Origin of the sequence: Amycolatopsis sacchari, assembly GCF_900114035.1 — a bacterium.
In the GTDB taxonomy this organism is placed as follows: Bacteria; Actinomycetota; Actinomycetes; order Mycobacteriales; family Pseudonocardiaceae; genus Amycolatopsis_E; species Amycolatopsis_E sacchari.
In genome coordinates this window covers 1-57,671 of sequence record NZ_FORP01000014.1, presented here as the reverse complement: position 1 = coordinate 57,671, position 57,671 = coordinate 1, and the positions used below count along the sequence as shown (strand labels likewise).

Here is a 57,671-nt window from a genome sequence, read left to right as displayed (position 1 = left end):
CCCGCTCGGCGAGGTCGCGGCCGGCCTCGTCGCCGACGCGCTGGAGGTGCCCGCGGAGGAGGTCCGGGAGCGCCTGGCGGCCCTGTGCGCGGAGGGGGTGCTGCACCACAACCGGCGTGACGGCGGCTGGCGGTTCACCGTCCCCGTCGTCGCGGCCACGCTCGCTGCGACCCTGGGCCCGTTCGAACGGCGGACGCTGGCGGAGAAAGCCGTGACAGCGCTGTGGTCTGGTGAGGCGCGGAGCGCGGATCCGGACTACCTGACCGACCAGCTGGCGGTCGCGGGCCGGCTCGTCGATCCCGCACGGGCGTACAGCGAGTTGCTCGCCCGTGCGGCGGCGGTGCTGCCTGACAACCCTGAGCTGTCCCACCGTGTTTCGCGGTGGTTGCGTGCGGCGGGGGAACTCGCGGGCGACCGTGCGCAACGCGTGATCACGCAGTTGATGTACGCCTCGAGCTGCTACGTGCGGGGGGACTACGCGAGCAGCCTGGAGGGGGCCCAGCCGCTGCTGCGTGACCTGCGTGACCAGCTGCCGCCGGAGGTCGCGCAGGAGGTCCAGGTGATGGCCGTGTGCGCGCTGCACAGCGTGGGCCGGACAGCAGAACTGGAGGAGCTCGCGGCGGGCCGGCTGTCCTGGTCGGACGATCCCGCGCCGCGCACGGTCACCAGGGCGGTCGCGCTGTGCATGCTCGACCGCTGGAACGAGGCGGGTGCGTTGCTCGGCGGCACGCGGAACCTGTGGCAGGCCAACGAGGCTTCGGCGTGCCTCGGCGGGTTGTTCGAGGTGCTTTCGCGGCTGTGGGCCGGAGATCCCGAACCGTTGCGGGACGCGCTCGCGAACCGCGAACGGTGGCCGATGCGGCACGTCGAGCGGCACCGGCTGCAGCAGGTCAACGCGTACGTGACGACTTTGTTGCTGCTGGGCGAACTCCGGCAGGCCGAACAGCTGCTCGCCGACGAAGGCGTCGACACCGCGTTGCTGCACCTGTCCGACCAGTCACTGCTGGCCTGCCTGCGGGGTGAGGCCGAGGCGGCGCTCGACTTCGCGCGGCGCAGCTACGCGGTCAGCACCGCGCGAGGCTATGACGCCGGCCGCGCCGGGACCCAGCAGGCGGCCGCGGAGCTGCTGTTGTCACGGGGCAGGCTCACCGGGGCGCAGGAACTGCTCGCGGTGGCGCGGAACCAGCGCCCGGTGCTCGGCCACCTCCTCGACGGCGCCGAGGCGCGCATCCTGCGGGTGCTCGGCAGGACCGAGGAGGCCGCCGCGAAACTCACCGCCGCCCGCGCGGCCGCCGCGGGACGCGGCCTGCTCATCGGGGCCGACGAGATCACCCTGCAGCTGGGCGAACTGGCGCTGGAACGCGGGGACACGGCGGACGCGCTGCAGCAGCTCACCGAGCTGGAACGGATCGCGGAGGCGCTGCGGACGGGGCGGGCGGAGCTGCACGTGCTGCTGCTGCGGGCGATGATCAAGCAGGACCCGTCGGCGGGGGCGGCGTGCCTCGCGCTGGCCAGGGATCGCGGGCAGCCCGCCGAGCTGTCGTTCGTGATCGACCGGCTCGTCCGGCACGGCGCGGCGAGCCCGAAGCTGCTGCCGGAGGCGTACCGGCTGCTCGGTGACCTGGACGCGCTGCTGTACCGGGCGTGGCTGCGGAACGTGATGCGGGAGCACGACGTCGCGGTGCCGGGGCGGCAGGTGACGGTCGCGGAGAACGAGCGGCTGCTGGCGGTGCTGGTCGCGGAGGGGCTGGGCAACAAGCAGCTGGCGCTCGTGCTGCGGACCAGCGACAAGAGCGTGGAGGGCCGGCTCAGCAGGCTGTTCGCGCGGACGGGGCTGCGCTCGCGGATCGAGCTGGCGGCGGCGTTGTTGAGCGGGGAGTACCCGGGGTGAGTCGGGGGCGTGTACAAAAAACCCGAGCCACGGGTGGCTCGGCGACGACGAGGGCTTGCGGTTCTCAGTGACGTCGTATGCGACGACGCGCTGCGCCGAAGATCTTCTTCGCGACGGCGGGCGACTTGTACGCGAGGGGAACGGTCAGCGCGACGAGCGCGGCCTGCACCGGGGACACGCCGAGGAACACGAGCAACAGCGTCGCCCCAGCCCACATGATCAAGTACTCGAGTCCGCCCCCGACCGACACCGAGACGGAGACTCGCCCGCGTTCGCGGACGAAGTGCGGGCCCTCGTCCGGAGGTTGCTCGTTCGTGAGGTCGGTCTGCTTGATCGCCATCGCGTCCCCCTGAGTGATAGGGCCGTTTCACTCCATAATACCAGCGATGCACGTGATTACCAGACGCTTGCCTTACGATGAGCAGTTGATCAACATACGTTAGTTTGCTACTCCGAAAGGGGCGATAGCCACACCGCACTTGATCGCCCACTGTGACGGGACCTGCGACTTCCACCCACAGAGAGCAAGAAAGCCGGAGGCCAGTAGGCCAAACGGGTGGCACTTGACAGGGTGCCGACTTCCGTCGGTCCACCATCTTGTTGCTGCAAAACGTATGGCTTGGTATAGTCATTTAAACAGACATCTGGCATACGTCAGACTTGAAATGCGCTGCATGGGCAGACGCGGGGGGTTGGAAGGTTAGCGACATGGGCACAGTGGAGAAGGACCGTGAGACCGCGGACGAGACCGCCACTCAGCCTCCCCGGTCCCACAAGGGGCATTCCGGCCGCGGAGAACCTGTCGAACGGGTGACCGTCAACTTGAACAAGACGGCAGCGGCGGATTTGGAACGCACTTCGCTGACGACCGCCGAGACCAAGACCGAGGTCATAAACAAGGCGCTTCAGCTGTACGCGTTCCTGCGGAAGCTCCAGTTGGACGGTGGCGACATCTTCATCCGGGAAGCCGACAGCAAGGAACGGGAACGGCTTCGCTTGCTCTAGCTGTATCGAGCGGGTCGCGACGGGCAGACCGGTGGCGCATGTCGCGAAGGAGTTGGGGGTGTCGCGGCAGTGTGCGCACCGCTGGGTACGCCGCTACCGCGAGGAAGGACCGGCAGGCCTGGTCGATCGCTCAAGCCGTCCACACCACTCGCCGACCCGGGTCAGCGCGGAACACCCCGCACCTGGGCGACCTGATCCACCTCGACGTGAAGAAGATCGGGAAATCCCGCCCGGGGGCGGCTGGCGAGCCCACGGCCGCGGCACTCGCCCGCGCGCCAAACGCGGAGGGGGCTACGACTACGTCCACGCTGCCATCGACGACCACTCCCGCCTGGCCTACGCCGAAATCCTCGACGACGAACAAGGCCGCACCTGCGCGGCCTTCCTGCTTCGCGCCGCCGCCTGGTTCGCCGACCACGGCATCCCCCGCGTCCAGCGAATCCTGACCGACAACGCCAAGAACTACGTCATCTCCCGCGACTTCGCCGCTGCAGCCGCCACCATCGGCGCACGCCACAAAACCATCAAGCCGCATTGCGCCCAGCGTAACGGCCAAGTACATCTAGCCCGCCCCGCCGAACTCACTCCGTCCCGGCGTCGAGCCAGGCCTGGCGTACCGACTGCGCGCTCACGCGCCGCGAGGTCGAGCCGCCGGGGTTGAGGAGGACGTCCACGCCGTCGGAGGGCAGTGCGGCCGCGAGGTCCGCCAGGCGCGCGTCCAGCCAGCCGGGGACGTCCACCCGCTCTCGGTGCCCCGGCGCGGTGGTGACCAGCACCGTCGGCAGCCCGTCCGGCGAGGGCTCGACGATCGCCGTGCCCGAGGCGTCCACCGCGATGCCGAAGACCACCCCCGGCAGCACTTCGAGCAGGTCCCGCGGCTCCGCCCTGCCGTCGGCCAGCAGCCGCAGCACGGCGTCCACCGGATCGGTCGGGACGGCGCCCGGCACCTCGGACACGCACTCACTCAAAACTGGGACCTCTTCTTGCCGTGCCTGCCGCTCCCGCCGCTGCGGGACTCGCGGACCTCGTAGTTCGGTTGCGGACTGGGGCTGGGGCGGAACGGCAACGACGCGTCCCGCTCGTACAGCTCCCTCGGCGTACCCGCCCGGCTGCTCCGCTGCAGGCGCCGGCCGCCGTCGGACGGTTCTCCCTCCTCGTAGTACGAAGGATCGTACGACGACTTGTACGTCGCCTTCGTGCGGATCACCGGCGGGTCCCCCACGGGCAGCCCGCGATCCTTGTCCAGGTAGTAGTCGTAGATCTCCATCGACCGCCCCGGCGACGGGTGCCGCCCGGTCCGCATCGCCTCCCGCGCCAGGAACTGCTCGGCCTTCCCCTTCGGGCCGGGCGGCGGCACGAACGCGAGCCTGCCCGAGTCGTCGATCCATTCGATCGGGTTCGGGTTGTCCAGCGAGCGCACGAACGACTCGTCCGCCGCGATCCCCTCCGGCGTCAGGCCACGCGACCGCTGGTACGTCGGCGTGTACGCGTAGCCGAGGCTGGTGACCTGGGACGCGGTCGAGAAGTCGTTGCGCCGCAGGAACTCCTGCTGGTGCGCTCGGTAGTCCTTCCCGGACGCCCCGTAGATCGGCTTGCCCTTGGCCTCCCCCTTCGTCCCGGTGCCGATGTGCGCGGCGTGTGCCGACGTGCGTTCAAAGTACGCCCGACCGCGGTTTTCGATGCGGGACGCGTCCCCCGCGGCGCCGCGCTTGTCCCCGCCGTGCCCGATCAGTGCCTGGTTGGTCACGATGTGCTCGGACTGGAAGTGCTTGCCGCCCTTGAACGCGTCGGCGCCCCCGCTGAGCTGCCCGCCGTACTTCTGCGACAGGTACTCGGCTTCGCGGTCCTTCGCGCCGTACGTGCCGATCGGGTACGACGTGCGCGGCGGCGGAGCGGGCGGCAACGGGTCGGGCGCCGGGCTGACGCGCCAGTTGTCGACGCGCAGCGGGGTGCGTTCGCGGTAGCTGCCGCTCCGCGTCAGCGATGGCGGGCTCGACGAGCGGCCGCGGTCGACGCTCACGCTGCGCGTGCGGTGCCGTGACCCGCTGTTGATCATGTTGAACGCGGCCTGCGACGACAGCGGCGGAGCCTGCCGCCGCGACCGGCGACCGCGGTCACCGCAGGGCGCCGAAAGGCCCAGCGGGTCCAGTTCGTGCAGCGGGTTCGCCACGTACGCCACCGGGTTGGGCGCCGGGTCGAGCCCCAGCGGATCGGGGCTGAGGTACCGGGCCGTCGACGGGTCGTAGTAGCGGAAGACGTTGTAGCGCAGGCCACTCTCGGGGTCGTGGTACTGCCCGGGGAAGCGCAGCGGGATGTCCTCCGCGCCCGGCGCGGCGACCGGCACGCCCCACAGCGTCTCGCGGCTGCGCCACGTGATCCGGCCCGCCTCGTCGGTGAGCAGCACCGGCGTGCCGACCAGGTCCGTGACGACGACGCGGAACCGCTCCTCGTCCGCGGACTCCCGCTGCGCCACCGGCTTCCCGGTGTCGGGGTGGTAGTCCCAAGTCCGCACACGCCGGGTGCCATCGGGCAGCCGCAGCTCCGCCTCGACGAGCGTCGGCCCGTCCCAGGTGAACAGGATCTGCTCGGCGACCCGGCCCTCGGCGATGCGCTGCTTGGCGATGCGGCGGCCGAGCGGGTCGTAGCGGTAGTGCCACCGCTGCCCATCGGGAGTGTCCACAGTGGTCAGCTGGTCGAGCGAGTTCCAGGTGTAGCGCCAACGCCGCCCGCCCTCGACGCGCTCCACCACGCGCCCGCACGCGTCGTAGGTGAACTTCCCGAGCAGTGCCGTGCCCGCGAACCGCCGCTGGTCGGCGAAGTTCTGGTAGCCGGCGAACGTGACGTTGCCCAGGTCGTCGTAGCGGTAGCTCTCCGCGCCGCCGGGGCCGCGGACCTCCGCGACCCGTCCCGTGCGGTCGAGCTGGAACTCCGTGGGACCGAGTTCGTCGTCGCGCACGGCGGCGAGGCGTCCGTCGGCGAAGTACTCGAACTCCCGGCGGGTGAAGGTTTCCGGGCCGTAGACGTCCTGCACGGTCATCGCGCCCGCCGCGTCGTGTGCCTGCCCCAGCACGGCGACGCCGTCGACGCGGCGCTCGGTCTCCATGCCGCGTTCGTCGTGGCTGAAGCCCAGCACGTGGCTGCCGGTGGCGAGCATCGCGGGTTCGCCGTCGGGCCCGAAGTGCCACAGCGACACCGCTCCCGAAGGTGTGCGCCGCTCGACGCTCCGCTGCTCGTCGTGGTAGGCGAAGGTGACGATCCGGTCGTCCACGATCTGCTGGAGGACGTCGCCACGCTCGTCGCGCACGATCCGCAGCGCGCAATCCGGCGCGGTGGCGGTGAGCAGCCGGCCGAGCGGATCGTAGGTGTAGCGGGTCGTGCCCTCGGGCGTGTGCCTCGCGACGACGTTGCCCAGCAGGTCGTACTCGTACCGGAGCGTCTGGCCCGCCGGGGTCAGCACCTGCACCAGCTGGCCCGCGGCGTCATAGGCGTACCGCGTGGTGCGGCCGTCGTAATCGGTCTGGGCGACCATCCGGCCCGCGGCGTCGTAGTCGTAACGCCACTGCAGCCCGCCCGCGGTCGTGACCGACACGAGCCGGAGTTCACGGTCGTAGGTGTACGTGGTGACGGAACCGTCCGGCGCGGTGGTGGTGAGCGGGAGGCCGAACATGCCGTACGTGGTGCGGCTGACCCGGCCCATCGGGTCGACGTACTCGACCTCGTTGCCGTCAGCGTCGTAACGCCAGCGTTCGCGTCCACCACCGGGCCGCCCGCGGGACAACAGGTTGCCCTCGACGGTCCACTCCCACGTGACCTCGCCGTACGCGTCGGTGCGCGACCTCGGGCGGCCGAACTGGTCGTGTTCGGTGCGGCCGAGGACGTCCGGCGCGTGCTCCGGGACACCGGTGAGCTCGGCGTCGGCGGGGGCCTCGGCGACGCCGACCGGCTGGCGCAGCGGATCGCCTTCGTAACGGCCCCGCCAGACGCGCTGCCCGTCGTCAGCGGTCAGCTCCAGCGCCCCGTCCTCGCCTTCCGTCACGGCGACGCGGCTGCCGTCCGGGCGCACGATTCCGGTCAGCTCGCCGGCGTCGTCGTACTCGAAGGCTGTCGTGCGGCCCAGCGGATCGGTGCGCGACAGCAGCCGGTCGTAGCGGTCCCAGCGGAACACGGTCTGGCCGCCGAGCGGGTCGATCTCCCGCACGACCTGGTTGGCGTCGTTGCGCTCGGTGTAGCTCACGTTGCCGAGCGCGTCGGTGTACGCGGTGAGGTTGCGGTCGTAGGCGAAGGCGCCGTCGGAGTAGCCGCCGTCGCCGAGGGTCCGCACGCAGCGGCCGTCCTCGTCGTAGACGTAGCGGTACCAGCGGCCGGAGCGGTTCTGCCAGCCGGTGATCCGGTCGGCGTCGTCGTAGTCGAACACCACGGGCAGGCCGGAGGAGTTGACGACGTGGATCAGCCGCCCCCGCATGTCGTAGCCGTACCGCAGCACGACGACGTCGCCCATCTTCAGCTCCACGATCCGGTCGCCTTCGCGATGCAGAGTGACCGTGGTGCCCGCGGAATGCGTCAACGACGCGGGCGCGCCTGCCTGGTCGTACTCGACGCGCAGCACACCGGAGGCGTCGCGGCGCTCCACCCATGCGCCGAGGTAGGTGAACACCAGCGCCTGCGTCTCGCGGTCGAGCAGGTATCCGCCGTCCGGCAGCAGGTGCAGCGGCCAGCGCGGTCCCTCGACCGGCAGTGCGGGCTCATCACCCGTCGGCAGCGGGTAGACCAGGACCCGGCCGTCTTCGGCGACGTACACCGCTTCGCCGTCGCCGATCTCCAGCCGCTGGTCCACTGTGGACGACCACGACGGACCGAACCACCGGCCCGCCCGGTAGGACGACACGTGCGTGCGGTCCAGCACCAGCCCGTGCGGCAGCGTGAGATCGGTCTGCTGCAACACCATCTCCCCGGTCGCCACGTCCACCGGGTCGGACTTGCACACCCGGTCGTCGCGCCCCACCGCCTGCTCGCGGGGTTCTTCGGGACGGCTGAGCGGCCCGTGGTGCTCCGCCGGGACGTGCAGGCCGAGGTCCTCCAGGCCCTGACGGTCCACCTCCAGCAGCACCGGCTCGTCGGGCCCCGTGCGCAGCAACGTGTTCCACTCCTCCGGCACGTGCTTGCCGCGGTACGTGGGCGTGACGTGCCAGCGCGGGACCGCCCGCACCAGGTAGGTCTCGGCCTTGCTCTCCGGGACCTCCTGCTTGCTCTCGATCTTGTTCGTCAGCTTGCTCCCCGCGTTCCACGGGGTGCGGGTCGCCTCGACGACACCCGCCGTCGGTCGTGGGCTCGTCTGGTCGATGTTCGGGGCGCGGAAGTCCACGCTGCCCGTGAACCCGGCGGTCAGCTTCCGCTCGCTGGTCGACTTCGTCGTGCGGGTCGTGTCGCCCTTGGTCTCCAGCGCACCGTCCTTGACCGGGCCGAGCAGCTCGCGCCGCGTGAGGTCCGCGGTGACCTTGACCTTGCTCAGCGGACCGCGGTCGAAGGTGATCTCGTGCCCGCCGGCGACGGCGTCCTTCAGGTGCGTGCGCCGTTGCTGCAGGCTCTGCGCGTTGCGCAGCCGGTGCCCTTCCTGCGGGTGCAGGCCGGGGCGCGGCTTTTCGCCGTCACCGCCCCGGATCAGCCGGTCCAGCGCCTGGTGCAGCTTCGGCGCCGCGAACGGCCGCACGTGCACCTTCGCGTCCGGCGAGAAGCCGAGCGGGCCGCCCTTCGCGCGCTGGTCGGTGTGCCACGAGCCGGGTGCGGTCTCGACCGGCGGCGTGATCTGCTCGTGCGCGGGGATGGTCTCGCTGAGCGGCACGGTGGACCGCACCGCGCCGGGGAGGTCGAAGCTCGCCGTCCAGGGCTCGCTGACCTTCGGGCCCGCCCAGCCGTCCGCGCCCGGCAACAGTTTCGTGTACGTGCCGGGGCGCGCGTACGGGTAGACGTCCATGTGCACGGTAAGGCCGTGCAGGTACTGCACCTGCGGGCCCTTGCCGCTGCTCGTGGTCTTGGTGGTCTCAACCACACCGGACTCGATGCCGCGCTCGGACTTGTACGTCGCGGTGGGCCCGAGTATCTGCATGCCGCCGGGGTTTCCGCGCGTACCCATCGCCGAGCCGAACGTCACCGACGCACCGGCCTGCTTGCTCGACGTGGCCTTGTTGACCGTCGAACCGGTTCCCTCCAACGCATCCTTGGTGTCCGCTGTGGACAGATGTCGGTGGAACTGCCCTTCGTCCAGCGACGCGCGCAGCACGACCATCTGCTCGACCTTGCCGAACGGCGTGTCCCCGTGCAGGAACACCGGGCGGCCGCCGTTGAGCATTTCCCGCACCAGGCCCTTGAACGACTGCCGATCGGCGAACGCGCCGAGCACGTGGTGCACGAACGTGTCGTTCAGCTCGCTGAACTTGCTCCGCCCGCGTTCGGTGACGTTGTGCGCGGAGCCGTGTTCGCCCACCCAGTCCTGGAAGTGGTGCTCGACCTGGTCGAGGAACTCCTTGACCGCCTCCGGCCGGTACAGGTCGACGGTGCCGCTGCCGCGGCCGACGTTCTCCGGTGCGCGTGGCGGCGGGGTGCGTTCGGGTTCGGGTTGCGGTTCCGGCTGTGGTTCCTGGTGCTTCCGGTAGTGCTCGGCGTCGGCCGGGTCCAGTTTGGACAGATCTTCGTCGGCGAGCTTGCCGATGTGGTGGATCTCGCTCGCCGGCACCCACACGCGGGCGCCGTCGGGCACGGTGACCCAGCCGTTGCGCTGCCCGCTCCCGTCGCGGTGCCGCAGACCGAGCACGTCCTGCCACGTGTGCTTGACCGAACCCCGCAGCTCGTGCGTGGTGTCGAAGCTGACCAGGTACCCGCGCTCGACGTGGCTGCCACCCTGGGTCCCCTTGGCGCCGGTGGCGGTGTCGGCGCCGCTGCCCTTCCCCTTGCCCGCGGAGACCTGCGCCTGCGGGCCGACGGAGAGCCAAGGCTGCGCGGGCCGGAACGTGCCACCGCCCACGCTGACCTTGCCGGTGGTCGAGGACTGCTGACCCTGGCCGTGTTCGCTGGATGTGTAACCCTCGTCCTTGAACGTGTGCTGGTCGTCCCGTCCGACGATCCGCGGTTCGCCGAGAGTGGTGGACAGGTCCAGCCGCGCGGAGATGTCCCGCGAGCCGAAGAGGCCACCGGTGTTGTCCGTCTGCAGGCGAACGCTGTCGTGGTAGAGGGCGGCGCGCTCGAACCGGGCCATGCGGGCGTCGATCCCGGTGAAGGTCTCGAGGGCGTCGAGCGCGGCCGTCCGCTCGTCGGGTTTGCCCGCCTCGCGGACGTTCTGCGAGCTGCGATGTTCGTCCACATTGGCCGGACGCGATCCGGTGAAGGGACGGCTCAGCACCTCGCGCCACCGTGACCAGCGCGGCGAGTCGAGCAGCTTGGCGGCCGTCTCCGGCAGCTTGGGCACGGGACGGAGCGATTCGAGCTCCGAGCCAGCCGGCAGGTTCCCGGCGCGCTTCGGTTTCGGCGGCGTGCTGCCCTCGTGCCATTTCGGCTCCGGGGTGGCCCCGGTGGTGTGCTCGAAGCTCGTCGCCGGCGGGCGTCCCGTCGTGACGTCGACGTGCCCGTCGATCGTGGTGACGTGTTCGGTGCCGTCGCCGTGCCAGCTCTGCGGTTCGCTCGGCGAGGACCAGCGGCCGCCGATCCGTACCTCGAACTTGCCGGGGTAGCGGTAGCTCGCGCGTTCCCCGTCGGGGAAGGCCTGCTCGTGGCCGCTGCCGTGCTTTTCGGTCTCGCTGCGGCCCCGGCTCCATTCGCCCGTGACGCCGCTGTAGCCGTAATTCCCGTGGCCGTAACCACTTCCCGTGATCCCGGCGGAGGTTTCGGTGGTCCTGGTGGTGGTCGTGGTGTCCTCGTGGGACAACGACAGCTTCCCGCCGCCGCCCTTCTCCCCGTGCAGCGCGACGCCGTTGCCGGTGTTCAGGTCGCCGTGCACGAACACGTCCGGCGCGCCGGGGTACAGGCTGCTGAGCGGGAACCGGGCGCCGCCGCGGGCGATGTCGCGGGCGTGGTCCTGCAGGAAGGTGCGCAGGCGCTCGGTCAGGCGCGGCAGTTCCTTGCCCGGCACGTGGCCCAGCAGCGACAACCTGCTCATCGTGCGCCCGGCGATGTCGTCGGCGGTGAGCTTCGGCAGGGAGTACTCGGCGTCGACGCGGTCGGCCGCGTGCCGCACCTCGGGGCTCGCCGTGCCGCTGTCAGGGGCGTCCGGGCGGGTCCAGACGGTCGCGGTGCCGGGTACCTCGTCGGCGGGACCGGTCTTGGCGTGGCTGCCCTTGTCGGTGCGCACGAGGTACGTGAGTTCGACGTGGTGCTTGTCGAGCGGGCCCTCGTAGGAGCGTTCGGTGGTGCGGCCGTGCTCGTCGACGGTGGTGGCCTCGGTCTTGGTCGCGGCGGTGCGGCTGCCCGTCGGGCCGGCGGAACCCCCGGTGGGCCCGATGATGTCCCCGGCGACGATCTGGCCACCGCCACCGCGTTTGCGGGTCTGGGACTGGGTGACGGTGATCTTGCCGGTGGCTTCGTGGCTGCGTTCGACGGACCCCTCGGTGCGGCCGTCCGTGAAGGACTTGGCGGCGTGCCCGATGCCGACGGAGACGGTGGTGGGGCGCGAGTGCCCGGCGAAGCGGAAGGTGCGTTGCTCGACCTTGCCGAACAGGTTGTGGTCCAGGGAATCCAGCCACGTGCGGAACTCGCCTGTCTCGGGGTCGTTGGCCTTGAAGCCGACCTGGCGTTCCACGTGCCGGTAGACGTCGCCGAGGCCGGTGAACCGCGCGTGCTCGATGCGGTCGTTCCCGTGCCAGGGCAGGGTTTCCTCAGGTAGTTTGTCCGCTTTGGACTCGGGCCAGGCGAGCTTGAGCGGGACGTCGACGTAGGCGAAGCGCGGCGTGCTCCCGCTCCACGGCCAGCGGCCGGGGCTGTGCACGGTGATCTTGTAGGTGGCGCTGTGGTCGCCGGTGCGCGAGTCGACGTTCGTCTCGGTGAGCTTGGTCTTGCGGCCGTGGGACGTCTCGGCGGACAGGCTGGAACCGCGGGCGTTGACGAGCCCGGACAGCTTGGCCTGGATGTTGACGAACAGGGCCGGGATCCGGATCGACGGACCTTCCGTCGTCAGCGGCGAACGTTCCGTCGAGACGGTGCGTTTCTCGGGGACGCGGGAGGTTTCGGTGGTGAAGTCGGTCTTGCCGGGGGTTTCGTCGCCGGTCTTCCGCAACCCGACGAGCTCCACGGTGACGTGCGGCCCGCCGCGGACGCCGAGGTGCTCGCGCTGGCCGCCGTCGAGGGCGGTGTGGAAGTTCTTCTTGAGGTTGGGGTCGGAGTAGGCGCGGTCGACGAGGTCGGTGAGGGCGGTCTCGTCCTTGCGCAGGCGGGGGTCGTCGTGGATCAACTCGGCGGCGGCCTCGCGGATGCGCGTGCCGTCGATGTCGCCCTCCACCTTGGGCCGCGCAAGCCGCGCCTCCCGGGCGAGCTGGGCGGGGTCGGGTTTCGGTGGGGTGGGGTTGGGGGTGTGGGGTGCGCTGGGGCCGTCGTGTTCGGGGGTGCCGTGTGGCTCCCGGGTGCCGTCGTGGTGCGGGTTCTCGCCGTCGCGGGAAGGCTGGTGCTGCGCCCCGTCGTGATGCGAATCCCCACTGTCGCGGGAGTGCTGCTCCTCCGCGCCGACGCGGCTCGGGTCGCCGCCGTCCCGGGGTGCCTGCTCCTGGGCGCCGTCGTGGTGGGCGGAGCCGTGGGATTCCCGGGTGTCTCCGTGGTCCCGGGCACCGCCGTCGCGGGAGGGCTGGTCCTGGGTGCCGTCGCGGTGCCGATCCCCGCCGTCGCGGGAGGGCTGGTCCTGGGCATCGCCCCCGCGGTATGCCTGCTCCTGGGCGCCATCACGTTCGGGGATGCCGCGCGGCTCACGGGCGCCATCGCGGCGCCGATCCCCGCCGTCGCGCGTGGGCTGCTCCTCCGCGCCAACGCGGCCCGGCTCACCGCCGTCTCGGGGTGCCTGCCCCCGGCCGGGGGCGCTGTGCGGCTCCCGGCCCTCGCCGTGATGCGAATTCCCGCTGTCACCGGAAGGCTGCTCCCGGGTGTCGCGGTGGTCCGGGGCACCGCCGCCGCGGGAGGGCTGGTCCTGAACCTCACCCCGGCTCGGCTCACGGCTGTCCTGCGATGCCTGCTCCCGGGCCTCGCCGTGGTCGGGGCCGTGCAGGTCCCGGCTCTCGCCGTGGTCGCGAGTTCGCCGTTCCTGCGCGGAATCGCCGTGCAGGTCCCGGCTGTGGTCCGAAACTCCGCTATCGCGCCCTGTTCCCTCCCGCCTGGGCTCGCCGCCGTCCCCGTCCGGTCGGCCCGAGTCGTCGTCCTCGAAGGTCGAGCGGGCGTCGTGGAACTCGTCCTCGCTGAAGGTCGAGCGGGCGTCGTAGAAGGGGTCTTCGTCCCGGACTCCGATGCTCTCCTTCAGCGCGTCGTAGGCAGTCGGGTCGCCGGCCGGGTGCTCGCGGCGCGGCCGCACGTCCGGGAACTGCTCTGGCGTCGTCTCCTGGAGCTTGAACGAGCCGTACTCGGCGAAGTCGTCGAACCGCTGGCCCTTCACCAGCTCGCTGAACGCCTTGCCGTTCTCGCCCAGCGGGCCGTCCTCGTCGAGCGAGACCAGCCGGAACCGGTCGCGGAACTGCTCCCGCTGCGCGGCGCGGCTGCCGTCGAACATCCACTCGTACCAACGCCGCGGCGCCGAGTGCGAGTCGCCCGTGATGGAGTCAACCGTCCTTTTGAGACGGTCGCCCTCCAGTTGCTGGTGCAGCGCCAGTCCGTGCACCTCGACCTTCGGGCCGGGCAGGCCGTCGAGCTGGTGCTGCAGGTAGTCCTGCGCGGCCAGCAGCGATTTCCCGCTCTCGGTGTAGTCGATCACCAGCAGGTTCCGGTCCCTGGGCAGCCCGCTGAGGAACTCCGCGAAGTGCGCGCCGAGCATCTCCCGCTGCTCCGGGGTCAGGCTCGGGTCACCGTCGAAAACCGGCTTGAGGATCGAGTTTTCATCCGCCGGGCCGGGCCGGAACTTGGACAGCGGCACGGAAACAGCGTGGTGCCCCTGCGCCTGCAACGCCGCCATGACCGGTGCGGGACTGCGGCCGAGGCCGACGTAGCTGAAGCGGTCCGGCGGGTAGTGCTCGGTGATCCAGTCGGCGAGGTCGTGGACGGCCGAGGTCCACTGCTCGTGGTGCTCGATGTGACGCTTGCCCGCTTCACTCGCGACGTCTCGGCGGAACTGCCCGACGTCGTCGATGTCGTAGATGCGGCGTGGCGCGTCGTTCGAGGGGTAGAGGAACTTGTGGACGTTCTCGGTCTGGTCGGGCTTCGCCGCGTCGGCCAGGCCGTGGTCCTTCTGCCACTTCATGGCCATGAACGGCGTGAGGCCGACGAGCGTGTGTTCGTCCTGCCGGATGAGGACGTGGTCCGACGGGGCGTACTCGCGTCGCGGCGGGGCTGTGTCGCTGGCTCCGCCGCTGGTGTCCCAGTACCAGTTCAGGCGCGAGTGGAGCTGACGCTCGGCCGCGTCCGCCGGGTGCCGGTAGCTGTCGATGCGCTCGGCGGCCGAGCGGGGCGGGGGCGGGCCGCTCGGGTCGCGGTCGTTGTTCGGGGGGTTGCGGCGGTTGGGGTCGTCGTCGCCGGAGCGCCTGCCGGTACGGCTCTCGGTCTCCGGCACCTGCGACAGCGGCACGACGCCGGAACTCGTTTGCTGGCTTGACTTCCCGGCGCGCTCGGGCGCGGCCGCCGTGGTGTGCGTCGTCGTCCCGTTCGCGAGCGAATTCGGCGGCACGACGGGAAGTCCGTTGCGGCTGGGGCGGGTGTCGGAGGTGCGCTCGGGCTGCTGGGTGGAGGTTTGCGGGCGGGACGGTGACTCGGTGGGCTTGCTCCCGTCCAGGCTTGTGCCGGTCTGGCTTCCCTGAGCAGGGCGGGTGTCGGTTGTGGGCTGGTTGCCTGCGGTGGAAGGCGTGCTCGAGCGCTCGGTGCTCCCGACGGGGCGGGTCGGCTCCGGCGCCGGGCGCGGAGACTCTGGGGAACTCGCGGCTGGGCGGGTGGAGTCCGTCGGAGGTGGTGTGCTCGGACGCGAGGATCCTCCGGCACTCGTGGCGGGGCGGGTGGAGTCCGCGGGAGGCGGTGTACTCGGGCGTGCTTCCCCGGTACTCGTAGCCGGACGCGTGGGCTCCGCGGAGTTCGCGGCGGGGCGGCTCGACTCCACCGGGGGCGGCGTGCTCGGACGCGTGGATCCTGCGGCGCTCGCGGCGGGGCGGGCGGGGTCTGTGGGAGGCGGTGTGGCCGCACGGGCATCCTCAGTGCTCGTAGCCGGACGCGTGGGCTCTGACGAAGGCGCCGGGCGTGCGGACTCTCCGGCGCTTGCGGCCGGGCGGCTCGACTCCACCGGCGGCGGCGCACTCGGGCGCGAGGAATCCCCAGTGATCGCTGATGAGGGGACGCTAGAGCGGGTGTCCAAAGTAGCCGGACGAGAGGAGTCGACCGGCGGCGTGCTGGGCTGGCCGCCGGATTGTGTGATCGGGCGGGTGGCCGTGGGCTGAGCGACCGGACGCGTGGTGGTATCCGTCGGCGCTGAGCGGGTGGTGCTCTGACCGTCGCCGCGGGATGCGCCCTGGTCGCCGGGTGTGGAGTTGGTGTGCGCGGTCGTCGGGGTGTGGCCGCTCGACGAGCCGTTGGTGCTTGTGGCGTCGGGAGTCTGGGTGACGTGCGTGTTTGCGGGAGAGGTGTTGGCGTGGGGCGTCTCGCCGGACTCCGCGCTGTGGGACGGCGGGGGGCTGCTGTGCTGTTCGGCGTGGGGAGTCGGGCCCGACTCCGCGTGCGTAGACGACGGCGTGTCCGTCTGCGCGTCGGGTGAAGACGAGACGCTGTGCTGCGCAGGCGGCGAGGCGTGGGATGTCGAGCTGGTCTCCGCGCCGGGCGACGTGTTGGTGTGCTGCGAAGCCGCCGAGCTGGAGCCACCGTGCTGCGCAGGGGGCGAGGCGTGAGACGCCGGGCTTGTCTCCGCGTCAGGTGACGTGGCCGCGTGCTGCAGAGCCGCCGAGCTGGAATCTCCGTGCTGGGCAGACGGGGAGGCGTGGGACGTCGGGCTTGTCTCCGCGTTAGGTGACGTGTCGACGTGCCGCGAAACCGCCGAGCTGGAATCTCCGTGCTGCGCAGGCGGCGAAGCGTGAGACGCCCGGCTCGTCTCCGCGTCAGGTGACGTGTCGACGTGCCGCGAAACCGCCGAGCTGGAGTCTCCGTGCCGGGCAGACGGGGAGGTGTGGGTCGCCGGGCCGGAAGGAGCGTGCGTAGTCGGCCAGTTGGTGCCGTGCTGTGCGCCTGGCTCTGCTGGATTCGTGTTGGTGTGGGTGGACGAACCGTCTCTGCCGCGAGTGTTGTTGTCGACGATGGTGCTGCCGTTGTCGCCCGTGGTCCTTTGTGGAGCGGTCGTTTCCGGCGAGTGCTGAGTGTTCGTGTGGCCGGGGTGCTGGTCCAGGTGGGCGTTGCTGGCGTCGCCCCGATCGTGGGACACCTCAGGGCGGCCGGTGTCGTTCCGGTGACTGCCCGAACGACCTGGGCGGTGGTCCTCCTGGCTGGTGACCTGCGGACGGCTGTCGGTACGGCCAGGGCCGGTGCTGTGGGTCGTCGGGCGGGTATCGGTTTGGCCGCCGGAACGGGTCGTCGGGCGGGTTTCGCTGTGACTGCTGTTGCCCTGCCCGTACGCCGTGTGGCCGTTCGGGGTGGGGATGAAGCTTGCCGGGGTTTGGCCGGTGCTGGGTTCGCCGGTACCTGACTGCTCGCCGTCGAAGCCGTGACCTGCACCGCGCTCGCCGTCGAAGCCACGCTGATCACCGAAGCCACGGTCGCCACCGGCGCCGTCGAAGGTGCCGTCGCCACCGAAGCCGCGGTCGCCGCCGGTGCCACGCTGATCACCGAAGCCGCCTTCGCCACCGGTGCCGTCGAAGGTGCTGTTGCCACCGAAGCCACGGTCGCCATCGGTGCCACGCTGATCACCGGTGGCGTGGCCATCGAAGTCATGCCCGCCATCGAAGCCACCCGACCGATCACCGCCCTCGCCGGGGCCGAAGTCCGGGTGCAGGTCCGGCGCGTGCACGCCACCACCGGACGGTCCGCCCGCGTGCTCGCCGCCGAAGTGGCCGCCGCGACCACCGCCGCCGTGCGGCCCCATCGCGCCGAGGATGCCGTCGAAAGCACCGCCGTGACCACCGAGCGCCTTGTTGATCGCCGGGTTGCTCGCCGCCACGGCACCGCCCTGCGCGCCCGCGTAACCGAGGTGCCCGAGCGCCCGCATCCCCGGCCCGAGGTGGTCCTTCGTCTCCTTGCCGATCAGGTTCCCGACCCCGCGCCCGGCCGACCGCACGCCACCGAACGCCGCCCCGCCGATGGCTCCGCCCGCGGCACTGCCGCCGACCGACTGCCAGTCGATACCGTCACGGTCACCGGTCCAGTCCTGGATCCCCTGGATCCCGAGGTCCAGACCACCCATCGTGCCGGCGCCGAGCGCCGCGTACTTCGCCAGGTCCTTCGCCAGCTGGACGGCCGCCTGCCCGATCTCCCGCGCCGTCAGCCGCGCGATGTTGGCCAGCAGCTCCTTCAGCAACGCCCCCAGTCCGACACGGGCCGCGGCGATCACGCTCGGCACCAGGAACGCGCCGAACAACGAGGCGAGCAGCGAAATCACCGTCGCGAGCGCCATCGCGGCCATCGCGATCAGCATGATCTTCGTCTTCTGGATGTCCGCCGCGGCGTTCTTCGCCATCTTGGCGAACTCGTGCGCCTGGTCCTGCAGCTGCGTCAACGCGTCGTGCAGGTCCTTGCGCAGGAAGTCGACCGCCTTCGTCGCGGTGACACCGTCCATCGCCTGGTCGATGCCCTGCGCCGACACCAGCACCTCGGCGGCGGCGGTTTCCAGTTCCTTCGCGAATTCCGACCACGCGCCGCTCATCGCCCGCAGGCCGCCTTCGCTGCCCTCGGGCCACTCCATCCCCAGCGTGACCTTGAAGAACTTCTGCAGGGAGGCAGGGAGCTGTGTGGTCTCGTCCTCACCGCTCATCGCTGTCCCCCTCCCGATCTCACTGCTGCGAACGGTCGATCCGCTCGGCGTTGTCCTCGTCGACGCTCTGGAAGAGCTCCGAATCCTTGTCCAGGTCGTCGCTCACCTGGACGATCCCGTCCGCCGCGTCCTTGTTGTAGCCACGGGTTTCCCTCGCCGACGCGGCGTAGTTCTTCTCGAACGCCTCGCCGATGTCGTCCTTGCCCCAGCAGCCGTCGTGCCGGTCCAGCACCGCGTTCAGCTTTTCGACCGCCACGCTCAGGCGCCGTCCCGTGCCGCGCAGCGCCTGCGTTTCCCTGGCGAGCGCGGCGGGATCGAGGAAGAACTTCTCAGCCACCGTAGGTCTCCCCCGTGCGGCGGGCGGGTTTGCCGAGCACCCCGTCGTCGGCGACCCCGTTCAGCATCGGCGCCACCAGCGACTCGAGCACCTCGTTCACGTCCACCTTCCCGGTAGCCAGCCCCGCGATGTCGACGCCGGGCAGCGCGTCCGAGCCCATCAGCCTGCTCATCTTCTCGACCGACTGCGCGCGCCCCTGCCGCAGCGTTTCGACGATCAGGTGCGCGAGCTCCGCCGGTGCGATCGTGCGGTACTTCGACCCGTTGAACGCCATGTCGACCAGCTCGCCACGCCCGTCGAACGTCATCGACAGCGAACGGTCCTTCGCGTGGACCGTCGTGCGTTCCTCCTGCCACATCCGGCTCAACTCCTTGAGCCTGCGCTGTTCCTTCTCCAGCAGCGACATCGCGGCGTCCAGCTCGCCCTGCCCTGTCCAGTCGGCCATCGTCGTCTCCTTGCTGTCTCACTCGGGCTTGCCGAGCACGGGTGGTGCGCCGTCGTCGAAGTCCCACGCGCCGCGGTCGGCGCCGAGCGCGACGTCGTACTGCCGTTCGCCGTGGTGGTTCACCCCCGGCAGGTACGACAGCGGGGCCATCGGGTGCGCCCCCGCCGACGTGCCGGTCGCGCCGAACTGCTGTGCCGCGCCGAGGGGGTACGCCGGGGGCGGCTCGGCGAACGCGGGACGGATGGTGACCGGCGGGGCCCCGGGCCGCGCGGCCTCGACGGCGGCGACCGGGCGGACCTCCGCGGGGCGGTCGACCGGGGTGGCCGTGGCCCGGGCGGCTTCGGCTGCCGCGGGGCTCGACGGCACGGATGCGTGGACGGGCGTTGCCGCGGGGGTGTGGCCCGGGGTTGCGGCCAGGCTTTGGGTCGCGGTGCTTGGTGAGAAAGCGCTTGCTGGGGTTGGGGTGGGGTTCGGTGGCGTGGGGCCAGTGGTCGCGCCGGGAGTCGGCAGCGTGGAGCCGGGGGTCTGTGGCGTGGTTCCGGGAGTCGGCAGCGTGGAGCCGGGGGTCGGTGGTGTAGTGCCGGGGGTCGGTGGCGTGGCGCCGGTGGTCGCGCTGGCGCTGGGGGCCGGCGGCGGCGTGGGGGACGAAGCGGAAACGTAGGCCTTCGCCGACAGCGTCGAGGGTGGGTTCGGCGTCGGGGTGGACGAGCTGGTCGTAGTCGCCGACAGGGTCGTGACGTCATCGGCGGTCGCGGACAGGGTCGCCGCAGCGAACATCCGCAACTTGGGCTCAGCCGACACGGTCTCGGGCCGCTGGGCGTCCGAAGTGGACACTGTCGTGGGGCGCTCGCGGCGCTCCTCCCGTTCCTGTTTCCTGCCGAGGACCGGGGTGCTGCCCACGGCCTCCTCCGTGACGGTCGCCTTCAAGGGCGTGCGGCGCGGGCCGCCGACAGCGCCTGTCGCCACCGACAGTCCCCAGCCACCGCCCGTTGGTGAGAACACCGCCGGGGAGGCGCCAGCGGTCGACGCGCCACCGCCCGCTTCGGGCACACCGACGACGCCGGACTGCAGCACCTCGCCGGTCCCGTCCTGCGACGACGACCAAAAACCGTCGGAAGAATCCCACCGCTGCCAGAAACCGCCGGGGGTGAACGCCGTCGTCCCACCTGCGCCTGCGAACTGTTCAGGCAGCGGCCGGTGCAGCACCGGCGAAGCCACCAGCGTGTTGCCCTCACTGGTCTGCGTCGGGAGGTTCACGTCCTCCGGAGGGGCGGAGTGCGGCTGTCCACCGGGCAGCTCCGTGAGCGAAAGCCCGAGGTCCCGGTACGCCACGGCGAGGTCGTGCAGAATCCGCCGCGCGTCGGCGGTGAACTGCTGTTCCGACTCCGGGGTCGGCGGCGTGGCGGCACGGTGGTTCTGCAGGTCGCGCAACCGCTGCTGGGCGTTCGCGAGCGCGTCGCCGACCAGGCGCAACTGGTTGCCGTAGCCGGGTTCCCGCATGGACTGCAGCAGCAGCGTCACGTCGCCGGAGACCTCGTCGAGCACCTCGACGAACCGGTCCGAGCTGGTGCCCGTCCAGTTCTCCTGCACGGCGCGTGCCTGCGCGCGGAACTGGTCCAGCACCTCGCGCAACCGGTCCGCGGCGCGGTCGAACGCCGCGGCCTCCCGGTAGAACACGTCGGGCTGGACCTCGGTGAGCAACTGCACCAGCTGGTCGAACGTGAGCCGGTCCAGTGCGGGGTCGTCGATCGGGACGGTCGTGGGGTCGATCATCGATCAGCTCCGTCCGAGCACGGGCGGTGGCGGGGAATCGGAGTCCTCCTCCCACGTGTCCTTGTCGGCCTGCAGCCAGATCTGCGGTTCCCGCTCCCGGTTCTGCTGACCGCCCATCCCGGCGCCCATGCCCATCGGGGACATCGGCATCCCGGACGTCGCGGGCGTCATCGCGGACAGCGGGGAACTCGGAATCGCGGGCGTCGCCGCCTGGGCGAAGCTCGAGGTGCCTGGCACGGTGAGGCCCTGCTGTCGCGCCACGTCGGTGTCGAGGGTCGCCCCCAGGTGGCCGCCACCACCGACCCCGCCACCGCCGCCGGGTACGTCCGGAACACCACCGCCGCCGCCTGGCGCTCCGTCGAAGCCGGGCAGCCCGGAAATGGCCTGGTTGACGGCGTCCTCGGCGTCGTGCAGGGCGTCGGCGGTCGCGCCGGTGCCGTCGAAGCCGGGGATGTCCTCGATGGCCTTGTCGATGGCGTCCTGTGCCTGGTGCAAGGCGTCGGAAGTCGGGTTGCCCTGGCCTGACAGGAAGTCCTCGAGTTCGGAGGAGCCGCCGGTGAGGGAGTCGATCGCCTTGTCGGCGGCCTCCTTGGCCTGCTGCAACGCGTGGTCGCGCTGGTCGGCCGCCGTGCCGGGGTCGGCCAGGGAGCCGATGGCCTTGTCCGCCGCGTCCTTCGCCGCGTCCAGCGACTGCGGACCGTCCGAAGTGGACAGGCTGTCGAGCGCCTTGTCGGCTGCCGCCTTGGCGTCCTCGATGGCTTGGCGGCGGGTGGGGTCGTCGCCCGCTTGGCTGCCGAGGCTGTCGAGCGCCTTGTCGACGGCGTGCTTCGCGTCGGCGATGCTCGGGTGGCCGCCGTTCGCCGGGTTGGTGAGGCTGTCGATGGCTCGCTCGGCGGCCTTCTTGGCGTCGTCGAGGGCTTGTTGCCGGGCGGGATCGTCGGTGGCGCCGCCGGAGCCCGCGCCGCCGCCGTGGCCGGTGTCGCCGGTGCCGCTGCCGTGGCCGGTGTCGCCGGAGCCGGTGCCTGGGTCGGAGCCATTGCCCGCGCCGGTGCCGGGGTCGCCTGTGCCGGAACCGGTGCCGCTGCCGTCGGAGCCGGTGCCGTCGGTCGGGTTGCCGAGGCTGTCGATGGCCTGATCGGCGGCCTTCTTCGCGTCCTCGAGCGCCTTTTGCGCCTCGGGGCTCGTGCCGCCGGGACCGCCGGACTCGGTGGACGGGTTGCCGAGGCTGTCGATCGCCTGGTCAGCGGCCTTTTTCGCGTCGTCGTACGCCTTTTGCGCCTCCGGGCTCACGCCGCTCGACTCGGTCGCCGGGAGGCTCCCTCCGCCGCCGGAACCGGACGTCCCGCTCCCGGAGCCGGGCGTCCCGCCGCCAGTGCCGGATGTCCCGCCGCCGGTACCGGACGTGTCGCCACCGCCGGACGTGCCGCCGCCGGTGAGGCTGTCGATCGCCTTGTCGGCGGCGTTCTTCGCGTCCTGCAGGGCCTTCTGACGCTCCTTGTCGGCGTTGCTCGCGCCGTTGGAGCTGTTCGGGATCGACGGGACCGCGCCCGCACCGCCCGTGCCACCGCTACCCGTGTCGCTGCCCGTGTCACCGGCGCCGCCGCTGCCCGCACCGGTGTCGCCCGAGCCGGACGTGCCGCCGACGCCGGAATCTCCCGCGCCGCCGGTCAGTCCGTCGATGGCCTCGTCGGCCGCGTTCTTCGCGTCCTGCAGGGCCTTCTCACGTGCGGCATCGCCGGAGTCGCCGCCCGCACCCGAGCCCGTGCCTGAGCCGGAGCCGGTGCCCGCGCCGCCGCCCGCGGTCCCGTCCGCGCCCGCGGTGTCCCCGGCGCCACCGGCGAGGCCGTCGATCGCCTTGTCAGCGGCGTTCTTCGCGTCTTCGAGCGCCTTCTTGCGATCGGGGTCGTCGGTCTGGTTCGCCAGGTCGTCGATGGCCTTGTCCGCGGCGTTCTTCGCGTCGTTCAGCGCCTTGCCCCGGGCGCTGTCGTCACCGGAACCACCCGAGGCACCGCTCGAGCCGCCGGACTCCCCTGGGCCGCCGGACTCCGTCGCCGGGTTCCCGCTGCCGCCCTTCAGATCGTCGATGGCCTTGTTCGCCGCGTTCTTCGCGTCGTCGAGGGCCTTGTTGCGGGCGCTGTCGGATTTATCTTTCGAGGAAGAGTCTTTGCCTGAAGAATCGTCTGCGGAGCCATCTTGACCGGAAGAACCCGCGCCGGAAGAACCCGCGCCGGCAGAGTCCGAGTCGGAAGAATCCCCATCCGAAGAATCCGTGTCCGAAGAATCCGAGTCGGAAGAATCGTCGTCGCCGCCCTTCGAACCGTCGCCCTTCGAGTCGCCGGAGCTGTCGCCGGAACCGTCACCCTTCGAGCCGCCGGAACCGGCGCCGCCGGCCGGCGAGGACAGCGCGATGTGCAGCGCGCCGAGGTCCTGCCCGCGTTCGGAGTACTGCGTGCACAGGCTCTTCAGCAGCTCACGCAGCTTCTGCAGCAACGCCTTCTCGGACTCGTCGTGCGCGCGCTGTTGTGCGCCCGCGAGCCACACCAGCGCCTCGCCCGCGTGCGACGGGGCCGCGTAGATCATCACGATCGCGGCGGCCACGTTCGCCTTCTTGACCTCCTGCTCCTTGCGGTGCGCCTCGTCGACCGCGGCCCACCACTTCGCCGAGAAGTCCTGGATGGCGTGCCCGATGTTGCCGATCGTGGTGCCGTACTTCGTGTCGTTCAGCGTGTGCCAGAGCTGTTCGCTCTCGTTGAGGACCTTCGTGGCGTAGGTGTTGAAGGCGTCACCCGCTTCGCCCTGGAACGAGTCCTTGAGGCTCTTGATCTCCTTGCCGATCGCCTCGTTGATCTCGCCGAGCCGCTGCGTGGCCTTGTTCATGCTGGCTTCCAGCTTGTACCACGCCTCGGCGGTCTTGTTGCTGGACAGCCCGGCATGCTCCCCGTCCGCCGCGCCGTTGTGCGTGAGGTCCGCGGTCGCCGCGTCGATCTGCTTCCAGTCGGTGTACTGGTCGACGTCGAGCATCGGCGCGGACGAAACGTACGAGCCGACCGCGAGGTCGGCCGTGCTGGGGGTGTCAGCCATGGGGAAGTGTCCTCACCGAGGGGATCAGGCGGGCTTGAGCACGTCGTCGTACCCGTCGCCGTCCGAGTTGTTCTCCTCCGGCTTTTCCGGGCCACCGCTGAAGTTGTGCTGCTCGTTCTCCGTGTTCTGCGACAGCGAGGTGACGTCGCTGGAGATCGTGCTCTCCATCGTGTCGACGCGGGACTTGATCTTCCCCGCGTTGTCGCCGTCCGTGCTGGTGAAGTCCTCCGCGATCGCGGTGAGGTTGGTCTTGAGGTCGTTGAGCACGATCTTGAGCCGCTCGGCGTGGGCGACCACGCCGTTGCGCCGGTCGTCGACGACCCGTTCGAGCCACTGCGCCGTGTCGAAGTGCCCCGCGTTGGGCCACTGCGGTTTCAGCTCGTCGAACGCCGACATGTCGTCCATGATGGAGCCGAGCCGGTTCGCCGACTCCTTGATCGCGTCGCTGTTGAAAGCCGTCTTGTCGGACATGCTCGCTCCCGGATGCGTTGGTGGACGGGGAGAACCGTGCCGGGCCGGGGTGGCCGGCCCGGCACGCGGTCACAGCGCGAGGCTCTTGCTGCCGCGGCTGTCGGTCGACTTCATCCCGTCCGAGCCGTTCTGCAGCGCGGTCTTGGTGAGGTCGAGGTTCTGGTTGCTGCGCTCGAGTTCGGCCCGCAGGTCGTTGGCCGTGTTGTTGTAGGTGCTGGCCGTGCTGCCCTCCCAGGTGCCCATCAGCGTCTGCACCTGGTGCTGCAGGTCCTGCGTCTGCTGCTCGATCTCCTGCACCTTGCGCTTCATGACGCCGATGCAGTTCTCGATGACCGTGTAGTCGTAGGTGATCAGGCCGTCCGCCACGATGAAGTCCTTTCTGTACCGTCTGGATAAGCGCTTTCAGCGGGCTCAGCCGCCGAGGAACGACCCCACCGGCGAAACGGTGTTCATGATCGCCCTGGTGTTGTCGGTGTCCTGCATCTCCTGGTTGTTCGCCTCGGCCTTCATCGCCTCGGCCATCAGGTTCATGTTGTCGAGAACGACCTTCTTCACGTTCTCCTTCCAGGAGGTGTAGACCTGCTCGAGCGCCTTGGTCATCTGGCTGCTGCTGCCCTGCAGGGTGTTCTGCACCTCGACGTGCAGGTTCTCCAGCTGCTGCGCGATGTCCTGCGCCATGTCCACGTGGCGCTGCGCCTGCGCGTCGATCTGCGCCTTGTCGAATGCAGTGTTGCTGTGTGACACCGGTCTTTACCTCCCGGAAATTCGCGTCGTGCCCTACGTGGACCAAGTTATTGCGGACGGTCCGCGCGGCGACGGGAAATTCCCGCCGGAACGCGGACCTGAGGAAATCCCCTCAGGAAGCCGGTCCCTGGTTCTGCAACGCGGCCTGCATGCTCAGCACCGGGCCCGTGGGCAGCAGCGCGAGCAGCTCCGCGGGCAGCCGAACCACGTCGGAATCGCTGTACCCCAACGCCGCCATGGCGTTCGCGTCCGCGACCGGGAACCGCACGCCCGTGTCCGTCAGCAGGTACGCCGCTCCCGGCGTCGCGCCGGGAGCAGGCAGTTCCCTTGCCAGCACACCGGTTCCGCCCGGAATCACCACGCGGTCCGCCATCGTGCCCGCGACGTGCCGGGCGACCGGCATCGCATCGGAGTCCACTTGCGACTGTGCGAGCAGCTCGACGGTGGTGGCGTTCGCCTTCGGGTCGTACCGGAGGCAGGGCACCGTTCCGTTCGGCGGGGTCAGCAACTCCGGCGGCACCGGTGGCAGTCCGTCGCCGATGGTTCCCGTCGCGGGCACGCCGGTCAGCGCACCCGGGCCGACCTGGATCGGCGCCACCGGCCCGTCGTGGTACGCCTGCCTGGTCACGGGTGCGGCGAGGACGAGGGCCGCCGCGGTCCGGCTCAGCGGCACGAACCCGTCGCCGCGGACCAGGTACAGCTGGTCGGCGTCGATCGCCGGGTTGCGCACCTCGTACACCTGGCCGATCACGCTCGGCCGCCCGTCGACGACCGGCCCTGGCTGGCCCACCCGGCCGAGCTGGGGGACCGCGAGGTCCGGTCCGGCCGGGATCGGGTTGAGCCAGCTGGTCGTCACCGGCGTCGCGGGCACCCCGCCGTAGCCGAGCGCGTCCAGCGCCCACCGCTCCGGCACGCGGTGCCGCCTTCCCTGCCACAGCAGCCACGTCGCACCGTCTGGTGTGGACACGAGCAGTGCTTGCCCGGTCCCGAGCGGTGCGCTTTCCCGCTGCGCCAGCAGGACGGTCACGACGGGGGTGCCGCTGGGCGTGAGTGGTTGCTGGACGCAGACCGTCCACGCTCCGCTGGTGAGATTTCCCGCCGTCGGCACCGAATCGGGCGCGCCCGCGATGCCGATCGGTTGCCCCACCGGTGTTCCGGCCAGCGAGTTGCGCGAGACCGACACGACCGCGCCGCCGGAATTGGCGGCCACGAGCCGGGCCGAGGCGTAGTTGAGCACCGGGCGCAGCTGTCCGTCGAGGTAGACGTACCGCGCGCCGGTGCTCTTGTCCATCACGATGGTGCCGGCCTGCCGCCAGGACGTGTCGCCGCCGGGCACGAACAACCCGTAGATGCCGAACACCGCGACCAGCAACGCCGCGAGCAGGAACCCCATCACGACACCGGTGTTGAGCCTGCGGTTCGGGCTCTCCAGCCGGTCCGGGCTGCCGTGCGTCACGGCCGCCACGAGCCGGCCCACCACGAAGAAGTAGGCCTGTACCTGGTCCTTGCGCGACTGCATCAGCCGCTCAATCCCCGCACGAAGGCGTAGACGTGCAGCACCTGCAACAACACCGGCAGCACCGCCACCGCCGTCACCGACTCCAGGATGTCCACCGCGCGGCCCCAGTACGGCCGCAACCGCCGCCCCGGCAGGTAGTTGCCCAGCACGAGGAGCAGCACGCCGACGACCACAGCGGAGAACCACAGCGCGAGCAGCCGTTCAAGCAGGTCCTGCCCGACAGCGAGACGCAGCAGGTTCGCGACCACGGTCACGCCAGCGGGGACCAGGACCGCCCACCGCTGCACGATCCCGTCCGGGTGCCGGGACCGCAGGAACAGCAGGAACGCGATCACCAGGGACAACGCCATCAACCAGCCGTCACCGTCGACGACCAGCATCGGCAGCAACAGGGTCTGCGCGAGCCCCAGACCGACGTGCAGCGCCCGCGAGTAGCCCACCGTCGCGGCGCCGCGGTCGATGACGACCTGGTACGGCACGGGATCGATGTCCTCAGTGAGTTCGGCCGCGCTCGTCGGCAGCATCGGCAGCGTCAGCCCGGACAGCCGGAACGCCGTGGCGGGTACGAAGATCCCGGCCAGCAGCGTGACGACGAGGCCGATCGCGGCGGCCTGCTGCGGAGACGCGGGGCTGACCGAGCCGACCAGTCCCGGCACGACCAGTGCCGCGGTCGTGGTGATCCCGGCCGCGAACAACGCCGCCGAGTCGGCGACCGCGAGCAGGCCCAGTACCAGTGCCAGCAACGCACCCGCGGCACCGCACGTCAACGCCATCATGCCGGTCGCGACGGGGTCCATCATGAACACCAGCAGCACGCCGGACAGCGCGCCGTAACAGGCTGCGACTCCGGCGAGGATCGTCGCGACGACCGGTTCCGCCGCGCCCCTCGCCACCAGCGCACTGCCCGCGAGCAGCGCGAACGTCACGAACCCGCCGAGCGACGCGGTCAGCGCGTCCGCGCCCGCCCCCGCCAGTAGCGGGATCCCGAGCAGCAGCAACACCGCCGCCCCGATGCGCAGCATCACGCGCGTGCGCGCGGGCGTCCACGCGCCGGGGTGCTCCCTGACCTGCTCGCCCACGCCGTCGACCAGGTCGTCGTAGTCGATCGGCGCCAGCTGGTCGGCCCTCGGTCGCAAGTAGACGGTCTCACCGTCGAGCAGCCCGAGCTCGGCCGGGGTGCGGTCCTCGTCGAGCGGGGCTTCGCCGAGCCGTTGCACGACCCAGCCTTCGTGGTCGGCGCCCTGTTCCACCCATTCGGCGCCGAACTGCGGCAGTACCGCGGGCAGCAGTTCGGCCAGCGGTACCTCGACCGGGAGCGCCACGTCGATCGCGCGGCCGCCGAGGACGAACCGTAGCCTTCCCGACGCGGTTGTGCGATGCTGTGGACGTTCTCCGGTGGTGGGCAACTCCTTCGATACGGACATCCGGCGTCAGTGGTCCTTCCTGCCAGGGCTTGAGACCGCGACCCGTCCGGAAGCTAGCCACGCGGTCCCCTTCATCCGGGGTCCGGCGGGCGTGGTGACCGGGATCAGGGGAAGTCCACTCACCAAGGGAGAGCGCGTGAGCACGGTGCTGTTCACCCGGCGCGCCCGGCGCCCGAAGCCGCCTGCGCCCGCCGACGAGGTCGTGATCCAGGAGCCGCCCGTCGTCCCCGAGGACATCGGCGGCGGGATCAGCTCGGTGCTGATGTACGCGCCGATGGGGCTGGGCTCGCTGGCGATGGTGCTGATGTTCGTGCGCCCCGGCTCGGGCGTGCTCGCCTACATCGGCGGCGGGCTCATGGTGCTCTCCGTGATCGGCATGCTCGTCGTGCAGCTGCTGCGCAGTTCCGTGACCCACAAGCAGAAGCTGCACGGGCACCGGCGTGACTACCTGCGGTACCTGGCACAGCTGCGCGGCCGGGTGCGGCGTTCCCTGACCCAGCAACAACAGGCGGCGCGCTGGATCCACCCGGACCCGCGGTCGCTGTGGTCGCTCGCGCTCGGTTACCGGCTGTGGGAGCGGCGGCCCACCCACGACGACTTCGGCGAGGTCCGCATCGGTCTCGGCACGCAGCGCTCCGCCCTGCGGCTCGTGCCGCCGGACACCAAACCCGTCGAGGACCTGGAACCGTTGTCGGCACACGCCTTGCGCCGGTTCCTGCGCGCGTACTCGACGCTGCCGAACTCGCCGATCGCGGTCTACCTGCGGGGTTTCGCGCAGATCCAGTTCAACGGGGACGACGACGCCGTGCTCGGTCTGGTGCGGGCGGTGCTCGGGCAGCTCGCCACCGCACACGCGCCGGGCGACGTGCGGATCGTCGTGTGCGCGAGCGAGGACCGGCGTGACCGCTGGGACTGGCTGAAGTGGTTGCCGCACAACCAGGATCCGGAGAACCGGGACGCGGCGGGCCCGCGGCGGCTGGTCGCGGGGAGCGTCGCCGAGGCGGAGTCGATGCTCGGTGGGCGCGCCTTCACCTCCCGGCCGCGGTTCGAGGCGGGCAGCCCGGTCACCGCATCCGAGCCGTTCGTCGTGCTGTTGCTGGACGGCATCGCCGTCGCCGACGACCACCGCGCCGCCGACGAGGGCTACCGCAACGCGGTCGTGCTCGACGTCTCCGGCTGCCTGCCGTGGCAGTCCCGCCCCGGGGCGCTGTTCCTGGAGGTGGACGCCGAGCAGGTGAGCACGGTGTCGTTCGACCGCCTCGGCAAGCCCCACAGCCGTCCGCTGTGCCGCCCGGACAGCCTCAGCACCACCGCCGCGGCCGCGCTCGCGAGGACGATGGCGCGCTTCCGCATCGGCGAGGCGGCCGAGGCCGAGGAACCGCTGGCCGTGGACTACGACCTCGCCGGCCTGCTCGGGCTCGGTGACCTGCGCACGTTCGACCCGGTGAAGTACCGGCGCGAGCGGATGAACAGCAAACGGCGGCTGCGGGTGCCGATCGGCATCAGCGCGAGCGGTAAACCGCTGGAGCTGGACATCAAGGAGGCCGCCGAGGACGGCATGGGGCCGCACGGGATGTGCATCGGCGCAACGGGTTCCGGCAAGAGCGAGCTGTTGCGCACGCTCGTGCTGGCGATGGCGACCACGCACTCGTCGGAGGACCTGAACTTCATCCTCGTCGACTTCAAGGGTGGCGCCGCCTTCCTCGGGTTCGACCAGCTGCCGCACACCTCGGCGGTGATCACCAACCTCGCCGAGGAGCTGGAGCTGGTGGACCGCATGCAGGACGCGCTCACCGGCGAGCTGAACCGGCGCCAGGAACACCTGCGCGCGGCGGGGAACTACGCGTCCCGTCGCGACTACGAGGCCGCGCGGGCGCAGGGCGCGCAGCTGGAGCCGATGCCGGCGTTGTTCATCGTGATCGACGAGTTCAGCGAGATGTTGTCCAGCAAACCGGAGTTCATCGACGTGTTCGCGATGATCGGGCGGCTGGGCCGGAGCCTCGGCGTGCACCTGCTGCTCGCGTCGCAGCGGCTCGACGAGGGGCGCATCCACAAGGTGGAAACCCATCTGTCGTACCGGATCGGGCTGCGCACGTTCTCCGCGATGGAAAGCCGCAGCGTGATCGGGGTTCCGGACGCGTACGAACTGCCCAACAGCCCCGGGAACGGCTACCTGCGCCCCGACACGCAGACGCTGATCCGGTTCAAGGGCGCGTACTCGTCCGGGCCGTACCGCAGCAAGCGGCGGGTGCAGCACCGGGAATCGGTGGACCAGCACGTGGTCGCGTTCGGCACCGACTACGTGCCCCTGCCCGCGCAACCGGAGCCCGAGCCGGAACCCGTGGCGGAGCAGGAGGAAACCGAGGCGATGCTGGACGTGCTGATCGAGCGCCTGCGGGGCGTCGGTCCGCGCGCGCACCAGGTGTGGCTGCCGCCGTTGAAGCAGGCGCCAACGCTGGACCAGCTGTTGCCGCCGTTGGTCGACGATCCGGAGCTGGGCCCGCGTCCGGCGGGTGAGCTGCAGACGTCCACTTTGTCCGTCCCGGTTGGACTGGTCGATCTGCCCGCGCAGCAGCGGCGTGAGCTGTTGACTGCGGATCTTGCGGGCAGCAAGGGGAACGTGGCCGTCGTCGGTGGTCCGCAGAGCGGCAAGAGCACGTTGCTGCGTACGCTGATCAGCTCGCTGGCGCTCACCCACACCGCCGCCGAGGTGCAGTTCTACTGCCTGGACTTCGGCGGCACCCTCACGGCGTTGTCGAAGCTTCCGCACGTCGGCAGCGTGGCGAACCGCCTCGACCGCGACCGCGTGACGCGCACCGTGCTGGAGATGGTGAACCTGTTGGCGCGTCGCGAGGCGTTGTTCGCCAAGCACACCATCGACTCCATGGCCAGCTACCGCCGGGCTCGACGCGAGGGCCGGTTCCTCGACGAGGACCCGTACGGCGACGTGTTCCTCGTGGTGGACGGCTGGTACTCGATCCGGCAGGACTTCGAGGAGATCGAGGACCGGTTCAGCGAACTCGCCGCGCGGGGGCTGAGCTTCGGCATCCACCTGGTGATCGCGGCGAACCGGTGGTCGGAGATGCGGCCGTGGCTGCGGGACGTGCTGGGCACGCGGTTCGAGCTGCGGCTCGGCGATCCGGTGGACTCGGAGGTCAACAGCCGCGTCGCCGCGACCGTGCCCGCCATCCCCGGGCGCGGGATCACGACGGACAAGCTGCACTTCCTGACCGCGCTGCCCCGCATCGACGGCCACCAGGACAACGCGGATCTCGCCGACGCGACGATGGACCTCGCGGACGCGCTCGCCGTGCCGGGTGCGCCGAGGGCGCCGCAGGTGCGGCTGCTGCCGCACTCGCTCACCGTGTCCGAGCTGCCCGCGCCGACCGCGCCCGCGCCCGAGGCGGAGATGCGGATGCCGCTGGGCATCGAGGACGTCGCGCTTTCCGTGCAGTGGCACGACTTCGACGCGTCGCCGCACCTGCTCGTCTACGGGGACGCCGAGACGGGGAAGACGAACCTGTTGCGCCACATCGCCCGCAGCGTCGCGGCGCACCACGGCCCCGACGAGGCCCGCGTCATGTTCGGCGACTTCCGGCGCGAACTGCACGACTCGATCCCGCAGGAGCACCAGATCGAGTACGCCGTGAGCGCCGACGCGCTCGCCCAGTCGGTCACGAACGCCGCCGCCGCGTTGAAGAAACGCGTGCCGGGGCCGGAAATCCCGCCGAGCCGCCTGCACCGCCGCGACTGGTGGACGGGCGGGCGGCTGTACATCATCGTGGACGACTTCGAGCTGGCGGAGTCCGGGATGGGCGGCGGGCCGCTGGACCCGTTGCTGCCGCTGCTGCCGCAGGGTGCGGACATCGGCGTGCACCTGATCATCGCGCGCAGCACGTCGGGGGCGAGCCGGTCGATGATGAACCCGGTGATCCGGCGGCTGTGGGAGCTGGGAACGCCCGCGCTGCTCCTGTCCTGTCCCAAGGAAGAAGGCGCTTTCCTGGGTAACCTCCGACCGCGGACGCTGCCGCCGGGGCGGGCGCAGTTCGTCAACCGACGGCGGAACGTGCGATTGGTCCAGACCCCGCTGGCGGACTGATCACGGGCGGCGCTCGGCCGTCCTGGCCGGGCGCCAGCCCCGTCGCCGTCCTGCGGCCGACAGGCGGGAAACCATGACGGCGCCGGGGATCAGCACCACCAGCGCGAGGACACCGAGGATCGCCAGCACCGGCCCGACCTCGTCACGCACGGGCGCGGCGGCCGCGCGGGCCGGGGGCGGGGCGACGACCGTCGCACCCGCGGCGCCTTCCTCCGGCAGCACGGCGGTCACGGCGGCCTGGGGGTTCACCGTTCCCCAGCCCAGCGCCGGATCGGGCAGGGCGGCCGCCGGGTGGTTGGCCGTGACCTCCAGCCGGTGCCGCACCTGGGCCGCGCTCAGCTGCGGGTGGTAGGACCGCACGAGCGCGGCGGTGCCCGCCACGAACGGTGCGGCGTAACTGGTTCCGCTGCCCTGCCACTGGCCGGCACCGCGCGGCCCGACGCTCACCACGTCGACACCCGGCGCCACGAGCGCGAGGTACGGCCCGGTCTGGGAGAAATCCGCGTGCTGCCCGGTGGAGTCCACCGCGCCGACCGCGAGGACCGTGGGGTACGACGCCGGGTATGTGACGGGGTCGCCCTCCTGCGCCCCGTTCGCGGCGGACGCGACCACGACGACGTCGTGCGCCTCGGCGTACTGCACGGCCGCGGCGAGACCGGCGTCGGGCACGCTGGTGCTGGCGGACACGTTGATCACGCGGGCGCCGGCGTCCACCGCGCGCCGGATGCCGTTGGCGAGCGCGGTGGAGGTCAGGGTGCTGTCGGCGGGCGAGGTGACGCGGATGGGGAGGATCGTCGCTTCCGGTGCCACGCCGGTGAATCCCGTGCCGGGGGCGGGCGCGGCGGCGATGATCCCGGCGACGAACGTGCCGTGGCCGTAGCAGTCGTCGTCCGCCGTACCGCTGCCCGCGACGTCCGCACCGGGGAGGACGCGACCCGCCAACTGCGGCGTGTGGGCGTCGACGCCGGTGTCCACGACGGCGACGGTGATGCCCTGGCCCTTGGTGAGGTCCCAAACCCGCTGCGGCGCGAGTTGCCGCTGTGGCCAGGGGATGTCGGGGGCGGTGCCCTGGGGTGCGGGGAGGCAGCCGCCGCCCGGGGGCAGTGGCGTGGCGGCGTGCGCGGGCAGGGTGGGGCCGAGGGTGAGGGCGGCGGCGAGCAGCGCCGCGGGCAGGCGGCGCATGGCGCTGCCGGGGCGGCGGGGTGGGGTGTGTCGCGGGTGGGGGGTGGGGTCGTTGGTCCCGGTGTGCCCCGGGTTTCGCTGCGGGCGGCCGGTCGCGATGTGCGCTGGGTGCAGGGCGGGGTCGTCGGTTGCGGTGTGCCGCGGGTTCCGCTGCGGGCCTCCGCTTGCGATGTGCCGCAGGCGCCAGTCGGCGCGGTCGGCTGCAGCGCGCCCCAAGCGCCGATTGCGGCGACCAGTTGCGGCGCTCCCCGTGCCCCAGTCGAGACGGTCGGCTGCGGTATGCCTCAGCCCCCGGTCGCGATGGCCAATCGCGATGTGGCCTGGATGCCCGTCGAGGCGGCCAGTCGCGGTCTGCCCCAAGCGCCGCCCGGAGGGGTCGGTTGCGGTCTGCCCCACGTGCCGGGCGGGGCCCCCATTTGCGGTGTGGCCTGGATGCCGGTCGAGACGGCCAGTCGCGGTCTGCCCCGGGCGCCGCTCGGAGCGGTCGGTTGCGGTCAACTCCAGTCCCCGGTCGGAGCGGTCGGCTGCGGTGTGCCCCAGCCCCCAGTCGGGACGGCCCCTTGCGGGCAGCCACCTCATGGCGCCACCGCGACGGCCGGTTGCGGCGCACCCCAGTCGCCGGTCGGGGCGGTGAGGCGCTCGGCGGCCGCGGGGTCGTCGACGGTGCGGAGCGTGGCCTGCCTGCGCCGGGCGAGTGCGGCGTCGAGGCGGGCGAGGGCGGCGAGGTCGCGCTCGTCGAGCCCGGTGTCCGCCGCTTCGCCGGGAGCCAGCTCGCGGACGAGGACCGCAGTGCGGGGTGCGTTGTCCACTTCGGACTCGCGGACGGCCAGTGCCTTGAACCGCGCGCCGGCGAGGAACACCACTTCGTCGAGCGGCCCGGGCAGCAGTTCGGACGTGCGGCGGGCGGTGCTGGGCCAGATCAACACGTCGAACTCGGCGCCGGGGACGGTGACGTCGAGGTTGGCGGTTGCGTTGAGGAAGCCGGGTTCGAGCAGGAACTCACCCTCGGCGGCGACGCGACCCTTGGCCTGCCGGAGCACCGGGCGGCGGTGGGTGGGCAGGCGGCGCAGACCGGAAACGAGGCACGGCAGGTGCGCGTCGAGGACCGGTGCCCGGTTGGCGCGGATGGCGTCGTTGACCTTCGTGGCGCTGTGGAGGTACAGGCAGACGGCGACGTAGTCGGCCTTGGCGTCGGTCTGGCGGAGGGCGGGCCAGGTGGCGAGGGCGGCGTTGACGGTGGCGAGGGCCTCGGTGAAGGCCTCACCTGCGGCGGCTGCGAAGCGGGCCTGCTCGGCCGCGGTGCTGGCCCGGTCGGGGATGGCGAGGGCGGAGGGTGTGGTGGGCGCGGCAGGTGGGGTGGCGGCCGCGGGTGCTGTGGACGGTGCGGCGTCGTCCGATGCAGCGGGCGCGGTTGCGTTGGGCTGCGCTGCGGGTACGGCGGGCGTGGCTGGTGGTTCCGGTTGGTGGGATTCGGGTCTGCGGGCGGCGGGGATCTCGGGCTCCGCACGCTTCACCCCGCCGGAGACGGTGGGCACGGGAGGCCCGGAAACCGTGACGACCGGCGGCGCGGCGGGTTTGCGGGGCCCGGTGGGCCGGGGTTCCGGCTCCCGGTCGGGATCCGGCGCCTCCGCGGCGGAGCGGGGTTCCGGCTTCGGACGGGGCTGGGCCTCCACCGCCTCCGCGGCTGCGCGAAGCTCCAGTTCCGGGTGGGACTCCCGCTGCCGGTGGAGTTCCGGCTCCGGGTGAGGCTGCGACTCCGGCGCCTCCGCGGCGGAGCGAAGCTCCGGCTTCGGACGGGACTGGGCCTCCGCCACTTCCGCGGCTGCGCGAAGCACCGGTTCCGGGTGGGACTCCCACTGCCGGTGGAGTTCCGGCTCCGGGTGAGGCTGCGACTCCCGCGCTTCCCCTGCGGAACCGGCTTCCGGCTTCGGGCGGGACTCCGGCTCCCTGCGGACTGCGGGCTTCGAGCGAGGCTGGGCTTCCGGTGCTTCCCCGGCCGGGCGGGATTCCGACCCCCGGTGGAGTTCCGCCTTCGCGCGGGGCCGAGCCTCCGACACCTCCCCTGCGGCGCGCGGGTCCGGCTCGCGGGGGAACTCGGCCTTCGGCCGGGACTGAGCCTCCGACACCTCCCCCGCAGGGCGAGGTTCGGGATCTCGGGCAGGGTCCACCGCCGCTTCCCCAGCGCTGGATTCCTGCTTCGAGCGATCCTCGGTCTCCGGCGCTTCCCCGGCAGGGATGCGCTCCGACATCGGGTGGTGCTCGAACTCCGCCGCTTCCGCAGCAAGCCGAGACTCGGCCCCAGCCTCCCGGCGACCCCGCTCCGCGACCCCCGCAGCCGAACCCGACCGCACCTCCCCCTCCAACGGCTCACCGCCGGAGGGCCGGATCCGCAGGGTGGCCTTCCGGTCCTCGTCAAGCCCGGCGATCAGCTGCTTGGCCGCCGCCAGGAGGGGTTCCGGGTCCGGGCCGTCGATGCGCAGGGTCCAGCCCGCCGGGTCGAAGGGCGCGACGCCCCGCGCGGGTGGCGCCGTCCGCGGGCGCAGCACCAGGCCCGACGGCACGACATCCGCCACCACCTCCGCGATCCCCGGCTCCAGCGGCCGGTAGCTCCGCGGACCACACCGCACCCACCCGGCCGGCGCCCCGGCGACGTCCAGCACCTCCTGGTCCCCCGCCCCCGCCGGCTGCCGCAGCACCGTCGCGAAAGGACGGAACAGCGGCCTGCCCCCGTCGTCCACCACGACGGGTTCCGCGCCCAGCTGCACGCCCGTGCTCACGACCACCGGCCGTCCCAGCCGCACCGCCAGCTCGGCCAGCCAGTCGTGCCGCACGACGTCCGCCGTACCGGGCACGAGCACCAGCCTGCTGTGCGCGCCGGGCGGCAACCGGTCCAGCACCGCCGCCACCGCGCCCGGCTTCTCCGCACTGAGGAACACCTTGGGAAACCTCGGATCCACGACGACCGAGTACGCGAGGTCCCCCGGCTTCGCGGGCGGGTCGTCCGCGCCGCGGATGGCGAGGCCCGCCGGGACGGGTTCGGCCACCGCGCCGCCGACCTCCATCGGCTCGCTCGGCAACGCCGCTTCCCAGGCGGGCACGGGAAAACGAGCCCCGAACCGCCAGGGCGGACTCGACGCCCGGAACCGGTACCAGCCGCCGTCGAAGACGTACACCCCGGCGCCACCGACCGGCACCGGCGTCCCCCGCGGCACGAGCACGTCCGCGTTCAGCCGCCCCGAAAGCTGCTGCACGACGTCGTCCGGCAGATCGGCCGCGAGCCAGACCGCCTGGATGCCGCGTGCGTGCTCACCCATCGAGCCCGGCAACGCGAGCACCGCGTCGACGAGCGCGGACCGTTCCACCGTCGGCGACGCCACGACCAGCAGGTTCCCCGGCATCCCCGGCACGCTGGACAGCAGTTCGCGCTCCCCGCGACCACCCTCCCGGATGAGCACGTGCGGCCCGCACCACTCGGTGTCCAGCGCTGCGCGCATCTTCACCCCCACCGGGTCGAGGCGTCCGTCGTGCCACGGGCACGCCGCGACGCCCGGGGCCGCGCCGAGTCTGCCGCCACCCCGCGCCGGACGGCCGGAAAGCCACAGGCGGACCGGCGATCAGGGGAACTTCCCTCACCCGGACCGCGATACCGGCCCGGTGCCCGCACTTTTGAGCACCGCTGCGCCGCGCGACAGAGCGACCTGCTGAAACCGCGCTGAAACCGTCCTGAAGGCGGTGCCCGGCACGGTGGGAGCATGTCATCCACAGGCAACGAACCAGCCATCTCGGCGGTCGGGCTCCGGAAGGCGTTCGGGGATCACGTCGTGCTCGACGGCATCGACCTGCGGGTCGAGCGGGGGACGATCTTCGCGCTGCTCGGACCCAACGGCGCGGGCAAGACGACGACCGTGCAGATCCTCACGACGCTCATCCCCGGCGACGGCGGGCAGGTCCGCGTCGCGGGGCACGACCGCGTCACCGAACCGGACGCGGTGCGCGCCGCCATCGGCGTCACCGGGCAGTTCTCCGCCGTCGACAACCTGCTCACCGGCGAGGAGAACCTGCTGCTCATGGCCGATCTGCACCACCTCGGCCGCCGCGACCGACGCCGCCGCGTCGCCGAACTGCTCGACCAGTTCGACCTCACCGACGCCGCCCGCAAACCCGCGGCGACCTACTCCGGCGGCATGCGACGCCGCCTCGATCTCGCGATGAGCCTGGTCGGCACGCCACGCCTCCTCTTCCTCGACGAGCCGACGACGGGCCTCGACCCCCGCAGCCGCCGCACGATGTGGCAGGTCATCCGCGAACTCGTCGCAGACGGCGTGACCGTCTTCCTCACCACGCAGTACCTCGAGGAGGCCGACCAGCTCGCCGACCGGATCGCGGTGCTGGACCAGGGAAAGCTCGTCGCCGAGGGCACGGCGGCGGAACTGAAACGGCTCGTGCCGGGCGGGCACGTCAGCCTCCGCCTGCCCGACGCGGACGCACTCGACCGCGCCGCCCGCGCGCTCGGCGGCACCCCGGATCCCGACGCGCTGACCCTCCAGGTGCCCAACGACGGTGACGTCAAGTCCCTGCGCTTCGTGCTCGACCAGCTCGACGCCGCCGCGGTCGAGGTCACCGAGTTCTCGGTGCACACCCCCGACCTCGACGACGTTTTCCTCGCTCTCACCGGAAAACCGAAGGTGGCCACGTCATGACCCACGCACTGACCGACTCCGCGACGATGGTCCGGCGCAACCTCAGGCACATGGTGCGCTACCCCAGCGTTTCGCTGATGCTCGCCGGGTTGCCCGTCATCTTCCTGCTGCTGTTCGTCTACGTCTTCGGCGGCACGCTCGGCAACGGGCTGGCCGGCGCGGGCGGCCGCACCGCGTACGCGAACTACGTCGCGCCCGGCATCCTCCTGATGACCGTCGCGGCGGTCGCCCAGGGCACGGCCATCTCCGTGGCGATGGACATGACCGAGGGAATCATCGCCCGCTTCCGCACCATGGCGATCGCCCGCGTGTCGGTGCTGACCGGGCACGTCGTGGGCGCCGTGCTGCAGACGCTGCTGAGCCTCACGATCGTCGTCTCGGTCGCCCTGCTCGTCGGTTTCCGGCCCGCGGCGGGGATCGGCGGCTGGCTCGCCGCGATCGGCGTGCTCGCGGCGATCACGTTCGCGCTCACGTGGTCGTGCGTCGCGCTGGGCCTGGTGAGCAAGACCGTCGAGGCCGCGAGCAACCTGCCGATGCCGCTGATCCTGTTGCCGTTCCTCGGCAGCGGGTTCGTCCCGACCGACTCCATGCCCACGTGGCTGCGGGTGTTCGCCGAACACCAGCCGTTCACGCCGTTCATCGAATCCGTGCGGGCGCTGCTGATGGGCAGCCGGGCCGGCGGCAGCGTCGCCATCACGCTCGCGTGGTGCGCGGGCATCGCGTTGCTGAGCTACCTGTGGGCGCGCAAGCTCTTCAACCGCACACCGTCCCGTTAGGACACCGCGGCCAGCACCGCCGCCCGCAGCTCCTCCGCGCTCAGGCCGGCGTACTCCGAGACAGCCTCGGAGTACGCCGCCTGTGGCACCACATCGCGAATCCGCGCCGGGTCCATCGTCGGCTGGAACTGGCGCAGGTACCGGCACTGCTCGGCGAGCGCGATCAGCCGCGCGCCGTCGCGGTCCGGCTCGGCCATGCCGAGCGCGAGCAACAGCGCGCCGCACAACGGAAGTCCGGTGAGGTAGGTGGGTTGCGCGGTGGCGGTGAGCAGGGCGGAAACCGCTTTCCGCAGTCCGGGGGAGCAGGTGCCGGACCAGGTCCAGCCGTCCGTGGCGGGCGTGCGCGACCACCGCGACGCTCTTGACCTCCAGCGTCCACGGTTCCAGGGCGGGCTCGCCGTTCGCCCCGGGCGGCCGGACGTCGTCCAGCAGTTCGACCGCGTGCCGCCACGCCCGCAGCCCGTCTTCCACCTCGCCGTGGCACAGCAGCAGTTCCGCTTGGACACCCAGGTCGAACGAGCGGTAGGTGAACCGGTCGTCGTCCGCACCCGTCCTGGCGTCCTCGGCCCAGCGTTCGGCTGCCTCGACCTCCCCGACCTGCAGCGACGCCAGTGCCAGCGCCCAGCGAAGCCCGATTTCGTCGGTCCAGACGCCGAGTTCCTCCTGCAGCCGCCACGCCTTGCCGAGGTACTGGCGCGCTTGCTCGCCGTTGCCGAGGTGGAGGTGCAGTTCGCCGAACCGGGACAACGCGAGTATGCGCATGCACGGCTGCCCCTCCCGCTCGAACACCGCCAGCATCCGTTCCGCGTCACGCCGCGCGCCGTCGATGTCGCCGTCGCCCTCACGCACGTAACTGGCGACGGCGCTGGCACCCCCGGACAACCACGGCCACGGGCTCGCGCAGTATTCGTCTAAAGTGGACATATCGAGTTCGGGCACGGCCGCGACGAGCACCGCCAGCGCGCGGATGAGCGTGTCCGGCGGCGCGGGCGGCAGGCGGCGCAGGACGTACAGCGTGCGCGTGGCGCGGGGGAACTGCACGGCGAAGGCGTACGCGGTGCACACCGCGGCCGCAGCGCGGGTGACCTCGACGAACTCGGGGTCCGGGCGGTAGTGGGACAGCAGCCGGCCCGCGCCCTCGATCAACACCGCCATGCGTCCGTAGGTTGAGGTGAAGGTCCAGAACGCCGCCAATCCGGCCACGATCGCGGCGGCCGTCGGGCCGTCCTGACGTTCGATGGCGTAGCGGAGGGCCTGGACGAGGTTGTCCTGTTCGGTGCGCAGCCGGCTCATCGCGTACGCGGGGTCGGCGCCGAAGGGCCCCTCGTAGTGTTCGAGGGCGTATTCCCGTGCCCAGGCGCAGAAATCCTCGATGACGCGGGTGTCCGTCCGTTTCGCCGCACCGAATTCGCGGACGGTCTCCAGCATGCGGAAGCGGGTGCCCGACGGGGTGTCGGTCACCTTCAGCAACGACTGGTCGACGAGTTCCTCCAGCGCGTCCGCGGCGCCGAGGCGTTGCGCGGCTTCGGCGGTGAAACCGCTGGGGAACACCGAGAGCGTGCACAACGCCTGCTGCGCCTCCGGGGCGAGGAGCTGCCAGCTCCACTCGACGACGGCGTGCAGTGCGCGATGCCGTGCCGGTGCGTCGCGGGAAGTGCCGCGCAGCGTGGAAAACCGGTCGCCGAGGCGGTGTGCGAGGTCGGCGACGGACATGACGCGCACGCGGGCGGCGGCCAGTTCGACGGCCAGCGGCAGCCCGTCGAGGTGGCGGCACAGCTCGGCCACGGTGTCGGCGGGCAGCTCGGCGCTGGGGCGGGCGGCTCGCGCGCGCTGGGTGAACAGCTCGATGGACGTGGACAGGTCGAGTTCGGGCAGCAGGTACACCGACTCGGACGACAGGCCCAGCGGCGCGCGGCTGGTCGTGAGGACGCGTGCGTCGCGGGTCAGGGACACGAGCGCGTGCACGAGATCGGCGACGCCGCCGACGAGGTGCTCGCAGTTGTCGAGCACCAGCAGTGCGGACCCGAGCGCCTGCGCGATCCCGGCGACGACGTTCGCACCAGGGCGCCGGGCTTCGACGACCCCGAGCGCGGAGGCGACTTCGGTGGCGATGTCCTCCTCACGCGTCACACCCGCGAGACCGACGAAGTGGACGACGCGCTGATCAGCCTCTCGGGCCACAGCGTGCGCGAGACGCGTCTTGCCCAACCCGCCGGGCCCGACGATCGAGACGACGCGAGCCGTGCGAAGGAGGCTCACGACGGCGGCGAGGTCGTCGTCGCGGCCGAGGAGTGGGTTGGGTTCGTGCTGGACGCCGTGGCGCACCGGGGGTTGGAGGAGGTCGCGGTGGAGTGCCTGGAGGGCGGGGCCGGGGTCGGTGCCGAGCTCGTCGCGGAGGGTTCGGCGGTAGGCCTCGTACCGGGCGAGGGCGGCGGAGGCCCCGGCCGTAGCGGCTTCGCAGCGGAGCAGCTCCAGCAGGAGCTCCTCGTCGTGCCCACCGGCGGCGGCGAGCAGGGCCGGGAGGGCCTCGGCGTGCCGGTTGAGGCGGGCCAGGGACAGGGCGCGGAGGCGGTGGAGTTCGCGGAAGGTGACGGCGCTGGCGGCGCGCAGTTCGGCGAGGGGGGTGGAGGTGGTGGGTGGGCTGGCGGCGGCCGGGCCGGTGCCGGGTGGGCTGGCGGCGGGGGTTCGCGGCGCCGCGGGAGGGCTGGCGGCCGGGCCGGTGCCGGGTGGGCTGGCGGCGGGGGGCCGCGGCGTGGCGAGCGGGCTGGCGGCGGAGGGCCCGGTGCGGGCGGTGGCGGAGGTTCGCGGCGAGCCCAGCGGGTTGGCGGCGGAGTGGTTTGCCCCGGTGGCGGGTGGGTTGACGTCGGAGCTGCTGGCGGCGGGGATTCTCGGTGAGGCCAGCGGGCTGGCGACGGTGCTGCTGTTGGCCGCCTCGCTCAGCGGGGTGGCGGAGGTGGCGCGATGCCCGTGGCCAGCGCTGGTGGCAGGTGGACCCGCGGGATCCGGATCATCGCCGTGGGTTTGCGAGCAGGCGTCGTGTTCCAGGGCGAGACCGGCTTCGGCCTCGGCGAGTGCGGCGGCGTGCTCGTGGGCGGCGGCGTGCTTCCGCGCGGCTTCGAGGTGCCGGTGGAGCGCGGCCACGTCGACCTGCTCGTCGGGCAGGGTGAGGCGGTAGCCGGTGGCCGTGCGGGCGATCACGTCGGCACCGAGCAGGGCGCGCGCCCGGGACACGAGAATCTGCAACGCCTTGGTGGGGTTCTCGGGCTTGTCGTCGGGCCACAGCCCTTCAACGAGGCGTGCCGTCCCGCACCCGCCTCGCAGGTCGGCGGCCAGCAGGGCGAGCAGATCGCGCAGGCGGGGCCCGGTGACCTCCTTGCCCGCGGAAGGCCACCCGCGACAGCAGAGTCAACTCGGTGCTCACTTGGGCAGGTTAACGCGCTTGCCACGAGCAGGTGTCCGTCGGAAGCAGCTGACGCGTCAATGGGCCGGGGCAGTTCGTCCGGCAATGCACTCCCTGAGCAGCGGCTCGATCGCGTGCGCTCAGCGCGCGCCGCGGGCCACCGCAGCCGACCGGAGCAACTGGCGCGGGACGACCCGGGCCAATGCACCTGGAGCAGCCGCCCACCGCCCGCGGCTCAGCCCCGCAGCCGATGGGAACACCTGACAACCGAACGGGCCAGACGACCCGTGCCACCGCACCCGAAGTAGCCGCGCGACGCCGCCCACCACCGGCGACCCGGCCCCCGCAACCGACTGGAACACCTCCCAGCCAAACGGACGCGACGCCCCGGCCCAACACACGCCGCGAGTAGCCGCGCGACGCCGACCGGCACCGGCGACCGGGCCCCCGCAGTCGGCGGGAGCACCTGGCGCGGGACGGCCCGGGCCAACACACCCGATGCAGCTGCCCGCCAGGGCCCGCCCCTGTCAGCTCGGCCCTGTCAGCTCGGGTTCAGCTCACCGCGAGCGTGATCTTTCCCCGCGCGTGGCCCGTCTGGCTCAGGCGGTGGGCCTCCGCAGCCTCTTCCAGCGGGAAGGTTGCCGCGTGCTGGATCCGTAGGTTGCCCGCCGTGTACGCCTCGGCCAGCTCGCGCAGCACCTCCGGCGTCGTCGTGTCGGGGGTGCCGCCGGAGAACGGGACGCCGAGGGACTCGGCTTCCGGGTCGGCGATCGTCAGGACGCGGTCGGCCGAGCCGCGCAGTTCCAGTGCGTCCGGCAGCATGCCGTGGCCCGCCGCGTCGAACACCGCGTCCACAGTGGACACCAGCGTCCGCACCCGCTCGACCAGGCCGGGACCGTACCGTACTCCAGTCGCACCGAGGGACTCCACAAAGGACGGATCACCCGCGGTGCCGACCACGCGGATCCCGCGCCGCACGGCCAGTTGTGTGGCCAGCGAACCGACCGCACCGCTGGCTCCGGTGATCAGCAGCACCTCGCCCGGTCGCACAGCCAGCTCCCGCAACCCGCGCAGCGCAGCCTCGCCCGCGACCGGCAAAGCCGCCGCGTCCTGCCACGACATGCCCGGCGGCTTCGGGAACACAGCCGAAGCCAGTGCGTACTCGGCGTACGAACCACCGATCGCCCAGCCGAACACCTCGTCGCCCACCGACAACGCGGCGTCCGGGCCGACGGCGTCGACCACCCCGGCCAGCTCCTGACCGAGGCCCCGGGGCCGCGACAGCGAACCGCCGAACAGGCCGGACCGGATCTTCCAGTCCACCGGGTTCACGCCCGCGAACCGCACCGCCACGCGCACCTGCCCGGGGCCGGGCTCGGGCACCGGCACGTCAGCGACCCGCAGCACCTCGGGGCCGCCGAACTCCGCGAACCGCACCGCACGCACCGCGCTACACCCCCGCCAACCGCATCTCGCGGCCGCCGAGCACGGCGAACCGAACCACACGCACGACGGCGACCCGCAGCAACCCGCGGCCGCCGAACTCCGCGAACCGCACCGCGCTACACCGCCAACCGCATCTCGCGGCCACCGAGCACGGCGAACCGAACCACACGCACGACGGCAACCCGCAGCACCTCGCGGCCGCCGAACGCCGCGAACCGGACCGCGCGCACGACGGCTTACACCTCCGCCAGCTGGACCTCGATCCGCAGTTCCTCGCCCTCCGGCGTGAACTCCAGCGCCTCCACGTTGCCCGCCGCCCGCAGGTCGCCGCCGATGCTGTTCAGCGTTTCGACCTGACCGGCCGGACCGGCGATCCGCACGCTCTCCACCGGAGAGCGCATCGACCGCTTCGCGTCGCTCTTCGCCTTGCGGATGGCGCTGATCGCGGTGCTGGCCAACGTGATCACCTCAGGCGAGCCATCGACGGCACCCCCGGGCACCGGCCACGACGCCGTGTGCACCGAGCCGTCGTGCCACCACGACCACGCCTCCTCCGTGCAGAACGGCAGGAACGGCGCGAACAGCCGCTGCAGCGAGGAAAGCGCTTTCCGCAGCGCCAGCCGCGCGGACTGCGTCGCCGCACCGCCGTCCTCGTCGTAGGCGCGCTGCTTGATCAGCTCCAGGTAGTCGTCGCAGAAGAACCAGAAGAACCGCTCGATGCGCTCCAGCGCCACGGTGTACTCGAAGTTCTCCAGCGCCTCCGTCGCCTGCCGGATCACGTCGTCGAGCGCGGCCAGCATCGCCTGGTCCAGCGCCTCGGTGATCTCGGCACCTTCGGCGGGCTCGGGGAAGCCCAGCGCGAACTTGCTGGCGTTCAGCAACTTCGTCGCCAGGCGGCGGCCGATCTTCATCTGCCCCTGGTCGAACGCCGTGTCCGTGCCCGGCCGCCCGTTGGCGGCCCAGTACCGCACCGCGTCCGGGCTGAACTGCTCCAGCAGCCCCAGCGGGGTGACGACGTTGCCCTTGGACTTGCTCATCTTCTTGCGGTCCGGGTCGAGGATCCAGCCCGAGATCGCCGCGTGGTACCAGGGCAGCGTGCCGTTCTCCAGCTGCGCGCGCAGCACCGTGGCGAACAGCCACGTGCGGATGATGTCGTGCGCCTGCGGCCGCAGGTCCATCGGGAACGTCTGCGCGAACAGCTCCGGGTCCTCCTCCCAGCCGCACGCGATCTGCGGCGTCAGCGAGGAAGTGGCCCAGGTGTCCATCACGTCCGGGTCGCCGGTGAAGCCGCCCGGCTGGTCCCGCTGCTCCGGCGTGTAGCCCTGCGGGGTGTCCGACGACGGGTCGATCGGCAGCATGTCCTCGGTCGGCAGGATCGGCGCCGCGTAGTCCGGCTCGCCCGACTCGTCGAGCGGGTACCACACCGGGAACGGCACGCCGAAGAACCGCTGGCGGCTGACCAGCCAGTCACCGTTGAGGCCGCGCACCCAGTCGTCGTAGCGCGCCTTCATGTACGCCGGGTGCCACTGCAGCTCGGCGCCGCGGCGCAGCATGACGTCCTGGTGCTCGACGGACCGGATGAACCACTGCCTGCTGGACACGATCTCCAGCGGCTTGTCGCCCTTCTCGAAGAACTTCACCGGGCGCACGGTCTTGCGCGGCTCGCCGTCGAGGTCACCGCTGTCCCGCAGCATCCCCACGACGCGCTCGCGGGCGGTGTGCACCGTCGCGCCGACCAGTTCGGCGTACGCCTTGCGGCCCGCCTCGCCGTCCAGCCCGGCGGGCGGCTCGGGCAGGATGCGTCCGTCGCGGCCGATGATCGTGCGCGTCGGCAGCTTCAGCTCGCGCCACCACTGCACGTCGGTCAGGTCACCGAAGGTGCAGCACATCGCGATGCCCGCGCCGCGGTCCATCTCCGCCGCGGGGTGCGCGACGACCGGCACCTCGACGCCGAACACCGGCGACGTCACCGTGGAGCCGAACAGGCCCTGGTAGCGCTCGTCGTCGGGGTGCGCGATCAGCGCGACGCACGCGGGCAGCAGCTCCGGCCGCGTCGTCTCGATGTACACCGGCGAACCGTCCGGCTTGTGGAAGGCGATGCGGTGCCACGCGCCGGCGTACTCGCGGTCCTCCAGCTCCGCCTGCGCGACCGCGGTGCGGAACCCGACGTCCCACAGCGTCGGCGCCTCGGCCTGGTACGCCTCGCCGCGCTTGAGCAGCCGCAGGAACGCGCGCTGCGACACGCGCCGCGCGTGCCCGCCGATCGTCGTGTACGTGCGCGACCAGTCGACCGACAGGCCGAGCCGCTTCCACGTCTGCTCGAACGCCTTTTCGTCCTCCGCGGTCAGCACCTCGCACAGCTCGATGAAGTTGCGGCGCGAGATGTCCTTGACCGGGCGCTCACCCTTCTTCATGACGGGTTCGGGCGCGACGAAGTCCGGGTCGTACGGCAGCGACGGCTCGCAGCGCACGCCGTAGTAGTTCTGCACGCGGCGCTCGGTGGGCAGGCCGTTGTCGTCCCAGCCCATGGGGTAGAAGACGCGCTTGCCGCGCATGCGCTGGAAGCGCGCCACGATGTCGGTGTGCGTGTAGGAGAAGACGTGACCCACGTGCAGGGAGCCGCTGGCGGTCGGCGGCGGGGTGTCGATGGAGAACACCGCGGCGCGCTCACCGGGAGCTTCGAACCGGTATACGCCGGACTGCTCCCACGCCTCAGCCCACTTGGCATCCAGACCGTCCAGCACGGGGCGGTCAGGCACGTTCGGCGTGGTCTCGGACACGCGTTTTGCCACCTCATCTGTTGCGAACACCGGGGTTGACAGGATGGCGTTCAGTCTAGCCCGGCACACCGACACCTTTTACCAGTAGGCAACCTGTCCAGTGATACCCGGCGGTAACTGGCCAGATTGGGCAGATTGATCAGCCGAAAACGCAACTCTTGCCCAGCGTTCGCCCTGCTGTGCACGCTTCGGGGCATGGAACTGAGCGAGCTGTACCGCCTGATGCTGGTGGCCCGCCGGATCGACGAGGAGGCCATCGCCCTGCAGCGGCAGGGCGCGCTCCCCGGCTACGCCCCGATGAAGGGCCAGGAGGCCGCGCAGGTCGGCAGCGCGGCGGCGCTGGACCTGACGCGCGACTTCGCCTTCCCCAACTACCGCGACCTCGGTGCCGCCGTCGCCATGGGCGTGGACCTGGTGGGATACCTCGCCACGCACCTGGGCGTCTGGCACGGCGGCCTCTACGACCCGCGGGCCTCGCGGCTCGCGCCGTTCAACGCCGTCGTCGGCGGGCCCGTGCCGCACGCGGTCGGCTGGGCCATGGGCGCGAAGCTGGACGACACCGGTGGCGCCGCGATCACCTGGTTCGGCGACGGTGCGAGCTCGCAGGGTGACGTGCACGAGTCGATGAACTTCGCCGGTGTCTACCGCCTGCCCGTCGTCTTCTTCTGCCAGAACAACGGGTGGGCGATCTCCGTGCCGACCGAACGCCAGGTCGCGGGTGGCTCCGTCGCCGCGCGCGCCGCGGGGTACGGGATCGAGGGACGGCAGGTCGACGGCAACGACGTCATGGCCGTCCACGAGGCCACCCGAGAAGCGCTCGACCGCGCGCGCAACGGTGGTGGACCGACCGTGATCGAGGCGATGACCTACCGCATCGGCCCGCACTCCACCTCCGACGACCCCGGCCGCTACCGGACGCTGGAGGAGGAGCAGGCCTGGGCCGAGAAGGACCCGATCGCCCGCGCCGCAAGGGAATTGCCCGCCGAAACCGTCGCCGAGGCGGAGGAGCACGCGGCGCGGGTCGTCCGCGAGGTCCGCGACGGGCTCCTCGCGCTGGAGCAGCGGCCCGGCGAGGAGCTGTTCTCGTTCGTCTACCGCGAGCCCACCAAGGCCCTGCTGGACCAGCAGCGCGCCTGGAAGGAGTCCCTCGATGCCTGAGTACTCGCTCCAGCAGGCCCTCAACCTCGCGCTCCAGCACGCGTGCGAGGACGACGACCGCGTGCTGCTCTTCGGCGAGGACGTCGGACGGCTCGGCGGCGTGTTCCGCGTGACGGACGGGCTGCAGGCGAAGTTCGGTGAAGAGCGCGTGTTCGACACCCCGCTCGCCGAGTCGGCGATCATGGGCATGGCGGTGGGCCTGGCGATGGCGGGCTGGCGCCCGGTGCCGGAGATCCAGTTCGACGGGTTCAGCTACCCGGCGATCGACCAGATCGTCAACCAGGTGGCGCGCCTGCACTACCGCAGCCGCGGCACGATGCCCATGCCGATCACCCTGCGGCTGCCCAGTTTCGGCGGTATCCGCGCGCCGGAGCACCACGGCGAGAGCCTGGAGGCGCTGTTCGCGCACGTGCCGGGGCTGAAGGTCGTCTCGCCGTCGTCGCCCAGCGAGGGCTACCGCCTGCTGCGGCAGGCGATCGCCGATCCGGACCCGGTGATCTTCATGGAGCCGAAGTCCCGGTACTGGCACAAGGAGTCCTTCGAACCGACCGATGCGACCGACCCGGTCGGCACGAGCCGGGTCGTGCGCCAGGGCAAGCACGCCACGCTCGTCGCCTGGGGCGCGATGGTGTCCCGCTGCCTGCAGGTCGCCGAGCTGGCGGCGGAGGACGGCGTCGAGCTGGAGGTGCTGGACCTGCGGTGGCTCAAGCCGATCGACACCGACGGCCTCGCCGCGTCGGTGTCCCGCGCCCGCCGCGCCGTCGTCGTGCACGAAGCGCCGCTGACCGCCGGGCTGGGCGCGGAGGTCGCCACCTTGATCACCGAGCGCTGCTTCGGTGAGCTGAAGGCCCCCGTGCAGCGCGTGACCGGCTTCGACGTGCCCTACCCCTCCGGGGATCTGGAAGACGAGTACCTGCCGAGCATCGACCGCATCCTGACCGGGGTGCAGACCACTCTGGAGTACCGCCGTGGCTGAAGTGACCTTCCCCCTGCCCGACCTCGGCGAGGGCCTGATCAGCGCCACCGTCCTGGAATGGCTGGTCGCCGAGGGCGACTGGGTCGAGCGCAACGCGCCGCTGCTGGAGCTGGAGACGACGAAGTCGGCGGTGGAGATCCCGTCCCCGCAGTCGGGCCGGGTCGCGAAGCTGCACGTGGCGGACGGCGAGGAGCTGTCGGTCGGGGATCCGCTGGTGACCTTCACCGTGGACGACGACCAGGCCGGCATCGTCGGCACCGTGCCGCAGGAGGAGAAGCCGAAGCGCCGCGTGCGCCTGTCGCTGCCGGAGGACTGATGTACGCCACCGCCGGGGACGGCACGAAGATCTGGTACGAGAGCGCGCCCGGCCCGCGCCCGGTGTTGCTGGTGCACGGCTTCGCGTCGGACAGCCGTCGCATGTGGACGGACACCGGCTGGACGCGGGCGCTGGCCGACATGGGTTACGTGGCCGTGGACCTGCGCGGGCACGGGCAGAGCGACAAACCCGCCGAGGGCTACTCCCCGGAGAACATGGCACGCGATCTGGTGGCCGTGCTCGACGCCGCCGAACTGTCCGAAGTGGACATGGTCACCTACTCGATGGGCGGGCTCGTCGGCTGGCAGCTGGCGAAGCTCGGCCGGGTCCGCCGGATGGTGCTGGGCGGTATCGGCGGGAAGCCCGCCTCACGCGAGGACATGCTGCGGGTGCAGGAGCTGCTCGGCGGCCAGGACCTCAGCGCCTGCATCGACGGCGTCGCGGGCAGCCGGATCGAGGGCGAGGCACCGGTTCCGGTGCTGTTCGCCGCGGGCGAGGAGGACGAGTTCGCCGCCGACGCACCCGAGCCGTTCGTGTCGCTGGGCAAGCGCAACCACTTCAACGCCGTGTCGAGCCGCGTGTTCAAGCAGGCCGCACTGGAGTTCTTCGGGAGCTGACCATGTATCCGCGCATCCGTGCCGCACTCGACGACATCCCCGCCTACGTACCCGGCAAGTCGGGCGCGGGCCTGGTGAAGCTGTCCAGCAACGAGAACCCGTTCCCGCCGCTGCCCGGGGTGCTGGAGCGGGCGACCGCGGCGGCGGCCACCATGCACCGCTACCCCGACCTCGCCGCCACGGAGCTGACCGCCGAGCTGTCGCGGTTCCTCTCGGTGCCGCAGGAGTTCCTGGCCGTGGGCACCGGCAGTGTCGGCGTGCTGCAGCAGATCGTGCAGTCCGTCGCCAGCGTCGGCGACGAGGTCGTGTACCCGTGGCGGTCGTTCGAGGCCTACCCCATCACGACGCGGATCGCGGGGGCGTCCGTCGTCGAGGTGCCGCTCGCGCCCGGCGCCCGGCTCGACCTCCGCGCGCTCGCGGACGCCGTGACCGAGCGGACGACGCTCGTGCTCGTGTGCTCGCCCAACAACCCGACCGGGCCGGCGGTGCGGCGGGACGAGTTCGCGGAGTTCCTGTCACGGGTGCCGGAGGACGTGCTCGTGGTGCTCGACGAGGCGTACGTCGAGTTCGTGCGGGACCCGGAAGCCGTGAACGGGCTGGACTTCCTCGCCGCGCACCCGAACCTGTGCCTGCTGCGGACGTTCTCCAAGGCGTACGGGCTCGCCGGGCTGCGGATCGGCTACGCCGTCGCGCACGAACCGGTCGCCGCCGCGATCCGCAAGTGCGCGGTGCCGTTCGGGGTCTCGACGATCGCGCAGCTCGCGGCCATCGAGTCGCTGCACTGCCAGGACGCGATGCGGGAGCGCGTGGCCGCGGTCGTCGCCGAGCGCGAGCGGGTGCGGGGTGCGCTGCTCGCGCAGGGCTGGGCGGTGCCCGAGACGGAGGCGAACTTCGTGTGGCTGGCCACGGGGGCACGCACGGCGGAGTTCGCGGCGGCGTGCCGCGAGTCGGGGCTGCTCGTGCGCCCGTTCGGTGACGACGGTTGCCGCGTCAGCATCGGCGAGCCCCGGGAGAACGACCTGTTCCTGGCGGCCGCCCTCATGCAGGCATGAGATCGCGGCGCAGCAGGTCCTCCTCGGTCTCGCGGCGCACCAGCACCGAGGCCCGCCCGTCGCGGACGCCGATCAGCGGCGGGCGGCCGACGAGGTTGTAGTTCGACGCGAGGGCGTGGTGGTAGGCGCCGGTGACCGGCACGGCGAGCAGGTCACCGGCGTGCACGTCGTCCGGCAGCGGCACGTTCCTGGCCAGGACGTCCCCGGCTTCGCAGTGCCTGCCGACGACGGTGACCTCGCGGCGCGAGGCACGCGTGTGCCGTCCGACGAGCCTCGCCGTGTAGCGCGCGTCGTAGAGCGCCGGGCGCGGGTTGTCGCTCATCCCGCCGTCCACCGCGACGAACCCGGGCTTCACCGTGATCACCCGGTACAGCGTGATCCCGGCGTTCGCGACGATCGATCGGCCGGGCTCGATCACCAAGTGCGGCAAGGGAATCCGGCGTCGCTCGCATTCGAAGTGGAGCGTCGCCCGCACGCGGTGCGCGTACCCGGTGAGGTCGAACCGCTGCTCGCCAGGGCAGTACGGAGCGGCGAACCCACCGCCGAGGTCGAGCTGCGCGATGGGCACCCCGAGGTCGAGCAGCCGCCGCAGCGCCTCCTCGTAGACGGACACGTGCGTGATCTGCGAGCCGAGGTGGCAGTGCAGCCCGGCGAACCGCAGCCCCGGCTCGGCCTCGACGCGCCGCACGGCCTCCGGCACCGCGTCGAGCGGGAAACCGAACTTCTGTCCCTCGACGCCCGTGGTGATCGCCGGATGCGTGTGCGCGTCGACGCCCGGCGTCACGCGGATCAGCACCGGCTGGGCCGTCGCCAGCGCGCCGAGCTGCGAGATCTCGTCGAACGAGTCGAGCACGACCCGGCTCACCCGGTACGCCAGCGCGGCCTTGAGGTCCTCGGCGGTCTTCACGTTGCCGTGCAACAGGATCCGCTCGGCGGGGAACCCGGCGGTGCGCGCGGCGGCCAGCTCACCGGCCGAGCACACATCGAGCGAGAGCCCCTCGTCCGCGAGCCAGCGGAACACCGTCCGGCAGGGCAGCGACTTGCCCGCGAACGCCACCTCGGCCTCGGGCAGCGCGGCGCGGAACGCACGCGCCCGTGCCCGGACCTCGGCCTCGTCGAGAAGCTGGCAGGGGGTGCCGAAGCGGGCCGCGAGCTCGGTCAGCGAAACCCCGCCGACCGCCAGGTCCCCTCCGGGAAGCAGCTGCGTGCTCCGGGGCCACAGCTCCTTCTCCAGCGGCGGTTCCCCGCAAGCCCCCACGCTCGGCAGCAACTCGGCCAGTGTCACGGTCTCCTCCTCATCTCGAAAGGACACCGTCCACTCCAGCCGCGACACCGCGTGCGGAGGCGGCGCCGGACGGGGCCCTGACGGAGGAGCCGGGAATCTTGCCGGGTTCTTGACGGCTCAGGTGAGCCGCGCCACCAGTTCACCCCGGCTGCGGACGCCGACCTTCCCGAACACCGACTTCAGGTGGTCCTGCACGGTGTTCGGGGTGATCGCCAGCCGCGCCGCGATCGCCGCGCTCGGCCGGCCCGCCAGCACCTCGTGGCAGATCTCGCGCTCCCGCGCGGTCAGCCCGTAGGCGGCGAACAGCAGGTCGTGCAGGTCGGCCCCGGTGGGCCGTTCGATCGTCACGACGGTCTCGTCGCCGCCGATCAGCCGGTCGGCCTGCAGCAGGACCCAGCCGCCGTCGGCGTCGCGGATCCGCGCCCGGAACGAGCCGCCGGGTGCCGAGCGGGCGCCAGTCACGACGACCCGCAGCATCACCGCGAACCGCCCGGGCGCGATCTCGTCCAGTTCCGCCCGCCACGCGTGCGCGGGCGCGGTCTCCGCCCGGGGCTCACCGTCCGGGCCGACGACGACGATCGCGGCCGCACCGTCCCCGCGGATTCCGCCGACCCGCGCGGCCACGCGGGTCGCGGTCGCCAGCGCGGGGGCGACGGAGACCAGGAACTCCCGCTCGCGGTCGCCGAACTCGCCGCGGCGCACCAGCCCCGCCGCACCCCAGCACGTGCCGCCCGCGCGGAACACCACGCGCAGTTCGGAGGTCAGCCCCAGCGGCCGCCACACCTCGTTCATCCGGCCACCGCGGTCGCGTGCGGACAGCGTCGTGAGCGGACGGGGCCCGCGGGCCAGCTCGGCGAACGTGTGCCGCTCGCTGCCGTCGTACTCGAAGGTCGCCAGCAGCGGCTCGTACCGCTGCGGGATGCGGGCCGCGCCGCTGGTCATGGAGCTGATCACGGCGGTGTCGGGGTCGAGCGAGGCCCAGCAGGTCAGCTCGGCGGGCACGACGCGGGCGACCACCTCGATGGCGGCCGCGTGCAGCTCGGCGACCCCGAGCCCGGAGGTCGCGAGCGCGGCGATCTCACGCCGGGCGCCGCGGGCCAGCCCCTCCCACATGCGCCGAAGTATCCGCTTTTCCCGTGCTCTGCGGGACCCCCAGGTTTCTGGGATGTCCGCGCGGGACGGGATTTCCTAGCGTCGCGGCATGACGCATTTCAGCACCGCGGGCGAGGGCCTCGAACTCACCTCGCCGGACGCGCGGATCACCGTGAAGGCGGGCGCCGAGCACACCGGAGGCGCCTACGAACTGTTCGAGGTGGACGCACCGCGGGGACCGGCCGTGCCCCCGCACACCACGCCCTGGCCGAAGGCGTACTACGTCCTGCACGGCCGGATGACCGTGCTCGTGGACGACGCGGAGTACGAGCTGGGTCCCGCCGCCTCGATCACCGTGCCGCCGGACGCGCCGCACACGTTCACCGTGCGGTCGCCGTCGGTGCAGTTCCTCGCGTTCAGCCTCACCGACGCGATGGGCCGCTTCTTCCGGGACGTCGACCGCAGCATCCCCGCCGGGACCGCGCTCGAAGACGCCGTGCCCGCGCTGGTGGAGGTCGTCGGGCGGCACGGCATCGAGCTGCGGGGGACGCCGTGAGCACGCTCGTCCAGGTGCTCGCCGGGGTGGCCGCGCTCGTGCACCTCGTGGCGTTCGCGTGGGAGACGCTGCTGTTCCGCAGGCCCGGCGTGCACCGCGGGATCTTCCGGGTGCGCACCGAGGACGTGCCCGCCGTGCTGCTGTGGTCGGTGAACCAGGGCTGCTACAACCTGTTCCTCGCCGCGGGCACGGTGGCCGGCCTGGTCGCCCTGCACACCGGGGACGCCACGGTCGGCAGGACGCTCGTGTTCTACACGTGCGCGTTCATGGCGCTCGCCGGGCTCGTGCTGGCCGTCTCGGACCTGTTCGCGCTCGGCCGTCCCCGGGGATCGGGCTGGGGCGGCGCGCTCGCGCAGACCGCACCGCCCCTGGCCGCCCTCGTCATCGGGGTGCTGTGAGCTACTGCTGCTCCTGGACGTGGTTCGGGTCCATGTACACGACCTCCCAGAGGTGCCCGTCGAGGTCGCTGAAGCTGCGGCTGTACATGAAGCCCATGTCCATCGGCTCGTTCGCGACCTGCGCGCCCGCCGCCAGCGCCTTGTCCACCAGCTCGTCGACGGCTTCCCGGGTGTCGGTGCTCAGCGCGGTGATGACCTCGGTGCTCGTGGTCGCGTCCACGATCGCCTTCTTCGTGAAGTTCTTGAAGAACGGCTCGGTCAGCAGCATCGCGTAGATGTGCTCGCTGATCACGACGCAGCCGGCGTTCTCGTCGGTGAACTGCGGGTTCGACGAGTAGCCGAGCTTCGCGAAGAACTCCAGCGACTTGGTGAGGTCCTTGACGGGCAGGTTGACGAAGATCTTCGTGGACATCGGGGTCTCCTTCCGGTGTTGTCGATGAGGTAGACCCGCGCCGCCGCGAAAACTCATCGCGGGGATCAGCAGTGGTTCAGCATGTCCGTCAGCGCCGCCTTCTCGGCCTCGGTCACGGTCAGCTGGTAGTAGTGCTTCACCGTGATCCAGTCGGTCGCGTAGGCGCACCAGTCCGACTGCAGCGGCGGGCGCCACTCGTCCGGCGCGCGGTCGCCCTTGGCCTGGTTGACGTTGTCCGTCACGGCCCGCAGCTGCGGCCGGGTGAGGTCGTTGGCGAACTCCTTGCGCCGGTCGTTGGTCCACTTCGCGGCGCCGCTCTCCCACGCCTGGCCCAGCGGCACGGTGTGGTCGATGTCCACGTCGGACGCCTTGGTCCACGTGCCGCCGTCGTACGGGCTGTGCCACGTGCCCGACGTGGGGCGGCACTGCGCGTCGGTGCGCACGTCCTGGCCGTCGCGCTTCAGCACCGTCTCGCGGGTGTCGCATTCCCCCGAAACCGTCGCCCAGTGCGGGAACTTCTCCCGCGAGTAGCCGCCCATGCCGGTGCGGGGCTGCACGACCAGCTCGGCGAGCTCCGTCCCGGCCGGTGCCGCGTTGGCCGGCGGGTTGACGTGGGGCTGGAAGGCACCCGACTGCCAGACCGCGACGAGCACCGCGACCACGGCGAGCACGGCGAGCGACCACCAGGACTTCTTCACTGCACACCTTTCGGAGCACGGACCGGGAGCACGGCGGCGAGCCCGGCGACGAGGACGAGGACGATTCCGGCCATGCCGGCACGCTGTGTGCCGAACAGGCCGATGAAGCCGCTGAACGCCAGCGGCCCGAGGAACGACACGGCGCGCCCGGTGGTCGCGTACAGCCCGAACGCCTCACCTTCGCGCTCGGGCTGGACGATGCGGGTGAGGAACGTGCGGCTGGCGGACTGGGCGGGTCCGACGAACGCGGTGAGCGCGAGCCCGCAGACCCAGAACGCCGCCTTGCCGGGCAGCAGCACGAGCGCGGCGCCCAGCACCGCGAGCGCGACGAGCGAACCGACGATGACGGCCTTGGGGCCCACGCGGTCGTCGAGCCGCCCGCCCGCGAGCGCACCGAGCCCGGCGACGAGGTTCGCGGCGATCGCGAAGATCACCACCTCCGTCGAGCTGAACCCGAACGTGCCCGCGGCGACGACGCCGCCGAACGTGAAGATCGCGGCCAGGCCGTCGCGGTAGACCGCGCTCGCGGCGAGGAACCACAGCGTGCGGCGCTCGGTGCGCCACATGCGCGCCAGCCGCTTGGCGAGCACCACGTAGCTGGCGAAGAAGTTGTGCCGCAGCCGTTCGCCGGACGCGGGCGCCTCGGGCACGAACAGGAACAGCGGGATCGCGAAGAGGCCGAACCACACCGCGGAGAACAGCGCCACGGCGCGGATGTTCAGGCCGCCCTCCGACGTGACGCCGAAGAGCCCGACCTCGGGCTGGACGAACGCGAACAACACGATCGTCAGCGCGATCAGGCCGCCGAAGTAGCCCATGGACCAGCCGAAACCGGAGATGCGGCCGACGTTGTCCTTGCGGGAGACCTGCACGAGCATCGCGTTGTAGTTGACGGCCGCGAACTCGGAGAAAACGCTTCCCACGGTCACCAGCACGATGCCGAGGAGCAGGTACGACGGCTCGTCGCGGACGAAGAACAGTGCCGCCGTGCTCAGCACCACGATCGCGGTGTGCACGCCGAGCCACAGCTTCCGCCGCCCGCCCGCGTCGCTGCGCTGCCCGGTGACGGGCGCGAACAACGCGACGCAGACGCCCGCGATGGTCAGCCGGATGCCCAGGCTCGCGGAACCGCTGTCCGGGTCCGGGGCGACGGCCTTCGTCAGGTACACGGTGAAGACGAAGGTCAGGATGATGGCGTTGAAGGCCGAGGACCCCCAGTCCCACAACGCCCAGCCGAGCACCTTGCGCAGTGCGTTCACGGCTCACATTCGACCTCACCGGGCTCGCCAAGATCACGCCGGGGTCGGCCGTGCCCCTTGACTGCTCTGGGGCACGTCTGCACACTTGGTTCACTGAACGGCACAGCGGTTTCAAACAGTCCCCCAGTGCTAGGAGACGGTGATGGCGGTCGGTTTCCGGTCCTTCCTGCGAGTCGCACCCGGGCAGCGGCTGCTCGACACCGTCATCGAGCACCTCGGCACGTGGCTGGCGAGCAAGGAGATCCACCTCGAGGCGGGCCGGGCGGGGCAGTACGTGCTGGACCACGACGACCTGGTGACGATCCTGCGGAGCCAGGCGGGCGGTGGTCAGCTGTACAGATGGCGCCGCCAGCACCCCGACGCGCAGCCGCGGGACGTCTGGCGCACCACGATCACCGTGCTGGAGCGGCCCGACGAGCCGGGCTGGATCTGGACGGAGATCGAAACCCGGGACGACTGCCCGGCGCTGGGGGAGGCGCCGTTCAACCGGTGCATGTCGGTGCCCAGTGTGCTGCGGGGGTTGCTCGCGGAGATCGAGGCGCTCGACGGCCGCACGGAGATCGCGCCGAGTCCGCAGTGGGTCACGCTGGGGCACCTGCCGGACCTGATGGACTACCTGGCCGACGAGACCCGGCGCGGGCCGGTGTACATGATCAGCCAGGGCCAGCAGCCGCGTGACGAGTTCGAGCGGTGGGCGCGTGAGGTCACGTGGCACCTGGTCGGGATGGGCAGCGCTTTCCTGCTGGACCCGGCCGTGGAGGCGGGCTTCAACGAGATGATGGGGACCGGTCACGCGGTGCCCCCGGGCACCATGCGCACGTACCTGCCGAACGTCAACCTGGACGATCCGGAAGACCCGTTGCGCCACCGCATCCTGGGCAGGACGAGGATCGTGGGCACGGACACCCGGCGCCTGGCCCGCATGCTGGGCCGAGCAGAACGCGATCGTGCCGCGAACACCCCCATCCCGGAGGACGCGCAGGCACTGGTAGCGGCCTACGAGACGATCCCACTCCCGGCGGTGTCGTGGCGTGAACAGCAACGCCGCTTGCGGGAACTGGAAGCGGAGAACGACCGCCTGCGCGAAGCACTGGCTACCGGCCCACACCTGCTGACGGCGTAGCGGCAGCGGCAGCGGCAGCGGCAGCGGCAGCGGCAGCGGCAGCGGCAGCGGCAGCGAACGGAAGCCGAACCGCACGGCCGACGCAACCCGCACCCAGCAACGCGACGCAAGCAGGCCATGGCACCGACCGCCGCCCAGCAACGGAACGGAAGCGGCACCACCGCCATCCAGCAACGCGAACGCGAGCAGGCCCGGCACCGACCGCCGCCCTGCAACGCGAAGCGAGCCACACCACCGCCCACGGCGACCCGGCAACGCGAACGCGAGCGGCCACACCGCCCACCGCGACCAGGCAACGCGAAGCGAGCGGCCCCACCACCCACACAACCGCCACCCGGCAACGGAACGCGAGCGGCCACACCGCCCACACCCACCCCCGCCCCGATCCCCAGCCGCACTTACGGCCGATCCGCCGGGTCAAGAGTGGGCGAAGCCCATCCCGAAGGGACGCCGAAGAAGCTTCTATGTCAAGTGGTGGTGGTCGGTGTGGAGTGCGTGGTAGAGGACGTCGGAGAGGTGGCGTTTGAGGGCGCGGATGGCGGCTTTTCGG

The 57,671-nt window shown here is 71.7% G+C and carries 38 protein-coding genes and 2 pseudogenes (1 of these 40 running past the window's edge); 17 read left to right on the top strand and 23 right to left on the bottom strand.

The window, feature by feature from the left end; all coding sequences use genetic code 11:
• Positions 1-1,891 carry the 3' portion of an AAA family ATPase gene (locus BMZ92_RS22310; protein WP_177228820.1) on the top strand. Its footprint begins 860 nt before the window's first position, so the window shows 1,891 of its 2,751 coding nt (coding positions 861-2,751); its start codon lies beyond the left edge, outside the window; its stop codon occupies positions 1,889-1,891.
• 64 nt (positions 1,892-1,955) lie between these two features.
• Here the strand turns inward: BMZ92_RS22310 and BMZ92_RS22305 are convergent, their stop codons facing one another.
• Positions 1,956-2,231, bottom strand: coding sequence for a hypothetical protein (locus tag BMZ92_RS22305; RefSeq protein ID WP_091510908.1), 276 nt, complete (start codon positions 2,229-2,231; stop codon positions 1,956-1,958).
• A 368-nt stretch (positions 2,232-2,599) separates the two neighbouring features.
• On the opposite strand from BMZ92_RS22305, the gene BMZ92_RS22300 reads away from it, so the two are divergent.
• A complete protein-coding gene (locus tag BMZ92_RS22300; RefSeq protein WP_091510905.1) occupies positions 2,600-2,896 on the top strand; it encodes a hypothetical protein in 297 nt (98 codons plus the stop codon).
• Between the two features lie 4 nt (positions 2,897-2,900).
• A pseudogene (locus tag BMZ92_RS22295) lies at positions 2,901-3,455 on the top strand (helix-turn-helix domain-containing protein); the annotation flags it as partial.
• A 22-nt stretch (positions 3,456-3,477) separates the two neighbouring features.
• Here BMZ92_RS22295 and BMZ92_RS22290 read toward each other — a convergent pair.
• The 11 genes from BMZ92_RS22290 to eccD form a co-directional block, all read right to left on the bottom strand.
• Positions 3,478-3,852, bottom strand: coding sequence for a type VII secretion system-associated protein (locus BMZ92_RS22290; RefSeq protein WP_091510899.1), 375 nt, complete (start codon positions 3,850-3,852; stop codon positions 3,478-3,480).
• 8 nt (positions 3,853-3,860) lie between these two features.
• Entirely contained in the window at positions 3,861-18,002 is a 14,142-nt protein-coding gene (locus BMZ92_RS22285; RefSeq protein ID WP_091510897.1) for a DUF6531 domain-containing protein, read from the bottom strand.
• A 19-nt stretch (positions 18,003-18,021) separates the two neighbouring features.
• Positions 18,022-18,339, bottom strand: coding sequence for a hypothetical protein (locus tag BMZ92_RS22280; RefSeq protein WP_091510894.1), 318 nt, complete (start codon positions 18,337-18,339; stop codon positions 18,022-18,024).
• The gene (locus tag BMZ92_RS22275) at positions 18,332-18,784 is read right to left on the bottom strand and encodes a YbaB/EbfC family nucleoid-associated protein (RefSeq protein ID WP_091510893.1); all 453 of its coding nucleotides are present in this window, start codon (positions 18,782-18,784) and stop codon (positions 18,332-18,334) included. The genes BMZ92_RS22280 and BMZ92_RS22275 overlap by 8 nt, the downstream gene beginning before the upstream one ends.
• Before the next feature lie 18 nt (positions 18,785-18,802).
• Positions 18,803-20,557: a WXG100 family type VII secretion target gene (locus tag BMZ92_RS22270; protein ID WP_091510890.1), complete on the bottom strand. Its 1,755-nt coding sequence runs from the start codon at positions 20,555-20,557 to the stop codon at positions 18,803-18,805.
• A gap of 3 nt (positions 20,558-20,560) precedes the next feature.
• The gene (locus tag BMZ92_RS22265; protein ID WP_091510889.1) at positions 20,561-23,638 is read right to left on the bottom strand and encodes a hypothetical protein; all 3,078 of its coding nucleotides are present in this window, start codon (positions 23,636-23,638) and stop codon (positions 20,561-20,563) included.
• A gap of 24 nt (positions 23,639-23,662) precedes the next feature.
• A complete protein-coding gene (locus tag BMZ92_RS22260; RefSeq protein ID WP_091510886.1) occupies positions 23,663-24,109 on the bottom strand; it encodes a hypothetical protein in 447 nt (148 codons plus the stop codon).
• 69 nt (positions 24,110-24,178) lie between these two features.
• On the bottom strand, positions 24,179-24,475 hold the full coding sequence (locus BMZ92_RS22255; RefSeq protein WP_091510884.1) for a WXG100 family type VII secretion target: 297 nt from the start codon (positions 24,473-24,475) through the stop codon (positions 24,179-24,181).
• 45 nt (positions 24,476-24,520) lie between these two features.
• The gene (locus BMZ92_RS22250) at positions 24,521-24,853 is read right to left on the bottom strand and encodes a hypothetical protein (RefSeq protein WP_091510881.1); all 333 of its coding nucleotides are present in this window, start codon (positions 24,851-24,853) and stop codon (positions 24,521-24,523) included.
• A gap of 112 nt (positions 24,854-24,965) precedes the next feature.
• Positions 24,966-26,372 (bottom strand): type VII secretion protein EccB, encoded by a 1,407-nt coding sequence (eccB, locus tag BMZ92_RS22245; protein ID WP_091510878.1) that lies wholly within the window; start codon positions 26,370-26,372, stop codon positions 24,966-24,968.
• The gene (eccD, locus tag BMZ92_RS22240) at positions 26,372-27,796 is read right to left on the bottom strand and encodes a type VII secretion integral membrane protein EccD (RefSeq protein WP_091510876.1); all 1,425 of its coding nucleotides are present in this window, start codon (positions 27,794-27,796) and stop codon (positions 26,372-26,374) included. Before eccD ends, eccB begins: the two co-directional genes overlap by 1 nt.
• A gap of 136 nt (positions 27,797-27,932) precedes the next feature.
• Here eccD and eccCa point away from each other — a divergent pair, with 136 nt between their 5' ends.
• The gene (gene eccCa / locus BMZ92_RS22235) at positions 27,933-31,895 is read left to right on the top strand and encodes a type VII secretion protein EccCa (RefSeq protein WP_091510874.1); all 3,963 of its coding nucleotides are present in this window, start codon (positions 27,933-27,935) and stop codon (positions 31,893-31,895) included.
• Here the strand turns inward: eccCa and mycP are convergent, their stop codons facing one another.
• Both mycP and BMZ92_RS22225 read right to left on the bottom strand, forming a co-directional pair.
• Positions 31,896-33,077 carry a type VII secretion-associated serine protease mycosin gene (gene mycP / locus BMZ92_RS22230; RefSeq protein ID WP_091510871.1) on the bottom strand — a complete coding sequence of 394 codons (1,182 nt, stop codon included), beginning with the start codon at positions 33,075-33,077 and terminating at the stop codon, positions 31,896-31,898.
• 575 nt (positions 33,078-33,652) lie between these two features.
• Complete coding sequence (locus BMZ92_RS22225) at positions 33,653-36,571, bottom strand: hypothetical protein (protein ID WP_143249921.1); 2,919 nt, start codon at positions 36,569-36,571, stop codon at positions 33,653-33,655.
• Positions 36,572-36,829: 258 nt separating this feature from the next.
• On the opposite strand from BMZ92_RS22225, the gene BMZ92_RS22220 reads away from it, so the two are divergent.
• Positions 36,830-37,777, top strand: coding sequence for an ATP-binding cassette domain-containing protein (locus BMZ92_RS22220; protein ID WP_091510866.1), 948 nt, complete (start codon positions 36,830-36,832; stop codon positions 37,775-37,777).
• A complete protein-coding gene (locus tag BMZ92_RS22215) occupies positions 37,774-38,553 on the top strand; it encodes an ABC transporter permease (protein ID WP_091510863.1) in 780 nt (259 codons plus the stop codon). The genes BMZ92_RS22220 and BMZ92_RS22215 overlap by 4 nt, the downstream gene beginning before the upstream one ends.
• Here the strand turns inward: BMZ92_RS22215 and BMZ92_RS22210 are convergent.
• Positions 38,550-38,780 carry a hypothetical protein gene (locus tag BMZ92_RS22210; protein ID WP_091510860.1) on the bottom strand — a complete coding sequence of 77 codons (231 nt, stop codon included), beginning with the start codon at positions 38,778-38,780 and terminating at the stop codon, positions 38,550-38,552. The genes BMZ92_RS22215 and BMZ92_RS22210 overlap by 4 nt on opposite strands.
• Before the next feature lie 79 nt (positions 38,781-38,859).
• Here BMZ92_RS22210 and BMZ92_RS22205 point away from each other — a divergent pair, with 79 nt between their 5' ends.
• Entirely contained in the window at positions 38,860-39,468 is a 609-nt protein-coding gene (locus tag BMZ92_RS22205) for a hypothetical protein (protein WP_143249920.1), read from the top strand.
• 1 nt (position 39,469) lies between these two features.
• Complete coding sequence (locus BMZ92_RS36965; RefSeq protein ID WP_143249919.1) at positions 39,470-39,667, top strand: hypothetical protein; 198 nt, start codon at positions 39,470-39,472, stop codon at positions 39,665-39,667.
• A 350-nt stretch (positions 39,668-40,017) separates the two neighbouring features.
• On the opposite strand, the pseudogene BMZ92_RS38950 reads toward BMZ92_RS36965, so the two are convergent.
• Positions 40,018-41,106: pseudogene (locus tag BMZ92_RS38950) on the bottom strand (ATP-binding protein); the annotation flags it as partial.
• A 408-nt stretch (positions 41,107-41,514) separates the two neighbouring features.
• Here BMZ92_RS38950 and BMZ92_RS37860 point away from each other — a divergent pair.
• Complete coding sequence (locus BMZ92_RS37860) at positions 41,515-42,261, top strand: hypothetical protein (protein WP_218153531.1); 747 nt, start codon at positions 41,515-41,517, stop codon at positions 42,259-42,261.
• Positions 42,262-42,505: 244 nt separating this feature from the next.
• Here the strand turns inward: BMZ92_RS37860 and BMZ92_RS22195 are convergent, their stop codons facing one another.
• The gene (locus BMZ92_RS22195) at positions 42,506-43,399 is read right to left on the bottom strand and encodes an NADP-dependent oxidoreductase (RefSeq protein ID WP_091510856.1); all 894 of its coding nucleotides are present in this window, start codon (positions 43,397-43,399) and stop codon (positions 42,506-42,508) included.
• 236 nt (positions 43,400-43,635) lie between these two features.
• Positions 43,636-46,179, bottom strand: a complete 2,544-nt coding sequence (gene valS, locus BMZ92_RS22190) for a valine--tRNA ligase (RefSeq protein ID WP_091510854.1) — start codon at positions 46,177-46,179, stop codon at positions 43,636-43,638.
• A gap of 195 nt (positions 46,180-46,374) precedes the next feature.
• On the opposite strand from valS, the gene BMZ92_RS22185 reads away from it, so the two are divergent.
• The 5 genes from BMZ92_RS22185 to hisC are packed head-to-tail and all read left to right on the top strand — an operon-like array spanning position 46,375 to position 50,298.
• Positions 46,375-47,337, top strand: a complete 963-nt coding sequence (locus tag BMZ92_RS22185) for a thiamine pyrophosphate-dependent enzyme (RefSeq protein ID WP_245783196.1) — start codon at positions 46,375-46,377, stop codon at positions 47,335-47,337.
• Complete coding sequence (locus BMZ92_RS22180) at positions 47,330-48,313, top strand: alpha-ketoacid dehydrogenase subunit beta (protein ID WP_091510852.1); 984 nt, start codon at positions 47,330-47,332, stop codon at positions 48,311-48,313. The genes BMZ92_RS22185 and BMZ92_RS22180 overlap by 8 nt, the downstream gene beginning before the upstream one ends.
• Positions 48,306-48,629, top strand: coding sequence for a biotin/lipoyl-containing protein (locus BMZ92_RS22175; RefSeq protein ID WP_091510849.1), 324 nt, complete (start codon positions 48,306-48,308; stop codon positions 48,627-48,629). Before BMZ92_RS22180 ends, BMZ92_RS22175 begins: the two co-directional genes overlap by 8 nt.
• Positions 48,629-49,246 carry an alpha/beta fold hydrolase gene (locus BMZ92_RS22170; protein WP_091510846.1) on the top strand — a complete coding sequence of 206 codons (618 nt, stop codon included), beginning with the start codon at positions 48,629-48,631 and terminating at the stop codon, positions 49,244-49,246. Before BMZ92_RS22175 ends, BMZ92_RS22170 begins: the two co-directional genes overlap by 1 nt.
• 2 nt (positions 49,247-49,248) lie before the next feature.
• A complete protein-coding gene (hisC, locus tag BMZ92_RS22165; protein WP_091510844.1) occupies positions 49,249-50,298 on the top strand; it encodes a histidinol-phosphate transaminase in 1,050 nt (349 codons plus the stop codon).
• Here the strand turns inward: hisC and lysA are convergent.
• Positions 50,285-51,583 (bottom strand): diaminopimelate decarboxylase, encoded by a 1,299-nt coding sequence (lysA, locus tag BMZ92_RS22160; protein WP_091510842.1) that lies wholly within the window; start codon positions 51,581-51,583, stop codon positions 50,285-50,287. The two genes, hisC and lysA, sit on opposite strands and share 14 nt — an antisense overlap.
• A 117-nt stretch (positions 51,584-51,700) precedes the next feature.
• Positions 51,701-52,696: a helix-turn-helix transcriptional regulator gene (locus BMZ92_RS22155; protein ID WP_091510840.1), complete on the bottom strand. Its 996-nt coding sequence runs from the start codon at positions 52,694-52,696 to the stop codon at positions 51,701-51,703.
• A gap of 88 nt (positions 52,697-52,784) precedes the next feature.
• Between BMZ92_RS22155 and BMZ92_RS22150 the strand changes: the two genes are divergently transcribed.
• Entirely contained in the window at positions 52,785-53,231 is a 447-nt protein-coding gene (locus BMZ92_RS22150) for a cupin domain-containing protein (RefSeq protein ID WP_091510837.1), read from the top strand.
• A complete protein-coding gene (locus tag BMZ92_RS22145; RefSeq protein WP_091510836.1) occupies positions 53,228-53,629 on the top strand; it encodes a DUF1304 domain-containing protein in 402 nt (133 codons plus the stop codon). The genes BMZ92_RS22150 and BMZ92_RS22145 overlap by 4 nt, the downstream gene beginning before the upstream one ends.
• A gap of 1 nt (position 53,630) precedes the next feature.
• Here the strand turns inward: BMZ92_RS22145 and BMZ92_RS22140 are convergent, their stop codons facing one another.
• The 3 genes from BMZ92_RS22140 to BMZ92_RS22130 form a co-directional block, all read right to left on the bottom strand.
• The gene (locus BMZ92_RS22140) at positions 53,631-54,041 is read right to left on the bottom strand and encodes a VOC family protein (protein WP_091510834.1); all 411 of its coding nucleotides are present in this window, start codon (positions 54,039-54,041) and stop codon (positions 53,631-53,633) included.
• A 65-nt stretch (positions 54,042-54,106) separates the two neighbouring features.
• Positions 54,107-54,739, bottom strand: coding sequence for an HNH endonuclease family protein (locus BMZ92_RS22135; RefSeq protein WP_245783195.1), 633 nt, complete (start codon positions 54,737-54,739; stop codon positions 54,107-54,109).
• The gene (locus BMZ92_RS22130; protein WP_245783194.1) at positions 54,736-55,998 is read right to left on the bottom strand and encodes an MFS transporter; all 1,263 of its coding nucleotides are present in this window, start codon (positions 55,996-55,998) and stop codon (positions 54,736-54,738) included. Before BMZ92_RS22130 ends, BMZ92_RS22135 begins: the two co-directional genes overlap by 4 nt.
• Positions 55,999-56,140: 142 nt before the next feature.
• On the opposite strand from BMZ92_RS22130, the gene BMZ92_RS22125 reads away from it, so the two are divergent.
• Positions 56,141-57,121, top strand: a complete 981-nt coding sequence (locus BMZ92_RS22125; RefSeq protein WP_091510833.1) for a hypothetical protein — start codon at positions 56,141-56,143, stop codon at positions 57,119-57,121.
• Positions 57,122-57,671: the final 550 nt, after the last annotated feature.

Bases quoted from the DNA above. Each gene is read 5' to 3' on its own strand.
- BMZ92_RS22305 (WP_091510908.1), bottom strand. From the start codon at position 2,231: ATGGCGATCAAGCAGACCGACCTCACGAACGAGCAACCTCCGGACGAG.
- BMZ92_RS22300 (WP_091510905.1), top strand. From the start codon at position 2,600: ATGGGCACAGTGGAGAAGGACCGTGAGACCGCGGACGAGACCGCCACT.
- BMZ92_RS22285 (WP_091510897.1), bottom strand. From the start codon at position 18,002: ATGAGCGGTGAGGACGAGACCACACAGCTCCCTGCCTCCCTGCAGAAG.
- BMZ92_RS22275 (WP_091510893.1), bottom strand. From the start codon at position 18,784: ATGGCCGACTGGACAGGGCAGGGCGAGCTGGACGCCGCGATGTCGCTG.
- BMZ92_RS22270 (WP_091510890.1), bottom strand. From the start codon at position 20,557: ATGATCGACCCCACGACCGTCCCGATCGACGACCCCGCACTGGACCGG.
- BMZ92_RS22265 (WP_091510889.1), bottom strand. From the start codon at position 23,638: ATGGCTGACACCCCCAGCACGGCCGACCTCGCGGTCGGCTCGTACGTT.
- BMZ92_RS22260 (WP_091510886.1), bottom strand. From the start codon at position 24,109: ATGTCCGACAAGACGGCTTTCAACAGCGACGCGATCAAGGAGTCGGCG.
- eccB (WP_091510878.1), bottom strand. From the start codon at position 26,372: ATGCAGTCGCGCAAGGACCAGGTACAGGCCTACTTCTTCGTGGTGGGC.
- eccD (WP_091510876.1), bottom strand. From the start codon at position 27,796: ATGTCCGTATCGAAGGAGTTGCCCACCACCGGAGAACGTCCACAGCAT.
- mycP (WP_091510871.1), bottom strand. From the start codon at position 33,077: ATGCGCCGCCTGCCCGCGGCGCTGCTCGCCGCCGCCCTCACCCTCGGC.
- BMZ92_RS22225 (WP_143249921.1), bottom strand. From the start codon at position 36,571: ATGCGCGCAGCGCTGGACACCGAGTGGTGCGGGCCGCACGTGCTCATC.
- BMZ92_RS22220 (WP_091510866.1), top strand. From the start codon at position 36,830: ATGTCATCCACAGGCAACGAACCAGCCATCTCGGCGGTCGGGCTCCGG.
- BMZ92_RS22215 (WP_091510863.1), top strand. From the start codon at position 37,774: ATGACCCACGCACTGACCGACTCCGCGACGATGGTCCGGCGCAACCTC.
- BMZ92_RS37860 (WP_218153531.1), top strand. From the start codon at position 41,515: ATGCCCGTGGCCAGCGCTGGTGGCAGGTGGACCCGCGGGATCCGGATC.
- BMZ92_RS22185 (WP_245783196.1), top strand. From the start codon at position 46,375: ATGGAACTGAGCGAGCTGTACCGCCTGATGCTGGTGGCCCGCCGGATC.
- BMZ92_RS22180 (WP_091510852.1), top strand. From the start codon at position 47,330: ATGCCTGAGTACTCGCTCCAGCAGGCCCTCAACCTCGCGCTCCAGCAC.
- BMZ92_RS22170 (WP_091510846.1), top strand. From the start codon at position 48,629: ATGTACGCCACCGCCGGGGACGGCACGAAGATCTGGTACGAGAGCGCG.
- hisC (WP_091510844.1), top strand. From the start codon at position 49,249: ATGTATCCGCGCATCCGTGCCGCACTCGACGACATCCCCGCCTACGTA.
- BMZ92_RS22155 (WP_091510840.1), bottom strand. From the start codon at position 52,696: ATGTGGGAGGGGCTGGCCCGCGGCGCCCGGCGTGAGATCGCCGCGCTC.
- BMZ92_RS22150 (WP_091510837.1), top strand. From the start codon at position 52,785: ATGACGCATTTCAGCACCGCGGGCGAGGGCCTCGAACTCACCTCGCCG.
- BMZ92_RS22140 (WP_091510834.1), bottom strand. From the start codon at position 54,041: ATGTCCACGAAGATCTTCGTCAACCTGCCCGTCAAGGACCTCACCAAG.
- BMZ92_RS22125 (WP_091510833.1), top strand. From the start codon at position 56,141: ATGGCGGTCGGTTTCCGGTCCTTCCTGCGAGTCGCACCCGGGCAGCGG.